Annotated in this window: 50 protein-coding genes, 2 tRNA genes and 1 pseudogene (1 of these 53 cut by a window edge); 22 read left to right on the top strand and 31 right to left on the bottom strand. The window is 72.6% G+C overall.

Annotated features, from left to right (window positions below):
* Positions 1-1,971 carry the 3' portion of a HelD family protein gene (locus ACFPM7_RS27760; RefSeq protein ID WP_378250760.1) on the top strand. 111 nt of this gene lie to the left of the window's left edge, so 1,971 of the gene's 2,082 nt are visible here — the last part of the coding sequence; its start codon lies beyond the left edge, outside the window; the stop codon is at positions 1,969-1,971.
* Here the strand turns inward: ACFPM7_RS27760 and ACFPM7_RS27755 are convergent.
* Positions 1,968-2,723, bottom strand: coding sequence for an ArsR/SmtB family transcription factor (locus tag ACFPM7_RS27755; RefSeq protein WP_378250759.1), 756 nt, complete (start codon positions 2,721-2,723; stop codon positions 1,968-1,970). The genes ACFPM7_RS27760 and ACFPM7_RS27755 overlap by 4 nt on opposite strands.
* Before the next feature lie 59 nt (positions 2,724-2,782).
* Between ACFPM7_RS27755 and dinB the strand changes: the two genes are divergently transcribed.
* Positions 2,783-3,979 (top strand): DNA polymerase IV, encoded by a 1,197-nt coding sequence (dinB, locus tag ACFPM7_RS27750; RefSeq protein WP_378250758.1) that lies wholly within the window; start codon positions 2,783-2,785, stop codon positions 3,977-3,979.
* Between the two features lie 73 nt (positions 3,980-4,052).
* Positions 4,053-5,717 (top strand): glycoside hydrolase family 99 protein, encoded by a 1,665-nt coding sequence (locus ACFPM7_RS27745; protein WP_378250757.1) that lies wholly within the window; start codon positions 4,053-4,055, stop codon positions 5,715-5,717.
* Positions 5,718-5,768: 51 nt separating this feature from the next.
* Here the strand turns inward: ACFPM7_RS27745 and ACFPM7_RS27740 are convergent, their stop codons facing one another.
* The 3 genes from ACFPM7_RS27740 to ACFPM7_RS27730 all read right to left on the bottom strand — a co-directional run bounded on the left by ACFPM7_RS27740 (position 5,769) and on the right by ACFPM7_RS27730 (position 11,564).
* On the bottom strand, positions 5,769-9,146 hold the full coding sequence (locus ACFPM7_RS27740; protein ID WP_378250756.1) for a pyruvate carboxylase: 3,378 nt from the start codon (positions 9,144-9,146) through the stop codon (positions 5,769-5,771).
* A 143-nt stretch (positions 9,147-9,289) separates the two neighbouring features.
* Complete coding sequence (locus ACFPM7_RS27735; protein WP_378250755.1) at positions 9,290-10,333, bottom strand: discoidin domain-containing protein; 1,044 nt, start codon at positions 10,331-10,333, stop codon at positions 9,290-9,292.
* A gap of 97 nt (positions 10,334-10,430) precedes the next feature.
* Positions 10,431-11,564: a S8 family peptidase gene (locus ACFPM7_RS27730; protein ID WP_378250753.1), complete on the bottom strand. Its 1,134-nt coding sequence runs from the start codon at positions 11,562-11,564 to the stop codon at positions 10,431-10,433.
* A 196-nt stretch (positions 11,565-11,760) separates the two neighbouring features.
* On the opposite strand from ACFPM7_RS27730, the gene ACFPM7_RS27725 reads away from it, so the two are divergent.
* Together ACFPM7_RS27725 and ACFPM7_RS27720 are read left to right on the top strand one after the other, a co-directional pair.
* Positions 11,761-13,338, top strand: coding sequence for a coiled-coil domain-containing protein (locus tag ACFPM7_RS27725; RefSeq protein ID WP_378250752.1), 1,578 nt, complete (start codon positions 11,761-11,763; stop codon positions 13,336-13,338).
* Between the two features lie 100 nt (positions 13,339-13,438).
* A complete protein-coding gene (locus ACFPM7_RS27720; protein ID WP_378250751.1) occupies positions 13,439-14,224 on the top strand; it encodes a GNAT family N-acetyltransferase in 786 nt (261 codons plus the stop codon).
* Between the two features lie 133 nt (positions 14,225-14,357).
* Here the strand turns inward: ACFPM7_RS27720 and ACFPM7_RS27715 are convergent, their stop codons facing one another.
* The 4 genes from ACFPM7_RS27715 to ACFPM7_RS27700 all read right to left on the bottom strand — a co-directional run bounded on the left by ACFPM7_RS27715 (position 14,358) and on the right by ACFPM7_RS27700 (position 18,273).
* A complete protein-coding gene (locus ACFPM7_RS27715; RefSeq protein WP_378250750.1) occupies positions 14,358-15,113 on the bottom strand; it encodes a serine protease in 756 nt (251 codons plus the stop codon).
* A gap of 100 nt (positions 15,114-15,213) precedes the next feature.
* Positions 15,214-17,421, bottom strand: coding sequence for an ATP-dependent DNA helicase RecG (gene recG / locus ACFPM7_RS27710; RefSeq protein ID WP_378250749.1), 2,208 nt, complete (start codon positions 17,419-17,421; stop codon positions 15,214-15,216).
* A gap of 53 nt (positions 17,422-17,474) precedes the next feature.
* Positions 17,475-18,020 (bottom strand): DUF3515 domain-containing protein, encoded by a 546-nt coding sequence (locus tag ACFPM7_RS27705; protein ID WP_378250748.1) that lies wholly within the window; start codon positions 18,018-18,020, stop codon positions 17,475-17,477.
* A 19-nt stretch (positions 18,021-18,039) separates the two neighbouring features.
* A complete protein-coding gene (locus tag ACFPM7_RS27700; protein ID WP_378250747.1) occupies positions 18,040-18,273 on the bottom strand; it encodes an Lrp/AsnC ligand binding domain-containing protein in 234 nt (77 codons plus the stop codon).
* A 129-nt stretch (positions 18,274-18,402) separates the two neighbouring features.
* Between ACFPM7_RS27700 and ACFPM7_RS27695 the strand changes: the two genes are divergently transcribed.
* The 4 genes from ACFPM7_RS27695 to ACFPM7_RS27680 all read left to right on the top strand — a co-directional run bounded on the left by ACFPM7_RS27695 (position 18,403) and on the right by ACFPM7_RS27680 (position 21,827).
* On the top strand, positions 18,403-19,359 hold the full coding sequence (locus ACFPM7_RS27695) for a thiamine-phosphate kinase (RefSeq protein ID WP_378250745.1): 957 nt from the start codon (positions 18,403-18,405) through the stop codon (positions 19,357-19,359).
* A 14-nt stretch (positions 19,360-19,373) separates the two neighbouring features.
* Entirely contained in the window at positions 19,374-19,871 is a 498-nt protein-coding gene (locus ACFPM7_RS27690; protein ID WP_378250744.1) for a GNAT family N-acetyltransferase, read from the top strand.
* Positions 19,872-19,886: 15 nt separating this feature from the next.
* Complete coding sequence (locus ACFPM7_RS27685; RefSeq protein WP_378250743.1) at positions 19,887-20,558, top strand: uracil-DNA glycosylase; 672 nt, start codon at positions 19,887-19,889, stop codon at positions 20,556-20,558.
* Between the two features lie 84 nt (positions 20,559-20,642).
* The gene (locus ACFPM7_RS27680) at positions 20,643-21,827 is read left to right on the top strand and encodes an MFS transporter (protein WP_378250742.1); all 1,185 of its coding nucleotides are present in this window, start codon (positions 20,643-20,645) and stop codon (positions 21,825-21,827) included.
* Between the two features lie 29 nt (positions 21,828-21,856).
* On the opposite strand, the gene rpmB is transcribed toward ACFPM7_RS27680, so the two are convergent.
* A complete protein-coding gene (gene rpmB, locus ACFPM7_RS27675; RefSeq protein WP_189213385.1) occupies positions 21,857-22,048 on the bottom strand; it encodes a 50S ribosomal protein L28 in 192 nt (63 codons plus the stop codon).
* Positions 22,049-22,177: 129 nt separating this feature from the next.
* Between rpmB and ACFPM7_RS27670 the strand changes: the two genes are divergently transcribed.
* On the top strand, positions 22,178-23,830 hold the full coding sequence (locus ACFPM7_RS27670; RefSeq protein WP_378250845.1) for a DAK2 domain-containing protein: 1,653 nt from the start codon (positions 22,178-22,180) through the stop codon (positions 23,828-23,830).
* 9 nt (positions 23,831-23,839) lie between these two features.
* Here the strand turns inward: ACFPM7_RS27670 and ACFPM7_RS27665 are convergent, their stop codons facing one another.
* From ACFPM7_RS27665 to pdxR, 3 genes are read right to left on the bottom strand one after another with little or no spacing between them, the layout of a single operon-like run.
* Positions 23,840-24,739: a bile acid:sodium symporter gene (locus tag ACFPM7_RS27665; RefSeq protein ID WP_378250741.1), complete on the bottom strand. Its 900-nt coding sequence runs from the start codon at positions 24,737-24,739 to the stop codon at positions 23,840-23,842.
* A 47-nt stretch (positions 24,740-24,786) separates the two neighbouring features.
* A complete protein-coding gene (locus tag ACFPM7_RS27660; RefSeq protein WP_378250740.1) occupies positions 24,787-25,863 on the bottom strand; it encodes a D-alanine--D-alanine ligase family protein in 1,077 nt (358 codons plus the stop codon).
* A 23-nt stretch (positions 25,864-25,886) separates the two neighbouring features.
* Positions 25,887-27,296 (bottom strand): MocR-like pyridoxine biosynthesis transcription factor PdxR, encoded by a 1,410-nt coding sequence (pdxR, locus tag ACFPM7_RS27655; RefSeq protein ID WP_378250739.1) that lies wholly within the window; start codon positions 27,294-27,296, stop codon positions 25,887-25,889.
* Positions 27,297-27,343: 47 nt separating this feature from the next.
* Between pdxR and ACFPM7_RS27650 the strand changes: the two genes are divergently transcribed.
* Complete coding sequence (locus ACFPM7_RS27650; RefSeq protein WP_378250738.1) at positions 27,344-28,021, top strand: pyridoxamine 5'-phosphate oxidase family protein; 678 nt, start codon at positions 27,344-27,346, stop codon at positions 28,019-28,021.
* On the opposite strand, the gene ACFPM7_RS27645 is transcribed toward ACFPM7_RS27650, so the two are convergent.
* A complete protein-coding gene (locus ACFPM7_RS27645; RefSeq protein ID WP_378250737.1) occupies positions 28,008-28,451 on the bottom strand; it encodes a cysteine dioxygenase in 444 nt (147 codons plus the stop codon). The genes ACFPM7_RS27650 and ACFPM7_RS27645 overlap by 14 nt on opposite strands.
* Positions 28,452-28,736: 285 nt before the next feature.
* Between ACFPM7_RS27645 and ACFPM7_RS27640 the strand changes: the two genes are divergently transcribed.
* Positions 28,737-29,330 carry a sigma-70 family RNA polymerase sigma factor gene (locus ACFPM7_RS27640; RefSeq protein ID WP_378250736.1) on the top strand — a complete coding sequence of 198 codons (594 nt, stop codon included), beginning with the start codon at positions 28,737-28,739 and terminating at the stop codon, positions 29,328-29,330.
* Positions 29,327-30,064, top strand: coding sequence for an anti-sigma factor (locus tag ACFPM7_RS27635; RefSeq protein WP_378250735.1), 738 nt, complete (start codon positions 29,327-29,329; stop codon positions 30,062-30,064). The genes ACFPM7_RS27640 and ACFPM7_RS27635 overlap by 4 nt, the downstream gene beginning before the upstream one ends.
* Positions 30,065-30,073: 9 nt before the next feature.
* Here the strand turns inward: ACFPM7_RS27635 and ACFPM7_RS27630 are convergent, their stop codons facing one another.
* Genes ACFPM7_RS27630 through ACFPM7_RS27620 form a run of 3 tightly spaced genes read right to left on the bottom strand, consistent with a single transcriptional unit; the run spans position 30,074 to position 32,861 of the window.
* On the bottom strand, positions 30,074-31,150 hold the full coding sequence (locus ACFPM7_RS27630; RefSeq protein WP_378250734.1) for a cystathionine gamma-lyase: 1,077 nt from the start codon (positions 31,148-31,150) through the stop codon (positions 30,074-30,076).
* Positions 31,147-32,145 carry an NAD(P)H-dependent glycerol-3-phosphate dehydrogenase gene (locus ACFPM7_RS27625; protein WP_378250733.1) on the bottom strand — a complete coding sequence of 333 codons (999 nt, stop codon included), beginning with the start codon at positions 32,143-32,145 and terminating at the stop codon, positions 31,147-31,149. The genes ACFPM7_RS27630 and ACFPM7_RS27625 overlap by 4 nt, the downstream gene beginning before the upstream one ends.
* Positions 32,142-32,861, bottom strand: coding sequence for a lysophospholipid acyltransferase family protein (locus ACFPM7_RS27620; RefSeq protein ID WP_378250732.1), 720 nt, complete (start codon positions 32,859-32,861; stop codon positions 32,142-32,144). The genes ACFPM7_RS27625 and ACFPM7_RS27620 overlap by 4 nt, the downstream gene beginning before the upstream one ends.
* 103 nt (positions 32,862-32,964) lie before the next feature.
* On the opposite strand from ACFPM7_RS27620, the gene cofC reads away from it, so the two are divergent.
* Genes cofC through ACFPM7_RS27605 form a run of 3 tightly spaced genes read left to right on the top strand, consistent with a single transcriptional unit; the run spans position 32,965 to position 36,685 of the window.
* Positions 32,965-33,612: a 2-phospho-L-lactate guanylyltransferase gene (gene cofC, locus ACFPM7_RS27615; protein ID WP_378250731.1), complete on the top strand. Its 648-nt coding sequence runs from the start codon at positions 32,965-32,967 to the stop codon at positions 33,610-33,612.
* A gap of 37 nt (positions 33,613-33,649) precedes the next feature.
* Positions 33,650-35,821, top strand: a complete 2,172-nt coding sequence (locus ACFPM7_RS27610; RefSeq protein WP_378250730.1) for an RNA degradosome polyphosphate kinase — start codon at positions 33,650-33,652, stop codon at positions 35,819-35,821.
* 54 nt (positions 35,822-35,875) lie between these two features.
* Positions 35,876-36,685 (top strand): NUDIX hydrolase, encoded by an 810-nt coding sequence (locus tag ACFPM7_RS27605; protein WP_378250729.1) that lies wholly within the window; start codon positions 35,876-35,878, stop codon positions 36,683-36,685.
* Positions 36,686-36,832: 147 nt separating this feature from the next.
* On the opposite strand, the gene ACFPM7_RS27600 is transcribed toward ACFPM7_RS27605, so the two are convergent.
* The 3 genes from ACFPM7_RS27600 to leuC all read right to left on the bottom strand — a co-directional run bounded on the left by ACFPM7_RS27600 (position 36,833) and on the right by leuC (position 39,807).
* Positions 36,833-37,522, bottom strand: coding sequence for an HU family DNA-binding protein (locus ACFPM7_RS27600; RefSeq protein WP_378250728.1), 690 nt, complete (start codon positions 37,520-37,522; stop codon positions 36,833-36,835).
* 269 nt (positions 37,523-37,791) lie between these two features.
* Positions 37,792-38,391, bottom strand: coding sequence for a 3-isopropylmalate dehydratase small subunit (leuD, locus tag ACFPM7_RS27595; protein ID WP_378250726.1), 600 nt, complete (start codon positions 38,389-38,391; stop codon positions 37,792-37,794).
* Between the two features lie 9 nt (positions 38,392-38,400).
* Positions 38,401-39,807, bottom strand: a complete 1,407-nt coding sequence (leuC, locus tag ACFPM7_RS27590; RefSeq protein WP_378250725.1) for a 3-isopropylmalate dehydratase large subunit — start codon at positions 39,805-39,807, stop codon at positions 38,401-38,403.
* A 62-nt stretch (positions 39,808-39,869) separates the two neighbouring features.
* On the opposite strand from leuC, the gene ACFPM7_RS27585 reads away from it, so the two are divergent.
* Positions 39,870-40,571 carry an IclR family transcriptional regulator gene (locus ACFPM7_RS27585; RefSeq protein ID WP_378250724.1) on the top strand — a complete coding sequence of 234 codons (702 nt, stop codon included), beginning with the start codon at positions 39,870-39,872 and terminating at the stop codon, positions 40,569-40,571.
* Positions 40,572-40,614: 43 nt separating this feature from the next.
* On the opposite strand, the gene ACFPM7_RS27580 is transcribed toward ACFPM7_RS27585, so the two are convergent.
* The 5 genes from ACFPM7_RS27580 to gltX form a co-directional block, all read right to left on the bottom strand.
* The gene (locus ACFPM7_RS27580) at positions 40,615-41,646 is read right to left on the bottom strand and encodes an LVIVD repeat-containing protein (RefSeq protein ID WP_378250723.1); all 1,032 of its coding nucleotides are present in this window, start codon (positions 41,644-41,646) and stop codon (positions 40,615-40,617) included.
* 806 nt (positions 41,647-42,452) lie between these two features.
* A tRNA-Glu gene (locus ACFPM7_RS27575) sits at positions 42,453-42,525 on the bottom strand.
* 72 nt (positions 42,526-42,597) lie between these two features.
* Positions 42,598-42,669 (bottom strand) — tRNA-Gln (locus ACFPM7_RS27570).
* Positions 42,670-42,769: 100 nt separating this feature from the next.
* Entirely contained in the window at positions 42,770-43,570 is an 801-nt protein-coding gene (locus ACFPM7_RS27565) for an HAD family hydrolase (RefSeq protein ID WP_378250722.1), read from the bottom strand.
* Between the two features lie 133 nt (positions 43,571-43,703).
* Complete coding sequence (gene gltX / locus ACFPM7_RS27560; protein WP_378250721.1) at positions 43,704-45,188, bottom strand: glutamate--tRNA ligase; 1,485 nt, start codon at positions 45,186-45,188, stop codon at positions 43,704-43,706.
* Positions 45,189-45,284: 96 nt separating this feature from the next.
* On the opposite strand from gltX, the gene ACFPM7_RS27555 reads away from it, so the two are divergent.
* From ACFPM7_RS27555 to ACFPM7_RS27545, 3 genes are read left to right on the top strand one after another with little or no spacing between them, the layout of a single operon-like run.
* Positions 45,285-46,511, top strand: a complete 1,227-nt coding sequence (locus ACFPM7_RS27555) for an FAD-dependent oxidoreductase (RefSeq protein WP_378250720.1) — start codon at positions 45,285-45,287, stop codon at positions 46,509-46,511.
* Positions 46,512-46,567: 56 nt separating this feature from the next.
* Positions 46,568-47,278 (top strand): PIG-L deacetylase family protein, encoded by a 711-nt coding sequence (locus tag ACFPM7_RS27550; RefSeq protein ID WP_378250719.1) that lies wholly within the window; start codon positions 46,568-46,570, stop codon positions 47,276-47,278.
* Positions 47,279-47,284: 6 nt separating this feature from the next.
* Positions 47,285-48,358, top strand: a complete 1,074-nt coding sequence (locus ACFPM7_RS27545; RefSeq protein ID WP_378250718.1) for an aminotransferase class V-fold PLP-dependent enzyme — start codon at positions 47,285-47,287, stop codon at positions 48,356-48,358.
* Here the strand turns inward: ACFPM7_RS27545 and ACFPM7_RS27540 are convergent.
* Entirely contained in the window at positions 48,330-49,544 is a 1,215-nt protein-coding gene (locus tag ACFPM7_RS27540) for a helix-turn-helix domain-containing protein (RefSeq protein ID WP_378250717.1), read from the bottom strand. The two genes, ACFPM7_RS27545 and ACFPM7_RS27540, sit on opposite strands and share 29 nt — an antisense overlap.
* 56 nt (positions 49,545-49,600) lie before the next feature.
* Between ACFPM7_RS27540 and ACFPM7_RS27535 the strand changes: the two genes are divergently transcribed.
* Entirely contained in the window at positions 49,601-50,173 is a 573-nt protein-coding gene (locus ACFPM7_RS27535; protein WP_378250716.1) for an NUDIX domain-containing protein, read from the top strand.
* Between the two features lie 116 nt (positions 50,174-50,289).
* On the opposite strand, the gene ACFPM7_RS27530 is transcribed toward ACFPM7_RS27535, so the two are convergent.
* From ACFPM7_RS27530 to ACFPM7_RS27520, 3 genes are all read right to left on the bottom strand, one after another.
* Positions 50,290-51,066 carry a fumarylacetoacetate hydrolase family protein gene (locus ACFPM7_RS27530; protein WP_378250715.1) on the bottom strand — a complete coding sequence of 259 codons (777 nt, stop codon included), beginning with the start codon at positions 51,064-51,066 and terminating at the stop codon, positions 50,290-50,292.
* A 2-nt stretch (positions 51,067-51,068) separates the two neighbouring features.
* Entirely contained in the window at positions 51,069-52,694 is a 1,626-nt protein-coding gene (cimA, locus tag ACFPM7_RS27525) for a citramalate synthase (RefSeq protein ID WP_378250714.1), read from the bottom strand.
* 224 nt (positions 52,695-52,918) lie between these two features.
* Positions 52,919-53,656 (bottom strand): class I SAM-dependent methyltransferase, encoded by a 738-nt coding sequence (locus ACFPM7_RS27520; RefSeq protein ID WP_378250713.1) that lies wholly within the window; start codon positions 53,654-53,656, stop codon positions 52,919-52,921.
* 59 nt (positions 53,657-53,715) lie between these two features.
* Between ACFPM7_RS27520 and ACFPM7_RS27515 the strand changes: the two genes are divergently transcribed.
* Positions 53,716-54,336, top strand: coding sequence for a CGNR zinc finger domain-containing protein (locus ACFPM7_RS27515; protein ID WP_378250712.1), 621 nt, complete (start codon positions 53,716-53,718; stop codon positions 54,334-54,336).
* Between the two features lie 3 nt (positions 54,337-54,339).
* Here the strand turns inward: ACFPM7_RS27515 and ACFPM7_RS27510 are convergent, their stop codons facing one another.
* From ACFPM7_RS27510 to ACFPM7_RS27500, 3 genes and pseudogenes are all read right to left on the bottom strand, one after another.
* Entirely contained in the window at positions 54,340-55,380 is a 1,041-nt protein-coding gene (locus tag ACFPM7_RS27510) for a 3-isopropylmalate dehydrogenase (RefSeq protein ID WP_378250711.1), read from the bottom strand.
* Positions 55,381-55,556: 176 nt separating this feature from the next.
* Positions 55,557-57,152 carry a phosphoglycerate dehydrogenase gene (gene serA, locus ACFPM7_RS27505; protein WP_378250710.1) on the bottom strand — a complete coding sequence of 532 codons (1,596 nt, stop codon included), beginning with the start codon at positions 57,150-57,152 and terminating at the stop codon, positions 55,557-55,559.
* Between the two features lie 132 nt (positions 57,153-57,284).
* A pseudogene (locus ACFPM7_RS27500) lies at positions 57,285-57,526 on the bottom strand (hypothetical protein); the annotation flags it as partial.

The following is a 57,526-nucleotide window of genomic DNA, read 5'->3' as shown; positions in this document are numbered from 1 at the left end:
AAGGGCGACCAGCTCGCGCACGGGGCGCGCAACGAGGCGGTGTTCGAGCAGGCGGCGATGCTGTTCGAGCGGGACGTGATGGTGCGCCACGCCACGCAGATCCTGCGCACGCTCGACGCCGAGCACGAGGGGCTGGTGTTCGGGCGGCTGGACTCCACCAGCGGGGAGACGCAGTACGTCGGCAGGCTCGGTGTGCGCGACGGCAACTTCGACAACCTGGTCACCGACTGGCGCGCGCCCGCCGCGGCGCCGTTCTACCAGGCCACCGCCGAGTACCCGATGGACGTCATCCGACGTCGGGTCATCCGCTCCACGGGCAAGAACGTCGTCGACATCGATGACGACCTGCTCATGCCCGACGCCCGCGACGAGACGATGGCCGTGGTCGGCGAGGGCGCGCTGATGGCGAGCCTGACCAGGGCGCGCGGCGAGAACATGCGCGACATCATCGCCACCATCCAGAAGGAGCAGGACGTGGCGATCCGCGCGCCGTGGCGCGGGGTCACCGAGATCACCGGCGGGCCGGGCACCGGCAAGACGGCGGTCGCCCTGCACCGCGTGGCCTACCTGCTCTACCGCGACCGGCGGCGCATGGGCGGTTCCGGCGTGCTGGTGGTGGGCCCGTCGGCGGCGTTCACCTCCTACATCTCGCGCGTGCTGCCGTCGATGGGCGAGGACAGCGTCGAGCTGCGCTCGCTCGGCGAGGTCATGGACGGGACGAAGGCGGTGCGCAACGACTCGGCCGAGGTGGCCGCCGTCAAGGGATCGCTGATCATCCGCAGGGTGCTGAAGCGGGCGATCCGCGAGGCCCCCGCCGACGCGCCGGACGAGCTGCGCATCGTCTACCGGGGCCAGGTGCTCAAGCTGGAGGCGCGCGACCTCGCCGCCGTCCGCAAGGCCGTCCACAACGGACGGCGACCGCCCAACCAGTCGCGGGTCGACGCCGCCGAGGCGCTGCTGGAAGCGCTGTGGCGCAAGGCCGACGCCTTCGGCGACTTCCCGGCCAGTCGCGCCGAGCTGCTGACCGACCTGGGCGAACGGCTGGACTTCCACCGGTTCGTGGTCGTCTGGTGGCAGCTGCTCGACCCCATCGACGTGCTGGCCGGGCTCGGCGACCGGCGCAGGCTGGCCGTCGCCGCGGGCAAGGTGCTCACCCGCCGCCAGGTCGACCAGCTCGCCGACTCGTGGGCCGACCTGCGCGAGCGCGGCCCGTCGGTGGCCGACGTCGCCCTGCTCGACGAGCTGCGGATGCTGCTGGGCAGGCCGCCGCGCCGCCGCAGGCGCTCCGCCGACCACGCCGCGCCGCGCTCGGACAACTACGACGAGTTCGCCCACATCGTGGTGGACGAGGCCCAGGACCTCTCCCCCATGCAGTGGCGCATGGTCGGCCGCCGCGGCAAGTACGCGAGCTGGACGGTCGTCGGCGACCCGGTGCAGAGTTCCTGGCCGGACCCCGACGAGGCCCGCCGCGCCCGCACGACGGCCCTGGGCGGCCCGTCGACCGAGCACCGGCGCTTCGGACTGCGCACGAACTACCGCAACTCGGCCGAGATCTTCGCCTTGGCGCACCGGGTGGTCGCCGACATCGCCGAGGAGCGGGAGCTGCCGCTCGCGGTGCGCAGCACCGGCCAGGAGCCGCTGATCACCGTGGTGGAGCCGGAATCGGTCGACACCGCGGTCCAGGGCGCGGTCCGCGAGCTGCTGGCCGAGGTGCAGGGCACCGTCGGCGTGATCACCTCGGCCTCCCGGGTGGACTCCGCGCGCGCCGCCGTCGCCGGGATCGACGCGGAGCGGGTGAAGGTCGTCGACGGCCTGGAGTCCAAGGGCCTGGAGTACGACGCCGTGGTGCTGGTGGAGCCGACAGAGCTGGTCACCGAGTCGCTGACAGGTCCGCGCACGCTCTACGTCGCGCTCACCCGGGCCACCCAGCGCCTCACCGTGGTCACCACCGATCCCGCCTGGCCCGCCTAGCCGTACATCTTGGAGCCGGGGGTGGTGAGCTGCTCCCCGGTCTCCAGCCAGGTCTTGAGCCCGGAGAGGATCATCGGCCAGCCGCCGTAGAGCTGGTCGTTGGCGCCCTCGCGCAGCTGGTCGTGGGTGACGGTCAGCCTGCACGAGTCGTCCACCTGCTCGATGTCCCAGGTGACCCGCGAGACGCCCTCCGCCTTGACGTCCTCACCCCACAGCGCGTGCAGCGTGTGCACGAGCCTGCGGGGCGGCTCCGCCGAGAGCACCTCGCCCTCGCCGAGCAGGCCGCCGGGGACGTTGGGGTGGCTCATCTCCAGCCGCGCGCCCGGCGACCAGTCGGAGCCGACGCGCACGCCGAAGTTGTACTTGGCGCGGATCTCGCCGTCGGTGATGGCCTCCCACAGGCGCTCGGGGCTGGTGCGGATGTAGATCTCGAAGACTCGCTCCACAGTGCGCTCCAAGGACTCTTTGAGGTCCGCCAGTCCGGCGGCCCAGGTTTCGGCGTACTTGCTCACCCACCGGTCGTGGATCAACCGGATGGGCACGGGGTTGAGGTAGTGGACCTTCTCCCGGCCGCGCCGCCGCGTGACGACGAGACCGGCTTCCTCCAGCAGCTTCAGGTGCTTCATCACCCCGAAGCGGGTCATCGGGACCCGGGCCTCCAGGGCGCTGAGCGTCTGCCCGTCCTCGCCGAACAGCTCGTCCAGCAGACCCCGGCGGGTCGGGTCGGCCAGTGCTTTGAAGACCTCGTCCACAGGACAGAGCTTATGTGACTAGATGGTCACGTGTCAATCCAGTCACCAGATGCGAACATATGTTCGTGTCCGATGCCGAAGGCCCGATCCTGCACGCCGACCTGGACTCCTTCTACGCCTCGGTCGAACAGCGCGACGACCCGCGCCTGCGCGGCAGGCCGGTGATCGTCGGCGGCGGGGTGGTGCTGGCCGCGTCCTACGAGGCGAAGGCCCACGGCGTGCGCACGGCGATGGGCGGCAGGCAGGCGCGCCACCTCTGCCCGCACGCGATCGTCGTGCCGCCGAGGATGGCGGCGTACTCGGCGGCGTCGAAGGCCGTCTTCGAGGTCTTCGCCGACACCACGCCGATCGTGGAGGGGCTCTCCATCGATGAGGCGTTCCTGGACGTCGGCGGGCTGCGCCGCATAGCCGGGACGGCCGGGGAGATCGCCGCCCGGCTGCGCGCCGAGGTCGCCGCCAGGGTCGGCCTGCCGATCACCGTCGGCGTGGCGCGGACGAAGTTCCTCGCCAAGGTCGCCTCCGCGGTCGCCAAGCCCGACGGCCTGCTGATCGTCCCGCACGACGGCGAGCTGGCGTTCCTGCACCCGCTGCCGGTCGAGCGGCTGTGGGGTGTGGGCAAGGTGACCTCGGCGAAGCTGCGCGACCACGGGATCGGCACCGTCGGCCAGGTCGCGGACCTGTGCGAGGCCGAGCTGGTGGGAATGCTCGGGCGCGCGGCGGGCAGGCACCTGTTCGCCCTGGCGCACAACCGCGACCCGCGCCCGGTCGAGGTCGGCAGGCGCCGCCGCTCGATCGGCGCCCAGCGCGCCCTGGGCTCGCGCCGCCGTGACGCCGAGGAGCTGGACCAGTCGCTGGCGTCGCTGGCCGACCGGCTGGGCCGCCGCCTGCGCAAGGCCGACCGCGCCTGCCGGACGGTGACGCTGCGCCTGCGCTTCCACGACTACACCAGGGCGACCCGCTCCCACACGATCCCCGAGGCGACCACCGACACCGCCGTCATCCTCGGCACCGCGCGCGGCCTCTTCACCGCCGCGTGGCCCACGATCGCCGACCGCGGCCTGACCCTGATCGGCATGTCCCTGTCGAACCTGGAGCCCGCCGACGCCGTGCAGCTGAGCCTCCCGTTCGACCGGGGCGGCCCGCCGCTGGACGCCGCCCTGGACGTCGTCCGCGACCGCTTCGGCTCGGCCGCGGTGACCCGCGCCGCCCTGCTGCGCCACGACCCGGGAATCGCGGTCCCCCTGGTGCCAGACTGAAAGAAAGCAATTTCTTGCTTAACTTTGTTAAGTTCTTGCATTCTGGTGCCGTCCCTCCAACGAAGGAGTCGCGGTGCCGCTGTCACGCAGGACGTTCTTGGGGTCGGCGCTCGCGGTTCCGGCCGTCGGCGCGGTCGGAGTCGGGAGCGCGCGGGCGGCCAGCCCGCCGGGGGATGTGGTCGGCAAGATCACCGTCGGGTACCAGGGCTGGTTCGCCGCCCGGGGCGACGGGTCGCCGCTGGACGGGTGGTGGCACTGGAGCGACAACTGGAGCCAGCCGCCGTCGCCGTCCAACCACGCCCTCATGTCCTGGCCCGACATGACCGACTACCCGGCCAAGTACCCGACCGCCTTCGGCAGCCTGGGCGACGGCAGGCCCGCCACGGTGTTCTCCAACCACGACTACAGCACCGTCGACATCCACTTCGGCTGGATGAAGCAGTACGGCTGCGACACCGCGGCCCTGCAGCGCTTCAACCCCACCGGCGGCGAGGGCCCGATCCGCGACGCGGTGACCGCCCACGTCCGCCGCGCGGCGGAGTCCCACGGCGTGAAGTTCTACATCATGTACGACGTCACCAACTGGACGAATTTCCAGTCCGAGATCAAGGCCGACTGGCTGAACAAGATGCGGGCGTACACCGCTTCCCCCATGTACGCCCGGCAGAACGGCAAGCCGGTGGTCTGCGTCTGGGGCTTCGGCTTCAACGACCCCGGCCGCCCGTTCACCCCGGCCCAGTGCCAGGAGGTCGTCGACTGGTTCAAGGCCCAGGGCGTCTACCTGATCGGCGGCGTCCCCACCCACTGGCGCCGCGAGGTCGAGGACTCCCGCCCCGGCTTCGGCGGCGTGTACCGCAGCTTCGACATGCTCAGCCCCTGGATGGTCGGCCGCATCGGCAGCGTGGCCGACGCCGACCACTTCTACACCCACATCAACACCCCTGATCAGCAGGAATGCACTCGCCTGGGCATCGACTACCAGCCGTGCGTCCTGCCCGGGGACCTCTCCCGCCGCCACCGCGCCCACGGCGACTTCATGTGGCGGCAGTTCTACAACATGACCCGCCTGGGCGTACAGGGCATCTACATCAGCATGTTCGACGAGTACAACGAGGCCAACCAGATCGCCAAGACCCCCGAGACCCAGGCCGGCATCCCCGTCGGCTCCGGTTTCCTCGCCTTGGACGAGGACGGCACGCGCTGCTCGTCGGACTACTACCTGCGCCTCACCGGCGACGGCGGCCGGATGCTCAAGGGCCTGCTCCCCCTCACCGCCGTCCGCCCCACCACACCCATGCTCACCGACACCCCGCCCCCGGTCCGCGACCTCGCCGCGGGCCGCCCCACCACCCAGAGCAGCCAGACCCAGCACTACGGCAGCCACCACGCCGTGGACGCGGACCCGCACAGCTACTGGGAAAGCGCCAACCACGCCTTCCCCCAGTGGCTCCAGGTCGACCTGGGCGCGGTGGCGACCCTGGCCCGCGTCGAGCTGTCCCTGCCGCCGAACCCGGCCTGGGCCAGGCGGACGCAGACGATCGCGGTGGAGACCAGTGAGAACGGCAGCGTCTACACCACAGCGCTGCCCGCGGCGGCGCGCGTCTTCGACCCGGCCACCGCCAACACCGCTGTGCTCGCGCTGCCGCAGGGCACCAGGGGCCGCCACGTCCGTCTGCGCTTCACCGCCAACACCGGCTGGCCCGCCGGGCAGCTGGCGGGTCTGCGGGTCTACGGCTGAACAGCGGCAGGCCCGGTGCCCCCGAGGGGACACCGGGCCTGCCGGACACACTCAGCCGCCCAGGACGACCAGCAGGTCCCCGCCCTCGACCTGCTGCACCTTCCCGATCGCCAGCCGCGACACCTTGCCGCCCTTCGGCGAGGTGATCGCGGCCTCCATCTTCATCGCCTCGATCGTGGCCACCGTGCTGCCCGCCTCGACCTCGTCGCCCTCGGCCACCGCGAGCGTGACCACCCCGGCGAACGGCGCGGCGACGTGGTCGGTGTTGCCCCGGTCGGCCTTCTCGGCGGCGGGCGCGTTGGAGGCGACGGACCGGTCGCGGACCTGCACCGGCCGCAGCTGCCCGTTCAGCTTCGCCATCACCGTCCGCATGCCCCGCTCGTCGGGGTCGGACACCGCCTCGATCTCGATCAGCAGCGTCACCCCGCGGTCGAGGGAGACCGCGTACTCCTTGCCGTGCTCCAGCCCGTAGAAGAAGTCCTTGCTGGCCAGCACGCTGGTGTCGCCGAACTGCTCGCGGTGGGTCAGGAACTCCCGGGTCGGCCCGGCGAACAGCAGCCGGTTCAGCGTCGCCCGCCGCGCGGACTGCAGCCCCGCGCGGTCCTCGTCGTCCAGCGGCACCATGCCCTTGGGCGCGGGCCGCCCGGCCAGGGCCTTGGTGCGGAACGGCTCGGGCCAGCCGCCCGCCGGGTCGCCGAGTTCGCCGTGCAGGAAGCCGATGACGGAGTCGGGGATGTCGAAGCGGCCCGGCTCGGCCTCGAAGTCGGCCGGGTCGACGCCCGCGCCCACCAGGTGCAGGGCGAGGTCGCCGACCACCTTGGACGACGGGGTCACCTTCACCAGCCGCCCGAGCATGCGGTCGGCGGCGGCGTACATGGTCTCGATCTCCTCGAACCGGTCGCCGAGGCCCAGCGCCACGGCCTGGGTGCGCAGGTTCGACAGCTGCCCGCCGGGGATCTCGTGCAGGTACACGCGGCCGGTCGGCGACGGCAGGCCCGCCTCGAACGGCTTGTACACCTTGCGCACGATCTCCCAGTACGGCTCCATGTCGCCGACGGCCTGAAGCGACAGGCCGGTCTCGCGGTCGCTGTGGTCGGTGGCCGCCACGATGGCCGACAGCGACGGCTGCGAGGTCGTGCCCGACATCGAGGCCACGGCGCCGTCGACGGCGTCCACACCGGACTGGATCGCCGCCAGGTAGGTGGCCAGCTGCCCGCCCGCGGTGTCGTGGGTGTGCAGGTGCACCGGCAGGCCGAACTCCTTGCGCAGCGCGGTGATCAGCCGGGCCGCGGCGGGCGGGCGCAGCAGGCCCGCCATGTCCTTGACGGCGAGGATGTGCGCGCCCGCGCCGACGATCTGCTCGGCCAGCTTGAGGTAGTAGTCCAGCGTGTAGAGCTGCTCGGCCGGGTCGGAGAGGTCGGCGGTGTAGCACAGCGCCACCTCGGCGACGGCCGTGCCGGTCTCGCGGACCGCCTCGATGGCCGGGCGCATCTGCTCGACGTCGTTGAGGGCGTCGAAGACCCGGAAGATGTCGATGCCGGTCTTGGTGGCCTCCTCGACGAACGCGGAGGTCACCTCGGTCGGGTACGGCGTGTAGCCGACGGTGTTGCGCCCGCGCAGCAGCATCTGCAGGCAGATGTTGGGCACGGCCTCGCGCAGGGCGGCCAGCCGCTCCCACGGGTCCTCGGCGAGGAAGCGCAGCGCCACGTCGTAGGTCGCCCCGCCCCAGCACTCCAGCGACAGCAGCTCCGGCATCGAGCGCGCCACGTGCGGGGCCACGGCCAGCAGGTCGCGCGAGCGGACCCGGGTGGCCAGCAGCGACTGGTGCGCGTCGCGGAAGGTGGTGTCGGTGACGCCGACGGCGCGGGACTCGCGCAGCCAGGCCGCGAAGCCCTCCGGGCCCAGCTCGACCAGGCGCTGCTTGGAGCCCGGCGCCGGGTCGGCGGCCAGGTCGACGGCGGGCAGCTTCTCCTTCGGGTCGAGCACCTTCGGGCGCTCGCCGTGCGGCTTGTTGACCGTCACGTCGGCCAGGTAGGTCAGCAGGCGGGTGCCGCGGTCGGCTGAGGAGCGCGCGGTCAGCAGGTGCGGGCGCTGCTCGATGAACGAGGTGGTGGCCCGGCCGCCGACGAAGTCCTCGTCGTCCAGCACGGCCTGCAGGAACGGGATGTTGGTGGCGACGCCGCGGATGCGGAACTCGGCGATGGCGCGCTTGGCCCGGCGCACCGCGGCGTCGAAGTCGCGGCCACGGCAGGTCAGCTTCACCAGCATCGAGTCGAAGTGGGCGCTGACCTCGGCGCCGACCGCGGTGCCGCCGTCGAGGCGGATGCCGCCGCCGCCCGGGGAGCGGTAGGCCGAGATCTTGCCGGTGTCGGGGCGGAACCCGTTGGCCGGGTCCTCGGTGGTGATGCGGCACTGCAGGGCCGCGCCGCGCAGGTAGACCACGTCCTGCGACAGGCCCAGGTCGCCCAGCGTCTCGCCGGAGGCGATGCGCAGCTGCGACTGGACGAGGTCGATGTCGGTGACCTCCTCGGTCACCGTGTGCTCGACCTGGATGCGCGGGTTCATCTCGATGAACACGTGCTCGCCGCGGGTGTCGAGCAGGAACTCGACGGTGCCCGCGTTCTTGTAGCCGATGTGCCGGGCGAAGTTGACCGCGTCCTGGCAGATCCGGTCCCGCAGCTCCGGGTCCAGGTTGGGCGCCGGGGCGATCTCGATGACCTTCTGGTGGCGCCGCTGCAGGGAGCAGTCGCGCTCGTAGAGGTGGATGACCCCGCCCGCGCCGTCGGCCAGGATCTGCACCTCGATGTGGCGCGGGTCGACGACGGCCTGCTCCAGGAAGACGGTGGCGTCGCCGAAGGCCGACTCGGCCTCGCGCATCGCCGCCTCCAGCGACTCGCGCAGCGCCTTGGGCTCCTCGACCCGGCGCATGCCGCGCCCGCCGCCGCCCGCGACCGCCTTGACGAACACCGGGAAGCCGATCTCCTCGGCGGCGGCCACCAGCCCGTCGAGGTCGGTCGACGGGGCCGAGGACCGCAGCACGGGCAGCCCGGCCTCGCGGGCCGCGGCGATCGCGCGCGCCTTGTTGCCGGTCAGCTCCAGCACATCGGCGTCGGGGCCGACGAACGTGATGCCTTCCCGCGCGCACGCGCGCGCGAGGTCCGGGTTCTCCGAGAGGAAGCCGTACCCGGGGTAGACCGCGTCGGCGCCCGCCTTCTTGGCGGCGTCGACGATCGCCTCCACGGAGAGGTAGGCGCGCACGGGGTGGCCCGGCTCGCCGATCAGGTAGGCCTCGTCGGCCTTCATGCGGTGCGGCGAGTTGCGGTCCTCGTGCGGGAAGACCGCGACCGTGCCTGCACCCAGTTCGTACCCGGCGCGGAACGCCCGAATGGCGATCTCGCCGCGGTTGGCGACGAGCACCTTGCGGAACATGCCCGGCTACCTCCTGGTCCCTCGGGGGTCGGTCGTCGGAGGCTACCGTGTCTGTCCCGCCCATCGGGAGAATCGTCCCACGTGACGGGCGTGACGCAGACCGATCTCACTCACCGGTTGACAGTCCGGCGCGGGCGGCGCGCTCAGCGTGCCCGACGGGCCGTGACCTCGTGCACCACCACCGGGGGCACTCCGCCGCCGCGCACGATCCGCAGCCGCGTCGTCCGCGCTGACGGTAGCGGCAGCTCGGTGTACGCGCCCGCCGTGCGCCCGAGCACCGACCAGTGTCCGTCCTCGGTCCTGACCTGCACTTCCACCCCGCTCGGGGTGTCGGCCGCGGCCCGGATGACCACCGAGGACGCCTGCCCCAGCGGCAGCTCGACGGCGCGGCCTGTGATGGTGAACACGCTCGCCGGATCGCCGTCGGCGGCGCGCTCGGTCGGGCCCAGATCGGCCGACAGCTCCCGGACGACCAGCCAGTTCGGCTGGTCGGCGGTCGAGCGCAGCCGCACGTACCGGGTCTCCGCGCTGACCCGGATGGTGTGCTCGGCCCCGGAGAGCCCGCCGACGGAGTGCCAGCGCGCGCCGTCGGGGGAGAACTCGACCGCGCCGCGGCGCACGACGTCGTCGGGGCGGTCGGGCTTGCCGAGCCGCACGCGCACGCCGAGGACCCGGCGCGGCGCGCCGAGGTCGACGGTCACCGCGGCGCCCGCGCCCGCGGGGCGGGCGCTCCAGTAGTAGGTGGCGGGGTCGCCGTCGGTCATCCGGTCGAGGCCGTGGCCCGCGTGCACGCCGAGCGTGGTGATCGCGGTGGTCGCGGGCGCGGCGTAGGCGGTGTCGTAGTCGCGGACGGCGGCGTCGACGAAGGGGCGCTGCGCGGCGGGCAGCTCGGCGTCGAGCAGGGCCAGCCGGGCGCTCCAGGCGCGGGCCGGGTCCTCGGAGAGCAGCCGCAGCGCGGCGCGCACCGGTTCGGCGTGCTCGCCGAGGCCGGTGCGCACGACCTGGTCGGCGCGGGCGGCGAGCCGGGCGACCTCGGCCGACCCGCTGCGGTGCGCGGCCCACAGGTCGACCAGCTCGGCCGAGACGGCCGAGGACGTGGGCGCGGCGGCGGGCGAGGCCGTCGGCGCCGTGGGCGCGCCGGTGAGGGCGGCAGCGGCGAGGCAGCAGGAGAGTCGGCCTGCGGGCACTGCGGTTCCTCCGGGGGTGCGGCGTGCGTGCGACACCGGCTCCGACCCGCGCGCACGCCGCATGGTTCCAAGGACCGTCCCGGCAGGACCAGCGGCATCACCCGATCGGACTCACCGACAGGAAGGGTCCGGTGTAGAGGATGCGGTTGGGCGAGCCGCCGGGCAGGTTGCACACGCCGGGGCTGGCGTTGCGGACCAGCGTGGCCTGCACCTGCGCGGGCGTCGCGGCCGGGTTCGCGCTCAGGCGCAGCGCGGCGGCGCCGGTGGTGTGCGCGGTGGCCAGCGACGAGCCGGAGAGCGTGGCCGTCGCGGTGTCGGAGGTGTGCCACGGGCCGGGGATCTGCAGGCCGGGGGCGTAGAGGTCGATCGCGGGGCCGTAGTTGCCCTGCGGGGCGGCGCAGTCGTCGCGGCCGATCGCGGCGGTGGTGATGGCCTCGCCGACCCTGGCCGGGGAGAAGTTGCCCGCGGGCTGCGCCGAGGATCCCGAGGTCACCGAGTAGGTGATGCCCGCGGCGATCGAGCGGCGGACCGCGTCATCCAGGGCCTGGTTGGCCGGGCCGCCCAGGCTGACGTTGACCACGGCGGGCTTGGCCGCGGTGCGGGTGATCCAGTCGATGCCGGCGATCACCGTGGAGATGGAGCCGGAGCCGGAGTTGTTGAGCACCCGGACCGGGACGATCTTGACGCCCTTGGCCACGCCGAAGGTCCGGGCGCCGACCAGGCCGGCCATGAAGGTGCCGTGCCCGTTGCCGTCGTCGGGGTTGGCGTCGTTGTCCACGAAGTCGTAGCCGCCGGAGACGCGGCCGCCGAACTCGGTGTGGGAGGCGCGCACGCCGGTGTCGAGGATGTAGGCGGAGACCCCGCGGCCGTCGTGGTCCCAGCGGTAGCGCCCGTTGAGCGGCAGCGTCCGCTGGTCGATGCGGTCCAGGCCCCACGGCGCGTTGAGCTGCTCGCCATAGGCGCGCACGGGGGTGTCGGGGACGACGTAGGCGATCGCCGGGTCCTCGGCGTAGGCGCGGGCCTGCTCGGCGGTGAGCTCGGTGGCGAATCCGTTGATCAGCGGTAACCGGTGCCCGATGTCGCCACCGTGGCTGGCGGTCGCGGCGACGCCGTCCTTGACGACCACGATGTAGTCCGCGGTGGGCGAGGCGTGGCCGGGCGCGGCCAGTGTGGCGGTCAGGACGACGGCTCCCGCCGCGACGGCGGACAGGCGGTGCAGGGAAATGGCCATGATCCCTGTCTAGGAGCATGCCGGTTTTGGGGCAATCATTTCCAGTTGCCGGCCGGGTGCGTGAAACCTGGTCAGCGAGTGGATCTCCGTCATCGGTACCGGTTCAGATGAGCATTTGTCGCGACTATCCCGGTAACGCGGAGAATTAATGGACGCGTCGCATTAGCTACGCCAGGTGACCCACTATAGTGTAACGATGCCCTCTGGTGACGCCGAATCCGCTGATCGTCTCCCGCACTTCGACACCGTCCTCCGCGGGTACAACCCCCGTCAGGTGAATGAACGGGTCACCCGGCTGACCTACGACCTGCGCCACGCGACGACCGAACGCGACGGCGCGGCGGCGAAGGTGGCGGAGCTGACGAAGTCGCTGGGCTCGCTTCAGCAGCAGCTGCTGGAGACCACGACGCGGCTCAACCGCATCACGGCGAACCCCAACAGCACCGAGGGCATGACCGAGCGCGTCCGGCTGATGATGCAGCTGGCCGAGGAGGAGATCGCCGAATTCAAGCGCCAGGCCGACGAGTACGGGGTGAACACCCGCGCCGAGGCCGAGGCGTGGGGCGTCGCGCACCGGCAGGAGGCCGAGGCCGCGGGCAACCGCACCCGCGCCGCCGCCGAGGAGCAGGCGACGCAGACCACCCGCAGCGCCGAGGCTTACGCCGCGAACGCGCTGAAGAAGGCCGACGACCAAGCGGCCGCCAGGCTCGCCGCCGCGGACAACGACGCCGCCGAGCTGCGTGCGCGGGGCGAGCGCGCGCTGGCCGAGCTGGAGCAGCGCCGCGCGCAGCTGGAGGCGGACTACACCCGCAACCGCGAGCAGCTCGACGCCGAGTACGAGCAGATGCGCACCACCCTGGCCGCCGAGCACACGAAGCTGATGGCCGACAGCCGCGCCGAGATCGAGGCCACCACCAAGGCCACCGAGACCCGCCTGGCCCAGCTCGACACCGACGCCGCCACCGAGCGCGCCCGCCTCGACGCCGAGGCCACCCACCTGCGCGAGCGCCTCAACGCCGAAGCCGAGGAACTGCGCACCCGCCTGGAGACCGAGTCCGAGCAGCGCCGCACCCAGGCCGAAGCCGCGTCGGCCGCCCAGATCACCGCGGCCCGCACCGCCGCGGAGGAAGCCCTCGCGGCCCGCAACGCCGAGGTCGACGCCGACATCTCCGCCCGCCAGTCCGAGGCCGACACCCGCATCGCCGCCCAGCTCGCCGACGCCGACCAGAAGGCCGCCACCCTCATCGGCGACGCCCGCAAGCAGAAGGCCGACACCGAGGAACTCCTCGCCGAACTCCAGCGCACGGCCGACGAGCAGATCACCGCCCAGCTGGCCGACGCCGACCAGCGCGCCGCCGCCCAACTGGCCGACGCCGAGCAGCGCGCCGCCGCCCAGCTCGCCGACGCCGACCAGAAGGCCGCCGCCCTCGTCACCGACGCCCAGAAGCTCAAGTCGGACACCGAACTGCGCCTCGCCACGGCCCGCCAGGAACTCGACACCGAAACCACCGCCCAACGCGCCGAGGCCGACGCCTACGCCAGCCGCGTCACCGCCGAAGCCGACAAGAAGCTGGCCGAAGCCACCACCCAGCACTCCGCCGCGACCGACTTCCACACCCGCGTCGCGAGCCAGGTCGAGAGCGCCTTCGCCCTCCTGGAGGAGGCCAAGCGCCACTTCACCCCCGCTGCTTCGGACACCCCTGCCGAGCGCCCCAAGCAGCAGCCGAAGAAGGACACCCGCAACGGCACCCCCGCCAACACAGGCGCCCGCTGACGATCACGCGAAAGGCGGGCCCCGGCTGTGCCGGGGCCCGCCTTTCGCCGTTCCGGCCGTTTCGCTGGCAGGCACCGCCCCCACACCCCATCATGCGGCCATGGCGGACAACACGCTCCTCACCCGAGCCCAGCAACTCTGGCTCCACACCGCGACCACACCGGGCCCTTTCCCCCTCGGGGGCGAAACCCACATCGTCGTCGCACCCGACTCCCGCCTGGGTCCGTCCGGCTGGATCGGCATCGTCCACCTGGCGGGCGCCACCCTCATCACCGCCCCATCGCCACAGCTGGCACAAGCCCTTCCCCCGAACCTCCCAGCCACAGCCTGGACCGACCTAGCCCACCTACGCCGACTCCTCCCCGTCGACAGCGCCATGGGCCCAGCAACCCTCGCCTACCGCGACACTCCCCCACCACCACCCGACCCCACCACCACACCCACCGCCACCGAAGTCGAACACCTCGACCCCACCCACCCAGCCCTAATCGCCCTCCTGGCCTCGGTCCTCCCCGAGGAAGCCGAGGAATCAGGCCTGGCCAACATCACCTCCCCAGCCTTCGTCCTCCGCCACGAAGACCGGATCATCGCCGCCGCCGGCTACCGCCACTGGCCGGAGCAGACAGCCCACCTCTCCGTCCTCACCGCCCCCACCCACCGCAACCTCGGCCTGGCCCGCCAAGTCGCCCACGCCGCGACAAGCCACAGCACAACCCACGCCCTACTGACCCAATGGCGAGCCCGCGACACCCACCATCACTCCCTGAGAACAGCCCGCTCCCTGGGTTTCACCCCCCTGGGAACCCAACTCAACATCCATCTCGCTCTCCAACCCCACCCACTGTCCGATGATCCCTATGCCCAGAACAGCAAGCCTTGCTCTTGAACAGCGCCGCACCGGCTGCCGAGGAATGCACAGAGCGCGGGTCCACCCGCCGCCATCACCGCTGGCAGAGCCATCCACCCCATCGGGCACCACAACGAAACCCACGGAACCGCCAGAACCAGAACAGACGGACCTACACCCCCGCGTTCTCCGCGATCCACCCCCTCAACCCCACCTGAGCCACATTCGCATACACCCCATAAGCCATCGGCCGAGCACACCCATGCCCCCACGACACGATCCCCACCAGCACCCCGCCCACGGTCAACGGCCCACCCGAGTCCCCCTGACAGGAATCCTTGCGCCCCTCGTCATACCCCGCGCACAGCATCCGGGTGCTGACCCCGTCCCCGTACACAGCCCGACAAGCCGCCCGACTCACCACCGGAACCTTCACCGCCCGCAAGTGCGACGGAGCGGGCCCGGACTCGGTCATGTTCCCCCATCCCGACACCCGGGCGAGCGTCCCCGCCGCGGGCGCCTCGTCCGCCACCCGCGCCGCCCGGACCTTGTCGCTCAACGGCACGCTGTCGGCCAGGCGCAGCACCGACACGTCGAAGTCGGTCGTCTCCGCGCTGTAGCGCGGGTGCTGGATCACCCGCTCCACCGCCCGCTGGTGCCCGTTGGCCGCGTGCACCGAACTCCCGGCGCGCACCGACATGCCGCCGCGCGGGACGCCGTCGGTGCAGTGGGCCGCCGTCAGGGCCACCCGGGGCGCGACGAGGACCGCTCCGCAGTAGTGGGCCCCGTTGTACTGCAAGCTCAGCGTCCACGGGACCTGCTCGATGTCGATCTCGGTCCCGCCCACGATCCGATCGTCCGCCGCCGCCGCGGGCGCCAACGACGCCAGCATCGCCACGGCCGCCAACGCCACCCAGTACCGCCGCATGTCCGACTCCCTCCGGTCCTGTCTCCACAGTCCGACCGGGGAGTGCCAAAGGGCTAGGGGGTTCACCCGCTGACGCGGCCGTTGTCGCCCGTCCGAGGGATCAAGACTTCTCCAGGTACTCCGCGCGATCGTCGGCGACGAGCTGGGCCGCCATGCCCGCGAGGCCGGGGAAGGCCGTCAGGGCCGGGTCGTCGGTGACGAGGGCCTGGGCGACGTCGCGGGCGGCTTCGATGATGTCGGCGTCGCGCAGCAGGGAGAGCATCTTCAGCGCGGACTTGGCGCCGGACTGGCTGGCGCCGAGGATGTCGCCCTCGCGGCGCAGTTCCAGGTCCAGCTGGGCCAGCTCGAATCCGTCCAATGTGGATGCAACAGCCGCCAGGCGCTCGCGGGTGGCCGTGCCGCCGGGCATCTCGGTGACCAGCAGGCACAGGCCGGGCGCGCTGCCCCGGCCGACGCGGCCACGCAGCTGGTGCAGCTGGGACACGCCGAAGCGGTCGGCGTCCATGATCGCCATGACGGTCGCGTTCGGCACGTTCACGCCGACCTCGACCACCGTGGTGGCCACCAGCACGTCGACCTCGCCCGCGGCGAAGGCGCGCATCACCGTGTCCTTCTCGTCGGCGGGCAGGCGGCCGTGCAGGATGCCGACGCGCAGCCCGGCCAGCGCGCCGCCCGCGAGCATCGGGGCGACGTCCATCACCGCGAGCGGGGGGCGCTTGGCCGAGCCGCCCTCGTCGTCCGGGGGTGCGGCGTCCTCGGCCGCCTCGTCCTCGCCGATGCGCGGGCACACCACGTACGCCTGGTGCCCCTTGCCGACCTCCTCGCGGACGCGCTCCCACACCCGATCCAGCCAGGCCGGCTTCTCCGCGACCGGCACCACGTTCGTGGAGATCGGCGAGCGGCCCGCGGGCAGCTCGCGCAGCGCGGAGACCTCCAGGTCGCCGTAGACGGTCATGGCGACCGTGCGCGGGATCGGCGTCGCCGTCATCACCAGCACGTGCGGGCTGGTCTCCCCCGCCCGGCCGCGCAGGGCGTCGCGCTGCTCGACGCCGAAGCGGTGCTGCTCGTCCACCACCAGCAGGCCGAGGTCGGCGAAGGTGACCTTGTCCTGGATGATCGCGTGCGTGCCGACGACGATCCCGGCCTCGCCGGAGACCACGTCGAGCAGCGCCTGCTTGCGCGCCGCCGCCCCCATCGACCCGGTGAGCAGCACCACGCGCGTGGCGGTGTCGGCCGCGCCGAGCTGACCGCCCTGGGCCAGGTCGCCGAGCAGGTCGGCCAGCGAGCGGGCGTGCTGGGCGGCGAGCACCTCGGTGGGCGCGAGCAGCGCGGTCTGGCGGCCGGAGTCGACCACCTGGAGCATCGCGCGCAGGGCGACGACCGTCTTGCCGGAGCCGACTTCCCCCTGCAGCAGCCGGTTCATCGGGTGCCGCCGCGTCAGGTCCTCGGCGACCGCGGCGCCCACCCCGGCCTGCCCGGCCGTCAGCTGGAACGGCAGCCGCGCGTCGAAGGCGTCGAGGATGCCGCCGGACTTCACCGGGCACTCCGGCGCGGGCCGCGCGCCCGCGGCGCTGCGCCTGCGGGCCAGCGCGATCTGCACGGCCAGCGCCTCGTCCCACTTGAGCCGCTGCCTGGCCACCTCCAGCGCCGACTGGTCGGCGGGCCGGTGGATGGCGCGGACGGCGTCCTCCAGCGGCGAGAGGCCCAGCTTCTCCCGCAGCTCCGGCGGCATCGGGTCGTCGACCTCGGTGAGCATGTCCAGGGTCTGCGCGACGCACTTGGCGATCTGCCAGGACTGGATGCGCGCCGTGGCCGGGTAGACGGGGATCAGGCCGCCCGCGAACTCCTCGACCACCTGCGCGGCCGGGAGGTCGCCGCCGTCCTCGCCGTCGGCCAGTTGGGCGTCGAGGAGCTGGTAGTCGGGGTTGGCCAGCTGGAGCTTGGCGCGGAAGGCCGTCACCTTGCCTGCGAACAGCGCCATCATCCCGGGCTTGAGCTTGTCCATGTGCCAGGGCTGGTTGAAGAACGCGCACTCCAGGGACCGCTTGCCGTCGGTGATGACGACCTCGATGATCGACCCGCGCTTGGTGCGCATCTGGCGCTTGTTCACCGAGGTGACCTGCGCCATCACGGTGACGTGCTCGCCGACCTCCAGGCCGGCGATGTCGGTGAGCTGGCCGCGCTCGGCGTAGCGGCGCGGGTAGTGGCGCAGCAGATCGCCCGCGGTCTCCAGCTCGAACGCGGCGGACAGCGCGTCGGCCGACTTCTTGCCCACCACCTTGTCGAGGCGCTCGTCCAGCGCGACCATCACGTCCCTCCCGTCAGCGGCCGATTATGCCCAGCCCGGACGACAGTCGGGCGCTACGGGTCGACCGGCTGCGCGGGCAGCTCGGCCGCGACGACCTCGGACACCGTCTGGAGTGGACCGCTGCCCGCCGCATCCGGCATGGTCAGCGCCGCGTAGACGGGCCGGTCGACGAGGAACCAGGTGGTGGAGCCGGTGCCGCGCACGGGCAGCCACTGCACGCCGGAGACGACCTGGAGCGCGGCCGTCGGGGTCAGCTCGGGCGGCTTGCGCAGCCCGCAGCGCAGCACGACGGGATCGATGCGGTCGCCCCACGCCGTCGCCCCCGCCGGGGCGGGGTCGGCCAGCGGCAGCGCCGCCAGCGCGGCCCCGCCGCTGGGCAGCTCGCCGGGCAGCGCGCCCAGCAGCGCGGCGCACTCGGGCGCGGTGGCCTGCGGCGCTTCGATCGGGACCAGTCCCAGCGGACCGCCCGCCACCGGCGGCGCGCTCTCGGTGTCGGGAGCGAACCGGCTCGCCACGATGACGCCGACCGCCAGCAGCCCGACCAGGACTGCGGCGACGACGACCGCGGCGCGCGGCGGTGCGGTGCGGGACTCGGTCACCGCACTACTAGACCACGGTCTACAGATGCACGACCGGGCAGGTGAGGGTTCTCGTGATGCCGTCCACAGCCTGAATCCGGGCGACGACGAGCTGGCCCAGCTGGTCGACGTTGTCGGCCTCGGCGCGCACGATCACGTCGTAGGGACCGGTGACGTCCTCGGCGGTCGTCACCCCCGGGATGCCCGCGATCTCCGCGGCGACCGCGGCCGCCTTGCCGACCTCGGTCTGGATCAGGATGTATGCATGGACCACGGCGCGCCCCTTCGCGGGTCGGAGTCATCAACGGGTAGGAACTGTGGTTGCGAACCTCGTTGCTGACAGTGTCGTGCAACGTACCCCACTCGGCCGCATTAGTGGGGAATCCGACAATTGGAGGACCACGTGGGCGATGTCGATGAGACGGTGGCCGACGTCGGCGAGTTCGCGCTGATCCGGCGGATCACCGCCACCCCCGGCCGAGGTCAGGACACCCTGCTCGGCCCGGGGGACGACGCCGCCGTGGTGGCCGCTCCCGACGGCCGCGTGGTCGCCTGCACCGACGTCCTGGTCGAGGGCGTGCACTTCCGCTTCGACTGGTCACCGCCCGAGCAGGTGGGCCGCAAGGCGGCTGCGGTGAACCTCGCCGACATCGCCGCGATGGGGGCGGTGCCGACCGGGCTGCTGGTGGGGATCGCCTGCCCGGCTTCGACCCCGGCGCCGGTCATCGAGCAGATCTCGGCCGGTCTGGCCGCAGAGGCGGCGCGGGTCAGGGTCGGGGTGGTCGGCGGCGACCTCACCCGGTCGGACACCCTTGTGATATCGGTCACCGCGCTCGGCTCGCTGGACGGGCGCGCCCCGGTGACCCGGGCGGGCGCGCTGCCCGGCGACATCCTGGCCGTGGCGGGCAAGCTGGGCTGGAGCGCGGCGGGCTTCGCCGTGCTGGGGCGCGGCTTCCGCTCGCCGGTCACCGTCGTCGGCGCGCACCGCGTGCCCGCTCCCCCGTACGCCGCCGGTCCCGCCGCCGCGCTGGCGGGGGCGACCGCGATGATCGACGTCTCCGACGGGCTGCTCGCCGACCTCGGGCACATCGCCGCCGCCTCCACTGTGGCCATCGACCTCGTCGGCGACCTGATCCCCGTCGACCAGCGGCTGGTCGAGGTCGCCACGGCGCTCGGCGCCGACGCCCGGCACTGGGCGCTGACCGGCGGCGAGGACCACGCGCTGGCGGCCACCTTCCCCAGCGCCTCGGTCGTGCCGCCGGACTTCCGGATCATCGGCTCGGTCGGGCGCGGCTCCGGCGTCACCGTCGACGGCAGGCCGTACACCAGCGGCGATCCCGGCTGGCAGCACTGGCGGTAGGGCAGACTGGCCGGGTGCGCATCGAGATCCGCCGTTACGAGCACCCCGATTCGGCCGCGCTGATCGCGGAGGTCCAGCAGGAGTACGTCGTCCGCTACGGCAGCCCGGACGACTCCCCGGTCGACCCGGCCGAGTTCGCGCCGCCGCTGGGCCTGTTCCTCGTCGGCTACGCCGACCTCGGCGGCGGCGAGACACCGGTGGCGACCGGCGGATGGCGCAGCCACGGCGAGAAGGCCGAGATCAAGCGCATGTTCGTGGTCACCAGGGCCCGCGGGCGCGGCTACGCGCGCCAGATGCTGGCCGAGATCGAGACGACGGCGGCGGCGGCCGGGCACCGCTGCCTGATCCTGGAGACGGGCCGCAACCAGCCCGAGGCGATCGCCCTCTACCGCGACTCCGGCTACACCGACATCCCCGCCTACGGGTACTACGCCGAGTCGCCGCTGTCGGTGCACCTCGGCAAGGCCCTGGAAGTCGCGGCCGACCTGGCGAACCCCCGGCTGCCGGGCTGAGTACTGTTTCCCGGCGTGACGAAGCCGTTGAGCGAGATCGTCGAAGCGGGCTGGGCGCGCGCCCTGGAACCGGTCGCCGAGCAGATCAGTGCCATGGGGCGGTTCCTGCGCGAGGAGGTCGCCGCGGGCCGCACCTACCTGCCCGCCGGGGAGCACGTGCTCCGGGCCTTCCAGCAGCCCTTCGACGACGTCCGGGTGCTGATCGTCGGACAGGACCCGTACCCGACGCCGGGGCACGCCGTGGGGCTGTCGTTCTCGGTGGCGCCGGGGGTCGCGCCGCCGAAGAGCCTCATCAACATCTACAAGGAGTACTGCGAGGACCTGGGCCACCCCAGGCCCGCGAGCGGCGACCTGACGCCGTGGGCCGAGAACGGGGTCCTGCTGCTCAACAGGGCGCTGACGGTCGAGCCCGGCAAGGCGAACTCCCACCAGGGCAAGGGCTGGGAGGCGGTGACCGAGCAGGCCATCCGCGCGCTGGCCGAGCGGGGCGGGGCGCTGGTGGCGATCCTGTGGGGCCGCAACGCCCGCAACCTGCGCCCGATGCTGGGCGAGGTGCCCGCGATCGAGTCGGCGCACCCGAGCCCGCTGTCGGCGAGGTCGGGGTTCTTCGGCTCCAAGCCCTTCAGCCGGGCCAACGCGCTGCTGGTGGAGCAGGGCGCCGAGCCCGTCGACTGGAAGCTGCCGTAGCGCTCGGGGTGCGGGCACCGCGCGGGTGAGGCTGGGCGAGTGAATCTTGCCCCGGCGCGGTGATCCGGCGTTACGTTTTCTTGGGTGCGGGGGAACAGGGATCTTGCGCTCGTGGTGTGCGGCGCCGCGGTGTCCCTCTTCGGGACCGCGGTCACCATCATCGTGCTCCTGTTGCACGTCAAGGGATTCGGGGCATTCGCGGTCGTCGGGGTCCTGATCGCCGAGTTCGTGCCGGTGTCGGTGTTCGCGCCGCTGGCCGGGCTGCTGGTCGACCGCGTGCCCAACCGCAGGCTGATCGTCATCGGGCAGCTCGTGCAGGGGTGCGCAGCGCTGGCGCTGACGGCGGTGCTGCACAGCCTTGCGCTCATCCTGATCACCCTGGTGGTGCTCGGCTGCGGGACCGCGGTGGTGAACCCGGCGGCCTCGGCGATGGTGCCGGTGATCTGCGGGGAGGACGGCTCGGCCCGCGGGTACTCGTGGCTGGGGGTCGGGCGCAGCGCGGGGATGCTCGCCGGGTCGGCGGCCGGGGGGCTGCTGGTGGCGGGGCTGGGGACGCGGGAGGCGCTGTTCGTCGACGCGGGCACCTACTTCGCGCAGGCGGCGCTGCTCTCGCTCGTGCGCGCCGAGCGGGACCCGCGCGGCGCGCCGAGGGAGAAGGACGGGGCGGCGAGCGCGGGGCTGCGGCTGCTGGCGGCCGACCCGGTGCTGCGGGTCGCCACGGTGTGCCTGGCGGTGTCCTGCACCGGGGTGATGTTCGCCGACGTGGCCACCGTCTTCTACGTGACCGACGTGCTCGGCGGCGGTGCGGGCACGCTGGGGCTGCTGCACGCGTGCTGGCTGCTCGGCGTGCTGGCGGGCGCGCGGGCGGCGGCGCGGCTGGTGCGCCAGCGGGCGCTGCTGCTGGGGCTGGGCTCGGCGTGCGCGGCGATGGGGATGGCGATGCTGCTGCCCGCCGCGCTGCCCTTCACCGGGGCGGTGGCGCTGGGCTACGTCGTCGGCGGGGCGGCGACGGGGATGCAGAACGTGACCAACCTGGGCATCGTGCGGGCGCGCAGCCCGGCGCACCTGCGCGGCCGGGCGTTCGCGGCGGCGGGGGCGGTGCTGGTGGGCTCCAACGTGCTGGGGACGGTGCTCGGCGGGGCCGTGGTGGCCGGTCTCGGGCCGCGCGGGGCGTTCGCGCTGGCGGCGCTGGCCACGGTGCTGGCCGGGGCGTCCGCGCTGCTGGCGCTGCGCGCGGTGGAAACGACAAAAGCGGCGCCGGTGGCCTGAGCCACCGGCGCCGCGTCAGAAAGTCTGGGTCAGCCCCGGACGACCTTGCCCGCCTTGATGCACGAGGTGCACACGTTCATGCGCTTCCGCTGGGAGATGCCCAGCTTGGCGTGGACGGTCTGGATGTTCGGGTTCCACCTGCGGTTCGTGCGCCGGTGGGAGTGCGAGACCGACTTGCCGAAGCCTGGCCCCTTGCCACAGACGTCGCACACGGCAGCCACGTCAGACACTCCTTCAGGTTGCAGTACAGAAGGCTCAGGCACGGCCCGAGCGTCGTACCAGGGTAACGGGTGTGGCTCGGGGGCTCCAAACCGGGGCTAGTCTCTCCCGGACGAGAGGAGCCCGGGGTGCTGGAGGCGCTGGACGCTGGGGAGCTGCGCCGCTGGGCGGCGGCCTGCGTGGAGTCCGTCGACGCGCACCGGGCGGCGATCAACCGGATCAACGTGTTCCCGGTGGCCGACGGCGACACCGGGACCAACCTGCTGCACACCCTGCGCGCCGCGCTGGAGGCGCTGCTGCGGGCGCCGTCCGGGCAGCGGGCGGACGCGGGCGCGGCGCTGGGCGTGCTGGCCAAGGGCGCGGTGACCGGGGCCCGCGGGAACTCCGGGGTGATCACCTCGCAGTTGCTGCGCGGCATGGCCGAGGCGGCCTCCGGCGCGGCGGCGGTGGACGCGGGCCTGCTGGCGGAGGCGCTGCGCCAGGGCGCGCGGCGGGCGGCGGCGGCGGTCTCCGAGCCCGCGCCGGGCACCATGCTGACCGTCCTGGCCGCCGCCGCCGACGAGGCCGCGTCGTGCCTGCCCGGCGCGACGCTGCACGAGGTCGCCCTGGCCGCCGCGACGGCCGCGGCCACCGCGCTGGACAAGACCCCCGACCAGCTGGCGGTGCTGGCCGAGGCCGGGGTGGTGGACGCGGGCGGGCGCGGCGTCGTGGTCCTGCTGGACGCGCTGGTCGCCGTCGTCGCGGGCACGCCGGTGACCACGGCCGCGCGGGTCGACGCCACACCGGGCACCGCACCGGGCACCGCACCGAGCGCCACCCCGATGGTCGCTTCCCGCGAGGGCGGCTCCGAGCTGTACGCCTACGAGGTCATGTACCTGCTGGAGGACGCCTCCCCCGCCGCGGCCGAGCGGCTGCGCGACGAACTGGACGAACTCGGCGACTCGGTCTCGGTCGCCGGCGACGGGGACGCGCTGTGGGCCGTCCACGTGCACTGCAACGACATCGGCGCGGCGATCGAGGCCGGGATCGAGGCGGGCAGGCCGCGGCGGGTCCGGGTGGCCCGCTTCGCCGACGCCCTGCCCGACGGCCCGGCCCGGTTCGTCCGGGAGCGCGCCGTCGTCGCGCCGGTGCGCGGCGACGGCCTGGCCGACTTGCTCCTGGCCGAGGGGGTGGCCGTGCTGCGGGTGGACGACAGCCTGCCGCCGACGCCCTACGAGCTGCTCCAGATCATCACCGGCACGGGCGCGGCCCACGTGACCGTGCTGCCGGTGCACCGCGACCTGATGGCCGTCGCCGACGAGGCGGCGATCCGCGCGGTGGCCGCGGGCCAGGATGTCGTCGTGGTGCCGTGCGCGTCCCCGGTGCAGGCGCTGGCCGCCCTGGCCGTGCACGACCCGCGCAGGCGCGCGGGCGACGACGTGGTCGCCATGGCCGAGGCCGCGGCGGCGACCCGCAGGGGCGAGGTCGTCGTGGCGCGCGAGGACGCGATCACCTGGGTGGGACCGTGCGCGGCGGGCGACGTCGTGGGCTTCGCCGACGGCGAGGTGGTGCTCATCGAGGCGGGCCCGGCGTCGGTGTCGACGCTGACGAGGGCGGCGACCGGGGTGGTGGAACGGATGCTGGCGGCGGGCGGGGAACTCGTCACCGCGCTGCTGGGCAGGGACGCCCCCGACGCCATCGCGGCGGCGCTGGAAGAGCACCTGCGGGTTTCCCGCCCGGAGGCCGAGCTGGCCGTGCACCGGGGCGGGCAGGCCGATGTCGTCGTGGTGCTCGGTCTGGAGTGAGCCCGTGCTTCAGACGCGCGGCACGAGGCGCGGGATCAGGCGGACGTAGACCACCATGCCGATGACCTCGACCAGGGTCTGGGCGACGACCACCACGGCGGCCACCGCGAACGCGTCCGGCAGGGCGAGGGCCAAGGGGAGCACGACGAGGGAGTTGCGGGTGGCGCCGGTGAACACGACCGCCCTGGTGTCCTCGGCCCCGAGCGCGAACAGGCGCGCCACCGCGATCCCGGCGAACGGCATGACGATCAGGAAGCCCGCGTAGAACGGCGCCACGGCGAGGACGTCACCGAGGTCCCCGCCGAGCGCGGGCACCTGCGAGGCCGTCACCGCGAACAGCGTCGCCGCCATCAGGGGCACCATCGTCGTGCCCGCCGCCGCCGCGGCCCGGCTTCCCGTGTCCGAGCGGGCCGCCCAGGTCTGGGCGAGCCAGGCCAGCGCCAGCGGGAGGGCGATGAGCAGGATGAACGCCTCGACGAACGGGCCGGGCTCGACCACGTCGGCGAGGTCGGGGCCGAGGAAGAGCAGCAGCAACAGCGGGAGCAGGAGCATCTGCGCGACCAGCAGCAGCGGGGTCGCGGCCAGCAGCCGCCGCGCGCTGCCGCCCGCGAGACCGCAGAAGACGATCACGTAGTCGACGCACGGGGTCAGCAGCACCAGCAGCACGCCCAGCCGCACCGCCTGGTCCGCCGGCAGCAGCGCGAACACCGCGGCGAGCACCAGCGGGACCACCGCGAAGTTGACCACCAGGACCGCGCCGATGAACCGGCCCGCGCGCAGCGAGGCGCCCAGCGAGGACACCGGGACCTGGAGGAAGGTCACGAAGAGCAGCGCCGCCAGCACCGGGGTGATCGCGTGCTCCAGCGCCGTCCCGGTCCCGGGCGCGAGCAGGCCGGTCAGCCCGCCCACGGCGAGGGCGGCGAGGTAGATCGCGACCTGGTGGCGCTCCAGCGCGCTCAGCGCAGGCCCACGCCGCGGGCCAGCGCGGTCTCGATCAGCGTGGTGACCAGGCTCCGGTAGTCGACGCCGGTGACCTCCCACATCTTCGGGAACGCCGAGGAGGGGGTGAAGCCCGGCATCGTGTTGACCTCGTTGATGGTCAGCTCGCCGTCCTCGCCGACGAAGAAGTCGACGCGGGCCAGGCCCTGGCAGTCCAGCGCGTGGAAGGCGGCGACGGCGGTGGCGCGCAGGCTGTCGGCGACGGCATCGTCCAGTTTGGCCGGGATGTCCAGGTCGCCGGGGTTGAGGTACTTGGCCTCGAAGTCGTACCAGTCGACGTCGTCGGCCAGGGTGATCTCGCCCGGCTGCGAGGCTTCGACGCGGCCGTCGGGGAACTCCAGGACGCCGCACTCGATCTCCCGGCCCGCCACCGCGGCCTCGATGAGCACCTTGGGGTCGACGGTGCGGGCGTGGGCGATCGCGGCGGGGACGTCGGCCCAGTCGGTCACCTTGGTGATGCCGCTGGAGGAACCCGCCCGCGACGGCTTGACGAACACCGGCAGGCCGAGGTGCCCGCGCTCGGCGTCGGTCAGGTCGGCACGCCCCCTGGGCAGGTCGACGTAGCGGCCGATCGGCAGGGACTCGGCGGCCAGGACCTTCTTGGTGAAGCCCTTGTCCATGGCTGCGGCACTGGCCAGCACCCCGGGGCCGACGTAGGGCAGGCCGACCATCTCCAGCAGGCCCTGGACGGTGCCGTCCTCGCCGAAAGCACCGTGCAGCACCGGGAAGACTACGTCCACAGAGGACAAGACTTCGCCTTCCCTGCCCGGTTCGAGCGCGATGAGGCCACGGCCCGCGGCGGGCAGGGTCAGCGCGGTCCCCGGCGGCACGCTCGGCAGGGTGCGACCGCTGATGCGCAGCACCTCCGGGTCCGACGGGCCCAGCACCCAGCGGCCCGCCGGGGTGATGCCGACCGGCACCGCCTCGTAGCGCTCGGGATCGAGGTGGGCCAAGACGCTCGCCGCGGACACGCACGACACCGCGTGCTCGGTGCTCTGCCCGCCGAACACCACGGCCACCCTGGTCTTTGCCATGGCGCGACCCTACTCCGGTCGGCTCAGCGCCCCGAGAACAGCGCCACCAGCACCGGCAGCGCCACCTTGAGCTGTTCGCGCGAGCACGCCGCGTACCCGACCGCGACGCCGAAGCGGGCCGCTCGGCCGCTGTGGTGGCGCACCAGGCCGTCCAGGCGCAGCCCGCGCTGGGCAGCGGCGTCGAGGAAGTCCGACTCCGCGCGCGCCGACGGCAGCGGGATGACCAGGTGCGCGCCCGCGTCGTCGCCGACGAACGGGACGCCGCCCCCGGCGAGCGCGTCGACCAGCAGCGTCCTGCGCTCCGACATCTCCCGCCTGACCTTGCGCAGGTGCCGCCCGAGGTCGCCGTTGCGGGCCAGCTCCACCACGACGAGCTGGCCCGCCGGCGACGGCCCGGTTCCGGTGCGGTCGCGGTGGGCCAGCACCGCCGACACCACCGGCTGCGGGGCCACCATCCAGCCGATGCCCAGCGTCGGGGTGAGGATCTTGCTGGTGGTCCCCAGGTGCACGACGACATCCGGGGCGAGCGCGGCCAGCAGCGGCAGCGGGGCGACGTCGTAGCGCAGCTCGCCGTCGTAGTCGTCCTCGATGACCAGCCAGCCCGCCTGCCGGGCCCGCTCGACCAGCTCCACCCGCCGCGCCGCCGACATGCGCCTGCCCAGCGGGTACTGGTGGGCGGGCGAGCAGTAGACGGCCTTGACCCCGGCGGGCAGCGCGTCGACCAGCAGCCCGTCGCCGTCCACCGGGGCGGGGACGACGCGCATGCCCGCGGCCCGCATCGCCGCGACCGCGCGCTGGTAGCCCGGCTCCTCGACGGCGACGGTGTCGCCGCGGCGCAGCACCGCGGCGGCCAGCTCGACCACCGCGGCCGTGGTGCCGCCGGTGGCCAGCACGGCGTCGCCGTCGCCGACCGGCAGGCCGCGGTGGCGCAGCAGGTGCTCGGCGACGACGGCGCGGTACTCGGCCAGCCCGGCCCGGTGCGGGCGGGGCAGCGGCGCCGCGTCGGCCGCGCCGCGCCAGGCGCGCCGCCACGCCGCCCGATCGATGCCCCCCGCCCACGGCGAGCCGGGGGTGAGGTCCACCTCCGGCCCGGCGGGCGCGTCCTGGCGCTGGCGCCGGGCGCGGGTGCGCGGCGAGCCGGGCGGCGCGGTGGTGACGTAGGTGCCGGAGCCGTGCCTGCCCGCGATCCAGCCCTCGGCGTGCAGCTGTTCGTAGGCGGCGGCGGTGACCGTGCGGCTGACGTCGAGCTGGGCGGCCAGCGCCCTGGTCGACGGGAGCCGGTCGCCGGCGCGGAGCCTGCCGTCGGCCGCGGCCGCCCGCAGCGCGTCGGCCAGCTGCACCGCCAGCGGCGTGGCCGCGGCGCGGTCGACCGCCACCGGCAGCGCGGGACTCCACGCTGGACTCGCCGGGCTCGACCTCGCCGGGCTTGACATAGTGGACCCCTCGACTACGGCAGACGTGGCCCTTCAAGGATGCCACTATGCCATCGTACGGTCGAGGTGTGACCAGCCAGAACGCCGTCGGTGACCTGTCCCCCACCGAACGCAGCACGATCCGCAGGGGCAGGGCCCGTGCCGTCGCCGACCGCGCCGTCCTGCACGCGATCCTCGACGCGGGCCTGGTGTGCCACCTCGCCGTGGTGGTCGACGGCGCGCCGCGCGTGCTGCCCACCGGGTACGGCCGCGACGGCGACACCCTGTACCTGCACGGCTCGACCGGCGCGCGGAGCCTGCGCGAGGCCGGTCAGGTCTGCGTCGCCGTCACCCTGCTGGACGGCATCGTCTACGCCAGGTCGGCCTTCGACCACTCCATGAACTACCGATCGGCGGTCGTCCACGGCGATGCCGTCGCGGTCACCGAGCCGGACGCGAAGCTGCACGCCCTGCGCGTGCTCACCGAACACCTCGCGCCCGGCTCGTGGGACTACTCGCGGCGGCCGACGCCCAAGGAGCTGGCCGCCACCTCGGTCATCGCGCTCGACCTCGCCGAGGCGTCGGTGAAGCTGCGCGACGGCGGGCCGGGCGACGAGGAGGCCGACGTGGCGGCCAACGCGGTGTGGGCGGGCGTGCTGCCCATCACCACGTCCTTCGGCACGCCCGTCCCGGCCGCCGACCTGCGCGGCGAGTGGGACGTGCCAGGGCACGTCAGCCGACGGTGAACCCGCCGCGGGGCGGGCGCTCGCCGCGGTAGACGTGGATGCTGACCGCCGGGTCGGCGGAGTCGTTGCGCACGCGGTGGGCGTAGCCGGGCCCGAAGACCCGCGACTGGCCCGCCACGAGCGGGCGCTCCACCGCGGTCGCGCCGGGCACCGTGGTGCGCTCCACGAGGGTCCCGCTCACCACGGTGAAGGCACCTGAGGTCCATCCGTGGTCGTGGGTGTCGGTCGACTGGCCGGGAAGCCAGCTCATGAGCCAGATCTCCTGGTCGACCGTACGCTCGACCAGCGAGGCGAAGCGCTCGTCCGGGTCGTAGCGCAGCAGGCCCGCCCAGCGCGCGCGGTCGGCGGCGAACTGCTGGGCGATCAAAACAGGGTGGGCGTCGACTGGCGTTCCGCCGAGGGCGACGGTGTTCGGAGGCACAGCGAACATGGGAGATCCTCCCCACTGTAAAAAGACTGAGGTCTGTCGGGTGAACGGCGGTCGGGCTGGTTCAGCGACAGGGACAGAGCGCGCTGGCGATCCGCACGAGGTGGATGTGACCCCGGCGGCGGTCGGAAGAGACACGCGCCAACACGATTCGTAGGTTGTCAGACCCCCGGCCAGGGCCGCAACGTAGCCCAGCCGATGGGACGACCAATCCTCTGGCGTGCTCGATCCGAATGAGATGGTGCGAGAAAGTGTGTGATCCGCTAATGCGGGGGACAGGAGCAAATCATGGCCGAACGCGCGCGGCGGCTATCCGGCGTGCCCGACACCGGCACGGCGCCCGACCCGGCGGCGCTGCTGCAGCGCGTGGCCCGCGGTGACGAGTCGGCGTTCGAGAAGCTATACGACGTCGTGGCCGCGCCGGTGTTCGGGCTCGTGCGGCGCATCGTGCGGGACCCGGCCCAGTCCGAGGAGGTGACGCAGGAGGTGATGCTGGAGCTGTGGCGCACCGCCGCGCGCTACTCCCCCGAGCGCGGCTCCCCCATGACGTGGGTCATGACGCTGGCGCACCGCCGCGCCGTCGACCGGGTGCGCTCGGCGCAGGCGGCCACCGACCGCGAGGACCGCGCGCACCGGCAGGAGGGCGCCCGGCCCTTCGACGAGGTCGCCGAGCAGGTCGGCACCCGCCTGGAGTACGAGCAGGTGCGCCGCTGCCTCGGCTCGCTGACCGAGCTGCAGCGCCAGTCCGTGGAGCTGGCGTACTACAAGGGGCTGACCTACCGAGAGGTCGCCGACCTGCTGAGCACACCACTCGGAACCATCAAGACGAGACTGCGCGACGGCCTGATTCGGATGCGCGACTGCCTGGGGGTGGCCCGGTGAACGCCGACATTCACGCTTTGACGGGGGCCTACGCCCTCAACGCGATCCCGGAGCTGGAGCGCGCCGCGTTCGAGCGCCACCTGGCCGAGTGCGACCCGTGCGCCCAGGAGGTGGCCGAGCTGCAGGCCACCGCGGCCCGCCTCGGCGAGTCCGTGGCCGAAGCGCCGCGCCCGGAGCTCAAGGCCGCGGTGATGGCCAGCATCGGCCAGACCCGGCAGCTGCCGCCGCTCGGCGGGGACGGCGCGCAGACCCCCGCCGCGCGCCGCGTCCCGTGGTCGACGCGCATCCTCGGCATGGCCGCGGCCGTGCTGCTGGTGGCCTCCGTGGCCATGGGCGTCGCGCTGTACCGCACGCAGAACGACCTGACCGACAGCCGGGCGCAGGCGGCGGCGATGTCGGAGATCCTCTCCGCCGGTGACGCCAAGATGATCAGCGGTTCGGCGGGCGGGCTGTCGGGCACCGTCGTCTACTCCCGCGAGCGCGGTGACGTGCTGCTGCTGGCCAGCGGCGTCCCGGCCGCCCCGGAGGGCAAGGACTTCCAGGTGTGGCTGATGGGCGGCGACACGCCGTTCCACTCCGTCGGCCTGGTCAGCGCGGGAGCCGACGGCCGGGTCACGGTCCTCGACGACACCGGCGAGGTCGCCAGCGCCACCAACATCGGCATCACCGTGGAGCCCGACGGCGGGTCCGACCAGCCGACCACGCTGCCGATCATGGAGATGACCCTGGACTGAGTGCGGCGCTCAGGCCAGTGCTGCGAGGACGTCGGCGACCAGGTCGCCGGGGTCCTCGCAGCCGCAGGAGATCCGCAGCAGGCCCGGCGCCACCGCGTCGCCCCAGCGGGCGCGCCGGTCGGCGGTGGTGTGCAGGCCGCCGAAGCTGGTGGCCGAGGCGATCAGCGCGGCGCGGCCGACGAACGCCTCGGCGGCCTCCGCCGAGGCCAGCTCGGCGGTCAGCACGCCGCCGAAGCGGCGCATCTGCCGGGCGGCCACCTCGTGCGCCGGGTCCTCGGGCGAGCCGGGCCAGCGCACCCGCGCCACCGCGGGGTGCCCGCGCAGCGCGGCGTGCAGGGCGGCGGCGTTCTCGGCCTGCCGCGCCAGGCGCAGGTCCAGCGTGCCGAGCCCGCGCAGGGCCAGCCACGTCTCGAACGGCCCCGCGATCGCGCCGGAGATCGTCCGCTCGGCGCGCAGCCGCTGGGCCCACTCCGCCGACGCGGCGGTGATGTGGCCCAGCACGACGTCGCTGTGCCCGGCGAGCGCCTTGGTGTCGCTGGCGACGACGAAGTCCGCGCCGAACTCCAGCGGCCGCTGCCCCAGCGGCGTCGCCGTCGTGTTGTCCACGGCCAGCAGCGCACCGGCGGCGCGCGCGGCGGCGGCGACCGCCGTCAGGTCGCACACGTCGAGACCGGGGTTCGACGGCGTCTCGACCAGCACCAGCCGCGCCCCGGTGAAGTCCCATTCGGCCGTCGTCGTCGGCACCTCGCGCACGACGGCGTCCACGTGCTCGTGCGCGTAGCCGCGGGCGAGGTAGTAGCCGTCCGAGGGCACCACGACGGTCTCCCCCGGGCCGACCACCACGCGCAGCAGCGCCGAGATCGCCGCCATCCCGGACGGGTAGACCAGGCACTCGCCGCCGTCCAGGCTGCCGATCGCGGACTCCAGCGCGCGCCAGGTGGGGTTCCCCGCGCGGCCGTAGAAGTCGGCGGCCGGGTCTTCGGAGAGGTGGAACTGCGCGGCCAGGACCGGTTGCGCGGGCACCGGGGCGCCCGGCCCGGCGGGCGGCAGGCCCGCGTGCACGCAGCGGGTGCCGTCGCCGGTCACCGCTCGGGCCTGGTCTTGCGGCCGATCAGCTCGCCCGCCATCTCGCCGGGGTGAAACCCGTCGTGGCAGACCCGGTGCACCACCTCGGTGATCGGCATCTCCACGCCGTGGCGGGCGGCCAGGTCGCGGATCGACGAGCAGGACTTCACACCTTCGGCGACCTGCCCGTGCGCGGCGGCCTGCGCCTGCGCCAGCGACTCGCCGCGGCCCAGGCGCTCGCCGAAGGTGCGGTTGCGCGACAGCGGCGACGAGCAGGTGGCGACCAGGTCGCCCAGGCCGGCGAGCCCGGCGAGGGTCATCGGGTCGGCGCCCAGCGCCGCGCCGAGTCGGGCGGTCTCGGCCAGGCCGCGGGTGATCAGCGTGGCCAGCGTGTTCGCGCCGAAGCCGAGCCCGGCGGCCATGCCGCAGGAGAGCGCGATGACGTTCTTGCACGCGCCACCGATCTCGCAGCCCACCACGTCGGTGATGGTGTACGGCCGGAAGTAGCCGGTGGTGGAGCGGCGTTGCAGGTCGACCGCGCGGTCGTGGTCCTGGCAGGCGATGACGGTGGCCGTCGGCTGCTCCTGGGCGATCTCCTTGGCCAGGTTGGGCCCGGAGACCACCGCGACCCGGTCGGCCCCGACGCCCGCGACCTCGGCGATGACCTCGCTCATCCGGCTCAGCGTGCCCAGCTCGACGCCCTTGGCCAGGCTGACCAGCGTCGCGTCGGCGGGCAGCAGGCCGCGCCAGGCGGTGAGGTTGTGCCGCAGGCTCTGGCTCGGCACCGCCAGCACCACGGTCGCGGCCCCGGCCAGCGCCTCCCTCGGGTCCGATGTGGAGCGCAGCAGCTCCGGTAGCACGACCCCGGGCAGGTACTCGGCGTTCTGCCGCCGCGCGGTGATGGCCTCGGCGACGTCGCGGCGGCGGGCCCACAGCACCACGTCCTGGCCCGCGTCGGCGAGCACCTTGGCGTAGGTGGTCCCCCAGGAGCCCGCTCCCAGGACCGCGATGCTCACTTGCCCGCCTCCCGCCTGCTCGCCGGGGTGAAGAACTCGGTGGGCGCGGGCTCGTCGCGGATGTCGGCGAGCAGGTCGCGCACGCGGGTCATCAGCAGGTCCGTGACCTCGCGCAGCACCTGGTTGGTGACCGGGCGCTCCTTGTATTCCGACAGGTCGACCGGGTCGCCGACCACGGTCCAGACCTGCTTGCGCGGGAACGGGCGGAACTTCTTGTTGTAGCCGTTCCAGATGTCGTTGGTCCCCCACCGGGCGACGGGCAGCACCGGCACGTCGTTCTCCAGGGCGAGCCTGGCCACGCCGGTCCGCGCGCGCATCGGCCAGCCGGTCGGGTCCTTGGTGATGGTGCCCTCGGGGTAGATGAGGACGAGCTTGCCCTCGCGCAGGGCCGCGTGCGCGGCCTTGAGGCTGTCGGCGGCGGTGGTCGAGCCCCGGTAGACCGGGATGCCGCCGGAGCCCGCCAGGATGCGGCCGAAGACCGGCACCGTGAACAGGCTGTCCTTGGCCATGAAGCGCGGCACCCTGCGGTTGCGGTGCACGAACACCGCGTCGTTGGGCGGGTCGAGGTGGGAGACGTGGTTCATCACCAGCAGCACCCCGCCGGTCTCCGGGAGCTTCTCGACCCCCCGGTAGGTGCGCTTGCCCAACCAGGTCAGCGGGTAGAAGCAGGCTGCCGCGGCCAACACCCAGAAGCCGCTCTTCTCGCGCTTGCCCACCCCGGTCCTCCTCATGCGTCGGTGCTGAGGTGAGAGTCTGACCTGCGCCCTGGGCACGGGTCCAGCGGGGTGGCCGGGCGGGGATCAGCGAGGATGGCTCACCGTGACGCCCACGGTGAGCGATGTGGTGATCCCGGTCAAGCACCTCGACCGGGCCAAGTCGCGGCTGCGCGGGGCCCATCCCGAGCACCGGGCGCTGGTGCTGGCCGTGGTGCGCGACACCGTCGCCGCGGCCGTCGCCGCGCCCGGGGTGCGCTCGGTGCTGGTCGTGTGCGAGGACGAGCGCGTGGTGGCAGGCCTCGCCGGAACGGGCGCGGAATGCCTTGACGAGCGCGGCCTGCCCGGCCTCAACGCCGCGCTGCGCTTCGGCGCGCGGGTGCTGCGCTCGCGCGACCCCGGCTCGGCCGTGGCCGCCCTGCAGGCCGACCTGCCCGCGCTGGTCCCGGCGGACCTGGGCGCCGCGCTGGCCGAAGCCGCGGGCAGGCGCGCCTACGTGCCCGACCACACCGGCACCGGCACCGTCCTGCTGGTGGGCGCCCCCGGGCAGCGGCTGGACCCGCGCTTCGGCCCCGGATCGGCGGCCAGGCACGGCGAGTCCGCCGTCGCGGTGGGCGCGGACCTGGCCTCCCTGCGCCGCGACGTCGACACCGCCGCCGACCTCGCGGCGGCGGCCGGTCTCGGCCTCGGCGCGGCCACCGCGGCGCTGTGGCGCAGCGCACCAGGGGCTCGTGCCGAGAATTCATCCGGCTGACGGGGCCAAAGCCGCGGCCGTGACGGAGAATGCGGACGTGACCACGGACAACAGCCCAGCAGAGCCCACCTCGGAGCCGCCCGCCCCGGAGCCGCGCAGCCTGCCGTCGGCGCCGCCTGCGGCCACCCGCGCGCAGGTCGTCACCGACCTGCCGGACGACCGGTACCTCAACCGGGAACTGTCCTGGTTGGACTTCAACGCCCGGGTGCTCGCCCTGGCCGAGGACTCCTCCGAGCCGCTGCTGGAGCGGGCCAAGTTCCTGGCCATCTTCGCCTCCAACCTCGACGAGTTCTACATGGTCAGGGTCGCCGGGCTCAAGCGGCGGATGGAGACCGGCCTGTCCGTGCGCAGCGCCGACGGCATGACCCCGCGCGAGCAGCTGTCCTGGATCGCCAAGCGCAACCAGGAGCTGGTCGAGCAGCATTCGCGCGCCTTCGCCGAGCACGTGCGGCCCGCGCTGGCCGACGCAGGCATCCGGATCGCCACCTGGGCGGAGCTGACCGAGGAGCAGGCGACGAAGATGTCGTCCTACTTCCGCGACCAGGTCTTCCCGGTGCTGACGCCGCTGGCCTTCGACCCGGCGCACCCCTTCCCCTACATCTCCGGCCTGTCGCTGAACCTGGCCGTCACCGTGCTCGACCCCGAGGAGGGCACGCCGCGCTTCGCCCGCGTGAAGGTGCCCGACAACGTGCCCAGGCTGGTGCGCGTCGACCGCAGCCCCGACGAGCGCACCGCGGTGTTCCTGCCGCTGGAGGAGCTGATCGCCGCGCACCTGCGGATGCTGTTCTCCGGCATGGAGATCATCGACGTGCACGCCTTCCGGGTCACCCGCAACGCCGACCTCGAGGTCGAGGAGGACCGCGACGAGGACCTGCTCAAGGCGCTGGAGCGGGAGCTGGCGCAGCGGCGCTTCGGCCCGCCGGTGCGCCTGGAGGTCGCCGACGACATGAGCGACCACATGCTTGAGCTGCTGCTGCGCGAGATGGACGTGCACGAGAACGACGTCGTCGTCGTGCGCGACCTGCTGGACCTGTCGTGCCTGTGGGGGATCTACGGGGTCGACCGCAAGGAGCTGAAGGACCCGCCGTTCGTGCCCACCACGCACCCGGCCTTCGCCGAGGGCGAGACGCCCAAGAGCGTCTTCGCCCGGCTGCGCGAGGGCGATGTGCTGGTGCACCACCCGTACCACTCGTTCTCCACCAGCGTGCAGCGCTTCATCGAGCAGGCCGCCAACGACCCGCACGTGCTGGCCATCAAGCAGACGCTCTACCGCACCTCCGGCGACTCGCCCATCGTGGACGCGCTCATCGACGCCGCCGAGGCCGGCAAGCAGGTCGTGGCCCTGGTCGAGCTGAAGGCGCGCTTCGACGAGCAGGCGAACATCAAGTGGGCGCGCACCCTGGAGAAGGCGGGCGTGCACGTCGTCTACGGGCTCGTCGGGCTCAAGACGCACTGCAAGACGTCGCTGGTGGTGCGCCAGGAGGGTTCGACCATCCGCCGCTACTGCCACATCGGCACCGGCAACTACAACCCGAAGACCGCGCGCCTGTACGAGGACGTCGGCCTGCTGACCGCCGAGCCCGCGATCGGCGCCGACCTCACCGACCTGTTCAACGTCCTCACCGGCTACGCGCGCCAGGACCACTACCGCAGCCTGCTGGTCGCCCCGCACGGCGTGCGGCGCGGCATCGTCGAGCACATCGACGGCGAGATCGAGCGCGCCGCGGCAGGCAAGCCCGCGGGGGTGAAGATGAAGGTGAACTCCCTGGTGGACGAACAGGTGATCGACGCGCTGTACCGCGCCTCGCAGCACGGTGTGCCGGTGGACGTGGTCGTGCGCGGGATCTGCGCGCTGCGGCCGGGCATCCCGGGCCTGTCGGAGAACATCCGCGTGCGCTCGATCCTCGGCCGGTTCCTGGAGCACTCGCGGATGGTGTGGTTCGTGGGCGCCGACGAGCACTGGTTCGGCAGCGCGGACATGATGCACCGCAACCTCGACCGCCGCGTCGAGGTGATGGTGCGGGTGACCGACCGGCGGCTGTGCGGGCAGCTGGCGAGCGTCTTCGACTCCGCGCTGGACCCCGCGACCCGCTGCTGGGTGCTCGCGGGCAACGGCGACTGGACGGCCTCGCCCGCCGACTCCGAGGACGTGCGCGACCACCAGGCCGAGATGCCCGCGATCCTGGCCCAGCACCGTCCGAGGGACTGACCGATGCGCGTTCGAGCGGCTGGCGCCGTGCTGTGGCGCCGTTCGGGGACCGGGGTGGAGGTCGCCGTCGCCCACCGCCCCCGCTACGACGACTGGAGCCTGCCCAAGGGCAAGCTGGACCCCGGCGAGACCGTCTACTCCGCCGCGGTCAGGGAAGTGCTGGAGGAGACCGGGTACACCGCCGTCCTCGGCCGCCACCTCGGCCAAGTCGCCTATCGCGTCGGCGATTCGGACAAGACGGTCGACTACTTCTCCGCGCGGGCGGCGTCCGGGGCTTTCGCGGCGAATGACGAGGTGGACGAACTGCGCTGGCTGCCCGTCGCCGACGCGGTCGAGCTGCTGACCTACCACCAGGACCGCGATGTGCTCGCCGCTTTCGCCATCGCCCCGGAGGCCGCGACGGTGCTGCTGGTGCGCCATGCGCACGCGGGCAACAGGTCGGAATGGGAAGGTGACGACGCCGAGCGTCCGCTGTCCGAACGCGGTCTTCGGCAAGTCGAGCGGCTCACCGGGTTTCTGCGGCTGTTCTCCCCCGAATACCTGCACGCGGTGCCGAACCGGCGGTGTTCGGAAACCATCCGCCCGCTCATTGCCCTTCCAGATCGCCCGCTGAGGCCCGAAGCCCCACTTGGGGAAGTGGGATACCGGGACAACCCCGATGGTGCGCTGACGAGGCTTCTGGAGATCGCTTCGCAGAACGGGCCCGCTGTGGTGTGCAGCCAGGGCGGGACTATCCCGGGTCTGTTGGCCGCGCTCGGGGTGGAGTCCGGTGTGGAAGGCGTTCCGGCGAAGAAGGGCAGCGCGTGGCTGCTCGCATTCGATGGGGACAAGCTCGTGGGAGCGCATTACGAACCAGCGCCGTGAGCGGGTGAAGCGGTACCGGACAGGCGCGGCGCAATGGCCCGCGAACAGCGCACATACCCCTGGAAAGCCCGAGAGCCCCGCACGTGGCCTGCGTGCGGGGCTCTCGCGATCAGCGTCCGGTCAGTGCCGGACCGACCACTTCCGGACTTACTTCTTGGCGGCGGACGCCCGCTTGGCGGGGGCCTTGGCCTTGGTGGCGGCCGAGGTCGCCTTCTTGGCCGGGGTGGCCTTCGCCGCGGGGGCGGCCTTGGCGGTGGTCGCCTTGGCGGCGGTGGCCCGCGTGCGGGTCGTCTTCGCCGGGGTGGCGGCCTTGGCCGTGGTGGCCTTCGCGCGCGTGGTGGCGGGCTTGGCGGCCGCCGTCTTCGCCGGGGCCTTGGCGGCCGCGGTCTTGGTCGCGCGGGTCGTCGTCGCCTTGGTGGCGGCGGCGGGCTTCGCCGCTGCGGCGCGGGTCCGCGTGGTGGTGCTGCGGGTGGTGGCGGCCTTGGTGGCCGTGCCCGCCGCGGCACGCGCGGTGGTGGTGCGGGCGGCGCCCGCCTTGGCGGCCGCGACCTTGGGCAGCTTCTTGGCCCCGCTCACGACCTCCTTGAACATCGTGCCCGCGCGGAAGGCGGGGACATTGGTCTTCTTCACCTTCACGGTCTCGCCCGTGCGCGGGTTGCGGGCGGTGCGAGCGGCGCGGGCGCGCTTCTCGAAGACGCCGAACCCGGTGATGTTGACCTTCTCGCCCTTGTTGACCGTACGAACGATCACGTCGACGAGACCGTCGACCGCAGCGCCTGCGGCCTTCTTGTCGCCCAGCCGCTCCGTAAGCGCCTCGATGAGTTGGGCCTTGTTCACGCTTCAGTCCTCCACAGTTGAGACCACTGCCGTTGAAGTCACGCTGCCGTCACGGCCCATGAGGCCGACTTCAGGTCACCGTATTCCTTTGGACGCGCAATTTCCACGCGACGCGCCCTAATTTTTCCTTGGACCATCCGAGGTTCGCAAACCGGGGGGGTCCTAGGCGGGGTCTTAGGGGGTCGCGTGGGCGGTGTCGGGAGGTATTCGAGAGGGGGTCGGGGGCCGGAATCCCGGGGCCTTCGCAGGACTTCCGGCCCCCTTCGGAACTACCCGGAAACGGGAGTCGTCACCGGCTTCCACTTGGGCCTGGCCTGCTCAAACGCGCCGATGGCGGTCTCATGGCGCAGGGTCAGGGCGATGTCGTCGAGCCCTTCCAAGAGCCGCCAACGGGTGTAGTCGTCGATCTGGAAGGGGGCGGTGAACTCCTTGGCCGTGACGGTCTTCTCCGACAGGTCCACGGTCACCTCGGTGCCGGGCTCGGACTCCAGCAGCTTCCACAGCCGCTCGACGTCGGACTGCTCCAGCTCGCCCGCGACGAGGCCCGCCTTGCCGGCGTTGCCGCGGAAGATGTCGGCGAAGCGGGCGGACAGGACCACCCGGAAGCCGTAGTCCTTGAGCGCCCAGACGGCGTGCTCGCGCGAGGAGCCGGTGCCGAAGTCCGGGCCCGCGACGAGCACGCTGCCCGCCCGGTAGGGCTCGGAGTTGAGCACGAAGTGCTCGTCGGCCCGCCAGGCGGCGAACAGGCCGTCCTCGAAGCCGGTCCGGGTGACCCGCTTGAGGTAGACCGCCGGGATGATCTGGTCCGTGTCCACGTTGGACCTGCGCAGGGGCACGCCGACCCCGGTGTGGCTGGTGAAGGGCTCCATGGGGGTTCCTTAGGAGGAGAGGTCGGCCGGGGAGGACAGGGTGCCGCGGACCGCCGTCGCGGCGGCTACCAGCGGGGACACCAGGTGGGTGCGCCCGCCCTTGCCCTGCCTGCCCTCGAAGTTGCGGTTCGATGTGGACGCGCTGCGCTCGCCGGGGGCCAGCTGGTCGGGGTTCATGCCCAGGCACATGGAGCAGCCCGCCTGCCGCCATTCGGCTCCGGCCTCGGTGAAGACCTCGTCCAGGCCCTCGGCTTCGGCCTGCGCGCGCACCCGCATGGAGCCGGGCACCACGAGCATCCGCACCCCGGCGGCGACCCGGTGCCCGCGCAGCACGTCGGCGGCGGCACGCAGGTCCTCAATGCGTCCGTTGGTGCAGGAGCCCAGGAACACCGTGTCGACGTTCACCTCGCGCAGCGGGGTGCCGGGCGTCAGCCCCATGTACGCCAGCGCCTTCTCGGCGGCGAAGCGCTCGTTCTCGTCGGGGATCGCCTCGGGGTCGGGCACGGCGGCCGACAGCGGCAGGCCCTGGCCGGGGTTGGTGCCCCAGGTCACGAACGGCGCGAGCGCGGCGGCGTCGATGACGACCTCGGCGTCGAACTCCGCGTCGTCGTCGGTGCGCAGCCGGCGCCACGCGGCGACGGCGTCGTCCCAGTCGGCGCCGGACGGGGCGTGCGGGCGGCCCTTGAGGTACTCGAAGGTGGTGTCGTCCGGCGCGATCATCCCGGCGCGGGCGCCCGCCTCGATGGACATGTTGCAGACCGTCATCCGGGCTTCCATGGACAGCGCCTCGATCGCGGCGCCCCGGTACTCCAGGACGTAGCCCTGTCCGCCGCCGGTGCCGATGCGGGCGATGACGGCGAGGATGAGGTCCTTGGCGGTGACCCCGGGCGGCAGGTCGCCGTCGACGGTGATCGCCATGGTCTTGAAAGGACGCAGCGGCAGCGTCTGGGTGGCGAGCACGTGCTCGACTTCGGAGGTGCCGATGCCGAAGGCCAGCGCGCCGAACGCGCCGTGGGTGGAGGTGTGGCTGTCGCCGCAGACGACCGTCATGCCGGGCTGCGTCAGGCCCAGCTGCGGTCCGACGACGTGCACGATGCCCTGCTCGACATCGCCCATCGGGTGCAGCCGGACGCCGAACTCCGCGCAGTTGCGGCGCAGCGTCTCGACCTGGGTGCGCGACACGGGGTCGGCGATCGGGAGGTCGATCCCGACTGTCGGGACGTTGTGGTCCTCGGTGGCGATGGTGAGATCCGTCCTGCGCACCCCGCGACCGGCCAGCCGCAGGCCGTCGAAGGCTTGCGGGCTGGTCACCTCGTGAATGAGGTGCAGGTCGATGTAGAGCAGGTCCGGTTCGGCGCCTTCGCCCCGGCGCACGACGTGGTGGTCCCAGACTTTCTCAGCGAGCGTCTTACCCATCGCTCATCACTCAGCTTCCCACAGACTGGACATCCCATATAACGGGAACGTAGTATCGAGACGTGGGACAGCATAGCGGCATCGGGGTTCTGGACAAGGCGATGGCGGTTCTGCAGGCCGTGGCGAAGGAGCCCTGCGGCTTGGCGGAGCTGTGCACGCGCACGGGTCTTCCCCGCGCGACCGCGCACCGCCTCGCGGTGGGCCTTGAGGTGCACCGCCTCCTGCGCCGCGGCTCCGACGGCCGCTGGCGCCCGGGCACCGCGCTCGCCGAACTCGCGGGCGGCGCCACCGATCCGCTGCTGGACGCCGCTGCGGCCGTGCTGCCCCGCCTGCGCGACCGCACGGGCGAAAGCGTCCAGCTCTACCGCCGCGACGGGCTTTACCGCATCTGCATCAGCTCGGCCGAACCCCCCAGCGGCCTGCGCGACACCGTCCCGGTGGGCGCCCGCCTCCCGATGACAGCGGGCTCCGGCGCCAAAGTCCTGGCCGCCTGGGCCGACCCGGCGACGCAGCGAAGCCTGCTCCAGGAAGCCGTCTTCGGCGAGCGGGCCCTCCTGGAAGTCCGCCGTCGCGGCTGGGCCCAGAGCGTCGCCGAACGGGAACCGGGCGTGGCCAGCGTTTCCGCCCCCGTGCGCGACACCACAGGCTCAGTGGTGGCCGCGGTCTCCGTCAGCGGCCCCATCGACCGCATGGGCCGCCGCCCGGGCGCCCGCTGGGCCGCCGACCTCCTGGCCGCGGCGGACGCCCTCCAGAACCGACTGTGACCAAAGCAACGGCCCCCGGAGTTCCGGGGGCCGTCGGCGTTTCCTAGGGGCTCGGCGGTGTGACGCCGTACACGACGCGCTTGTCCGGGTACTCGGTGACGGTGAAGATCTCCTCCGACCCCGGCCAGTAGGACAGGTCCTCGACCCCGATCGCGGCGTTGCGGTCACCGGTCTCGACCAGGTCCCCGGTGCTCCCCGACGCCGTGGCCGTGGTCAGGTAGCCCGCCCCCTGCTCCCCGCGCCCGGTGCGGCTGAGGAACCAGCGCGCCTCGTGGGCCACAGCGCCCTGGGTGTTGGCTTTGGGCATCCGGTGCGCCGCCGTCGCCTGCCAGACGCCGCCGGTCATGGCGGGCAGCCCGCTGCCACCGTCCATCGGGTACCGGGCCACGCGCCCGTTGCGCTCGGCGCTGACAGTGGCGCAGTATTCGGAGGTGATGAGCGTGTCCGGCGTGGTGCTTCGGTCCAGCGCCACCGACGAGAACTTCTGCGGCCCGCCCGCGTTGCAGACGTGGTCGGCCGGGTGCGTGGCCAGTCCACCGGGGTGCGAGTAGCCGAAGACCTGCGGCATCACGTAGCGGTATCCGTAGCTGTAGTACTTGTTGTCGTGCCTGCCCACCCGTGACGAGTCCTCGACATCGCCGCTGCCCGCGGACTTGATGTCGAAGATCCTGCGCATGTCGAAGACCCGCAGCCCGCGCCGGGTGTCGGCGACGTAGAGATAGTTGCCGTACCAGACAATCCCGCCCGCGTGGACGCTGCCGCCGTCACCGGCCTGCGGGGTGGTGACGGCCTCGTAGCTGGGATTGCCGTTGCTGTTGGTGTACGGGTACACCAACAGCACGTGCTGGTAGTCCCCCGTAGCCGGGTCGAGGAAGGAGACGCGCACCCCCTTCCCGCCCTTGCTGTACCAACTGACGAGAATCGCCTGCTTGCTCCCCCACTGCTGGTCCGCCTGAGCGTCGGCCACCGTGCTGACGCCCTGCGGGAACCACTCGGCGGTGGCGTCGTCACCGTCGTTGAAGCAGTAGAAGCGCGAGGTGAGGAGCTGGAACGGATGGTCGGCCGACTTCGGCACCTGGCAAGGGTCCGCCGAGCGATTGGCCTGGTCAAGGATGTTCTGCACACCAAGCTTCGGCAGCCGCAGATCCAGCGCCTCCACCCGACCAGCGAGATCCCCATTGGTCCGAACCAACCGAAAGTCCGACAACGACGGCGCGGCAACCACTTCCGCACCCACTCCTGCGCCCTCCGGCACCCGAGCCGCAGCCGAGGTCGCCGAAGCAACCAGCACCAAAGCAACCCCCGCTGCCACAACGCGACTTCTGCTCGCTCCTGCCCCACCCACGTTGACTCCCCTCAGATTGCCCGAGTTCTCAGGCACTCCTTCACCGTAGGGGCTCGACCGATGCCCGCGTCAAGCTTTCGCACTCCCACACCAAGATGCACGGATTGGCCGGTGCACGAGGCCCGCGAGGCATGTCCGACGGCGTGAACGCGCTTGCGCGTGCCCCACTTCCCTGCCCCTCACGCAGACTCAAGCGATCCCCCCACCGCGAGCAACACCACCGACGCCCCAGCCCCTGCCCCTCACACCAGCTCAGAAGATCCCCACCGCTACACCCCTGCCCCTCACGCCGGGTCGGAAAGATCCCGCACCATGGGCGACACCACCGATACCTACGCCTGTAGGCCCTCACGCTGGTACGCCTGTAGGCCCTCACGCCGATACGCCTGTAGGCCCTCACGCTGGTTCGCCTGTAGGCCCTCACGCTGGTTCGAGAGATCCCGCACCGTGGGGGTGTGGGGGCTCGGCCCCCACGTTCCACAACGCGAAGATCCCTGTCACCGCTTTCCGGTGACAGGGATCTCCCAATCTTCGCGTAGCCCCGACGGGATTTGAACCCGCGCTACCGCCTTGAGAGGGCGGCGTCCTAGGCCGCTAGACGACGGGGCCAGGAACTTTGATTCAGTTGGTCTTGCTGTCTTGCTGGGGGAAGCTTACCAGAGGGCTTCTGGAGGCTTTCCGCTGGGGTACCAGGACTCGAACCTAGACTAACTGAACCAGAATCAGTCGTGCTGCCAATTACACCATACCCCAATGCCAGCGGGCTGACGTCTGGTCCTTGCGGGCCGTTCTGCCGTGCTCGTTGACATCAGAGATGTTAGACCACAGGCCCGCGGAGTCGGAAATCGGGGGTCTACGCGCGCTGGGCCGGGAGGGCGCCGCCGGTGGTGAGGTCGGGGGTGCGGAACTCCGTGACGAGGAGTGCGGGCAGGTCGGCCAGGGTGTCGATGATGTGGATGCCCCGGGGGGCGGGGTGGGGGTGGCCGGTGCGGTCGAGCCAGATGCCGTGCAGGCCCGCTTGGTGGGCGGCGTGGGCGTCGAGGTCGAGGCGGTCGCCGATGTGGGCGGTGGCCGACGGGGGGACGCCGAGTTCGGTGCAGGCGGTGTAGAAGATCTCGGGGTCCGGCTTGGCGACGCCGAGGGCTCCGGCGCTGATCACGACGTCGAAGAAGCGGGCGAGGCCGACGCGGGCCAGGCGGGTGTGCTGGTCGGGGTGGGTGGCATTGGTCACAGCGGCGATCTTGAGGCCGGCGGCCCTGAGCCAGTCGAGGGTGGGGGCGGCGTCGGGGAACGGGCGCCAGAGGTGGGCCATGCGGTCGCGGCGGCGGTCTTCCAGGACGGCGACGGTGGCGTCGTCGAAGTCGGCGCCCTGGGCGTTGAGGAAGGCCTTGGTGCGGGTGCGGCGCATGGTGTCGTGGTCGAACTCCCCGGCCATGGCGCGGGCGTGGTGGTCGTCGGTGATGGCCTGCCACTGCGGCCACAGGTCGTCGCGCCCGGTCAATTCCGAGAGGGCCATTCTGGCCGAGCCGGTGAAATCGATCACCGTGTCGTCGATATCCAGGCAGACCGCGTGAATCGTTGGCGGCAGCGGCGCGGGGACGGGCAGCCGTCCGGGATGTTCGACGGCATGCAAAGAAGCCCGCGCTGAAGTCATTAAGGCAGGTTAGAACGCGGCGCGGGTGTCGCGATTCGTCTAGGCAGGTGATGTTTCGAGATCTTTTTCGGTCCAGCGCACAGAGCCCGCGACATCGGCGGAAAGGCCTATATCGCGGGCTCCCGGCGTGGCGTTACGCCACGGCGTTGCGCAGTCGAGCCAGGGTTCGCTCGCGGCCGAGCAGCTCCAGGGACTCATACAGCGGCGGCGACACCGTGCGCCCGGTCGCGGCGACCCGCACGGGCGCGAACGCCTTGCGGGGCTTGAGGCCGAGGCCGTCGATCAGCGCGACCTTGAGCGCTTCCTCGATGGCGGGCGTGGTCCACTCCGACAGCGCCGCAAGCGCTTCGATGCTGGCGTCCACAACGGGCTTGGCGTCCGGGCCGAGCGCCTTGGCCGCGGAATCGGGCTCGGGGGCGAAGTCGGCGTCGTCGGTGAACAGGAAGCGCACCATGCCCGCGACGTCGGACAGGACGATGACGCGCTCCTGCACCAGAGGTGCGACAGCGGTCAGCGTGGCCAGCTGCTCGGCGGTCGGCTCCGCGGGCAGCAGACCGGCCTCGACCAGGTACGGAATCGCGCGCGTGAGGAATTCGTCGCCGGGCAGCGCCCGCAGGTGCTCGGCATTGATGGCTTCGGCCTTCTTGAGGTCGAAACGCGCCGGATTCGGGCTGACCCGCCCGATGTCGAATGCGGCGACCATCTCGTCCATGGTGAAGATGTCCCGGTCGTCCGCGATGGACCAGCCGAGCAGGGCGAGGTAGTTCAGCATTCCCTCGGGGATGAATCCTCGGGTCCGGTAGGCGAAGAGGTCGGATTCCGGGTCGCGCTTGGACAGCTTCTTGTTGCCCTCGCCGCGCACCAGCGGCATATGTCCGAAGTGCGGCGTGAACTCGGCGACGCCGACCCGCTGCAACGCCTCGTACAGGGCGATCTGGCGGGGGGTGGAGGGCAGCAGGTCCTCGCCGCGCAGCACGTGGGTGATCCGCATGAGCGCGTCGTCGACCGGGTTGACCAGCGTGTAGAGCGGCTGGCCGTTGGCGCGCACCAGCACCGGGTCGGGCACCGAGCCCGCCGGGAAGGTGATGTCGCCGCGGACGAGGTCGGTGAAGGTGATGGCGCGGTCGGGCATGCGCAGGCGCAGCACCGGTTCGCGGCCCGCGGCGCGGAACTCCGCACGCTGGGCGTCGGTGGTGTCGCGGTCGGCGTTGTCGTAGCCGAGCTTGGGGTCCTGGCCCGCGGCCTTGCGCCGGGCCTCCACCTCCTCCGGCGTGGAGTACGACTCGTACAGCTCGCCGCCCTCGACCAGCTTCGCGATGACCTCCGCGTAGCGGTCCTTGCGCTGGCTCTGCCGGTACGGGCCGTAGTCGCCGCCGACCTCGGGGCCCTCGTCCCACTCGATGCCCAGCCACCGCAGCGCGTCGAGGAGCGCGGCGTAGCTGTCCTCGGAGTCGCGGGCGGCGTCGGTGTCCTCGATGCGGAAGACGAGCTTCCCGCCCGCGTTGCGGGCGAAGGCCCAGTTGAACAGGGCGGTGCGGATGAGCCCGACGTGCGGCGTGCCCGTGGGGGACGGGCAGAAGCGGGCTCGGACTGGGGTGTCTGCGTTAGGCGTGCTCATGGCAGTGGTGAGCGTAACGCCGCCCGCCCGCTTGACCGCGCCGGACTCCGGGTGCATCCTGAAATTATTCAACCAACGTTGAAAAAGGAGGGGACCATGGACCGCACGACGGTGTGCGTGGTCGGGGGCGGGCCCGCCGGGATGGTGCTGGGACTGCTGCTGTCCAGGGCGGGCGTCGAGGTGACCGTGCTGGAGAAGCACGCGGACTTCCTGCGCGACTTCCGCGGCGACACCGTGCACCCGCCGACCCTGGACCTGCTCGACGACCTGGGCCTCGGCGAGGAGTTCGCCAAGATCCCGCAGCGGCGCATCGACGCGGTGAGCCTGCCGTTCCAGGGCCGGGTCGTGCAGATCGGCGACCTGTCGCGGCTCAAGGGCAGGCACCCGTACATCGCGATGGTTCCGCAGTGGGACTTCCTGGACCTGCTCAAGCGCGCGGGCGATGCGGAACCGGCGTTCTCGCTGCGCATGGAGACCGAGGCGACGGGCCTGCTGCGCGAGGGGGGCAAGGTCGTCGGCGTCGCCTACCGCACGCGCGACGGGCGGACCGGCGAGATCCGCGCCGATCTGACCGTCGCCGCCGACGGCCGCTCGTCGGTGCTGCGCGCCGCCGCGGGCCTGACCCCGAAGTCCTGGGCGACGCCGATGGACGTGTGGTGGTTCCGGCTGCCGCGCCACGAGTCCGACCCCGGCGGCGTCATCGGCAACATCACCGAGCGCCGGGCCGCGGTGATGATCGACCGCGGCGAGTACTGGCAGTGCGCCGTGCTCATCGGCAAGGGCACCGATGCCGCCGCCCGCACCGGCGACGTCGGCGACATCGTGCGCCAGCTGGGGGTTGGCGCACCGTGGCTGCTCGACCGGGTCGACGCGCTCGCCGACTGGGACGAGGTCAAGGTGCTCGACGTGAAGCTGGACCGGCTGCCGCGCTGGCACGTCGACGGGCTGCTGTGCATCGGCGACGCCGCGCACGCGATGTCCCCGGTCGGCGGCGTCGGCATCAACCTGGCGGTGCAGGACGCGATCGCCACCGCGGGCCTGCTCGCCGCGCCGCTCAGGGCGGGCGGGGCCACCGGCGCCGACCTCGCGCGGGTGCGCAGGCGCAGACTGCCGGCGACGGCGGTGATCCAGGGCGTGCAGCGGTTGGCGCACTGGGGCGCGATCGGACCGGCGGTGCGCGGCGAGGTCAGGGTCGCCGACTCCGACAAGTTGCCGCTGCCAGTGCGACTGCTCAACCGCTTCCCGCGTTTGCGCGGCTATCCCGCGTTCGTCTTGGGCCGCGGGGTGCGTAGCGAACCGACACCGGCGTTCGCGCGGAGATAGGTCGTGTTTCGCGTGCCCCGCACCCGAAACACGACCTCGGTGGTAGGACGGTGGGCATGGACCTTCAGCCCATGCCCACCGACTGGCAGCGCGCCTTGGCCGTCGTCGCCCACCCCGACGACCTGGAATACGGCGCCTCCGCGGCGATCGCGAGCTGGGTGGACGCCGGGAAGTCGGTCGTCTACGTGCTGGCCAGCCGCGGCGAGGCGGGCATCGACGGCATCTCCCCCGAGGAGTGCGGCCCGCTGCGCGAGCGCGAGCAGGTGGAGGCCGCCCGGCTGGTCGGGGTCACCGAGGTGGAGTTCCTCGACCACGCCGACGGCGTGATCGAGCAGGGCGTCCCGCTGCGCCGCGACCTCACCGCCGCGATCCGCAGGCACCGCCCGGAACTGGTGGTCACGCTGAACTACGGCGACTGGCCCGGCGGCCACCGCAACTCCCCCGACCACCGCAACCTCGGCCTGTCCCTGCTGGACGCCGTCGGCGACGCGGGCAACCGCTGGATCTTCCGCGAGCTGGACCTTGAGCCGTGGGGCGGTGTGCGCTGGGTGGCGGTGAACGGCTCGCCCGACCCGACCCACGCCGTCGACGTCACCGACTCGCTGGAGCGCGGCATCGCCTCCCTCAACGCCCACCAGGCCTACCTGGCGGGCCTGGGCCCCGGCCCGATGTCCGACGCGGACACCTTCCTGCGCGAGTCGGCGAGGGAGACCGGGGAGCGCTTCGGCGGCACGCCCGCGGTGGCCTTCGAGCTGATCGGATTCTGAGACCGCGTGCACGAGACCTACCTCGCCGAGTTCGCCGAGCCCACCGGCTACCTCGACTTCGCCCGCTTCGGCCCGCCAAGCCGCGCGGTCGCCGCGGTGACCGCCCGGCTGACCGACGCCGCCGTCCGCTCAGGACCGGGCACCGTCACCGCGCTGATGGACCACGAGGCCAGGGCCCGCGCCGCCGCCGCACGCCTCAGCGGGGCCGATGTCGAGCGGGTCGTGCTGATGCCCAACACCAGCACCGGGATCGCCCAGGCGGCCTCCGGCATCGCCGGACGCGTCCTGGTCCCCGCCGCGGACTTCCCCGCCAACACCTACCCGTGGTCCCGCGCGGACCGCGGCCCGGTGGACTGGCTCACTGCCCGCCCCACCCCGGACGCCGTCGCCGCCGCGCTGCGCCCGGACACCACGGCGGTCGCGGTCAGCGCCGTCGACTTTCGCACCGGCTGGCCCGCCGACCTCGCCGCCCTGCGGGAGGTCGTCGGCGACCGGCTGCTGGTGGTGGACGGCATCCAGGGCTTCGGCGCGGTGGAGTCCGCCTGGGACGCCGCGGACGTGCTCGTCGTCGGCGGGCAGAAGTGGCTGCGCGCGGGCTGGTCCACCGGCTTCGCGGTGCTGTCCCCCACCGCGCTGGAGCGCATCGCACCGAGGTTCGCGAGCTGGCGCGGCGCGCACGAGCACATGGTGTTCGACAACACCGTCCACCCACCCGCCGCCGACGCGGAGAGCTGGCTGCTCACCAACCCGAACCCGATCGCCGCGGCGGCCCTGGCCGAGGCGCTGGAACTGGTCGAGTCGGCGGGCGTCGGCGCGATCGCGTCCCGGATCGCCGAACGGGTGGGCGAACTCGCCGACGCGGTGCAGAGCGCCGGACTGCCGATCGTGGACCGCGGCCCGACCATCCTCACCTTCACCGCACCGGACATCCCGGCCACCGCGAAGGCACTGTCGGACGCCGGAATCGCCGCGTCCCCGCGCACCGACCACATCCGCCTGTCCCCGCACGCCTCCACCACTCCCGCTTCCGTAGAAGCACTGCGCGCCTCGCTCAGTCCTGCACGTGCAGCAAAGCGTTGAGCCGCGGACGCAGGTCCCTCACCGCGGGGGCGTTGCGGTGCCTGGTGAACGTGTCGGCCAACGAGTGCAGGTCGAACCTGACCGTGGCGCTGTCCGTACGTCGCAGGTCGTCGAGCAGGTCGGTGAGGAGGGCGCACGCGCCGTCGATGTCGTCGCGCAGGAACGTCGCCCTGGCGAGCCGCACCCCGAAGCGGACCCGCGAGCGCACCGAGGTGGCGGGGATGCCGGCGATGGCCTTGGTCAGCAGCCCGGCGGACTCGTCGGGGTCGAAATGCAGCATGGACCAGCCCCGGCTGGTGGCGATCGGGTCCGCGAGGCTCGTCGTGCCGAAGTGCTGACCGGCCTCCCGAACCGCTTCGTCGTGCCAGCGCTGGGCGTTCTCCAGCGCCGCCATGCAGGCGGTCTGGTCGCCGAGGATCGCGTGCCCCTCGGCTTCGCGCTGCGCGGCCAGCGACCGCACGGCGGCGGGCGCACCGGGGTCGGCGTCGGCGCGCTGGGCGTAGGTGATGATCTTGTAGGGACTTCCGCCGTAGAAGGACATCTCCGCGTCCCGCACGAGCGCGTACCCGCGCAGGGCGACATCGCCCACCTTGGTCGCGAGTGTGACCGCCATGGCCGTCCACGTCCGCGCCATGTCGAGCTTGCCCGCCTCCTGGCACATCCAGCCGGTGTACTCGGCTATGCGGTAGGCGATCCTGGTCAGCTCGGGGGCGGCTGTCTCGCGGTGCAGGAACTTGACCTGGTTGAAAGCCAGCAGCAGATGGGGAATCACGAACGCGGGGCTCGCCCTGTGTCCTGTCGCCCTGAGCGTCTCGAAATGGATGTCGAACTGGTCTACGACCTCGTCCACCATCCAGCTGTTGGGCAGTATGTTCGCCGCGGCGAACGGACCGGAGCCCATCTGCACCGACCCGGTGCCGTCGAAGGTGAGGCTCCACGGCTCGTCGTCGTCAGGCGCAGGGGGCTCCTCTCGCACCGGTTCCGGCGGGTTCACAGCGCGGAAGAGCCGCCCGTCGGTTTCCAGAATGCGGTCGAGGTGCCGCGCCATGTCGGCGTTCAGCGGGCGCAGGCCGTTCTCGATCTTGCTGATCTGTCCCTTGTTGTAGTTGGCTTTCACCGCCAACTTGTTGATCGACAGACCCTTCTCCTCGCGCAGCGTGCGCAGCAGATCGCCCGGTTCGCTCAAAGTTGTCGCCTCCCGGCACCTATCGGCGGCGGTCCGGCGGCTGGTTCGATTGCGTCATGGCAATCACCCGCGAGAACGCGGCAGACCGCAGACCGTGGCGGCTCCTGGGCAGCCGGGAGCTGGCGCGCTCCCGCTACTTCGCCGTGCGCCGCGATGACGTCATCCGGCCGGATGGGGTCGAGGACACCTACGACCACGTCGTCGCGCCCGCCTCGGCGACCGTGCTCGCCATCGACTCCGCCGACCGGGTGGTGCTGACCCGGCAGTACATCTACACCTTCGGGACTCGGCAGTGGCGGCTGCCCGGCGGCGGCGTGGAGGCCGAGGACGGCGGGCCGCTCTCGGCCGCGCGGCGCGAACTGGCCGAGGAGACGGGGCTCTCGGCGGAGATCTGGGAGAAGCTGGGCGAAGTCCACGGCGCGGACAGCCTGAGCAACCACGTCGACCACGTCTTCCTGGCCACCGGCCTGACCGAGGGCACGGCGTCGCTGGAACCGGGCGAGGCCGACCTCGACGTCGTCCTGCTGCCCTTCGACGACGCCGTCGCGCTCGTGGAGAAGGGCCAGATGCCGCACGCGGCGAGCGCGTACGCCCTGCTCCGCGCCGCCCTGCGGCGCTCGCGTCCCTGATCGCATCCTGCCCCCTGGCGCGACGCTGGAAACGCCACGGTATCCGACAGGAGCGGACGGACAAGGACAAAAGGCGGACAGTTCCGCGACCGCGGAACTGCCCGCCCCGGACGGCGCTAGCGGTTGGCGACCGAGTTGGTCAGGGTGCCGATGCCCTCGATCGTGACCGACACCGTCTGACCGGCGCGGATCGGGCCGACGCCCGCGGGGGTGCCGGTGAGGATGACGTCGCCGGGCAGCAGGGTCATCACGCGGGAGATGAACTCCACCAGCGTGCCGACGTCATGGATCATCTGGGCGGTGCGGCCGTCCTGCTTGCGCTCGCCGTCGAGGTCCGTGCGCACGGCGAGGTCGGCCGGGTCCAGCTCGGTCTCGATCCAGGGGCCGAGCGGGCAGAAGGTGTCGTGGCCTTTGGCCCTGGTGTACTGGCCGTCGGCCTTCTGCTGGTCGCGGGCGGTGACGTCGTTGGCGATGGTGTAGCCGAGGAGGTAGTCCTTCGCCCGCGCGGCCGGGACGTCGCGCATCGGGCGCGGGCCCCAGACGAGCGCCAGCTCGCCCTCGAAGTCCACCCGCGCGGAGTCGGCGGGCAGCCGGATGGCCGCCGACGGGCCGATCACGGCGGTGGACGGCTTCATGAAGATCACCGGGCTGGCCGGGGCCTCGCCGCCCATCTCGGCGGCGTGGTCGGCGTAGTTGCGGCCGACGCAGACGATCTTCGGGGGCAGCATCGGGGCCAGCAGCCGCACGTCGGCGAGCGGCCAGCGCCTGCCGGTGAACGTGTGCGGGCCGAACGGGTGCTGGTCGGCGATCTCGGCGGCGGTGAGGTCGTCACCGGCGCCTTCGACGGCGACGAACGCGACTCCGTCAGGGTGGGCAATTCGAGCGATACGCACGATCAGACCCTAGACCCGGCCTCGACCCGCATCGCCTTGTGGGCCAGCGCGTCGCACAGGGCCAGCCAGCTGGCCTCCACGATGTTGCCGTGCACGCCCACGGTGGTCCACTCGCGCTCGTGGTCGGAGGACTCGACCAGCACCCGGGTGACCGCGTCGGTGCCGTGCGCAGAGCCGCGGTTGATGATGCGCACCTTGTAGTCGGTCAGCTCGATGCCGTCGAGCCACGGCAGGCGCGGGCTCAGCGCCGTGCGCAGCGCGGCGTCGAGGGCGTGGACGGGACCGTTGCCCTCGGCGGTGGCGATGACCCGCTCCCCCGCCACGTGCACCTTGACGGTGGCCTCGGAGACCACCGTGCCGTCGGCCTGGTGGTCCAGGATGACGCGGTAGGACTCCAGGGCGAACGGGACGTGGCCGCGCTCGTCCAGCTCGGCGCGCAGCAGCAGTTCCAGGGAGGCGTCGGCGGCCTCGAAGGACCAGCCGCGCGCCTCCAGCTCCTTGACCCGGCGCAGGGCGCTGCCCAGCGCCTCGGGCTCGGCGGCCAGGTCGAGGCCGAACTCGTGTCCCTTGAGTTCGAGGCTCGCCCGGCCCGCCATCTCGGTGACCAGTACCCGCATGTCATTGCCGACCACGTCCGGATCGATGTGGTTGTACAGGACCGGATCCACCTTGATCGCGCTCGCGTGCAGGCCCGCCTTGTGGGCGAAGGCCGACGACCCGACATAGGCCTGGTGGGTGTCGGGTGCGATGTTGGCGATCTCGGCAAGGGCATGGGAGACCCGGGTCAGCTCGCCGAGCGCTCCGGTCGGGAGCACGTCGCGGCCGAGCTTGGTCACGAGATTGCCGATCACGGCGAAGAGGTCGGCGTTGCCGGCCCGCTCCCCGTAACCGTTCGCGGTGCACTGGACGTGGGTCGCCCCAGCCTGCACGGCCGCGAGGCTGTTGGCCACCGCGCAGGACGTGTCGTCCTGGCAGTGGATGCCCACCCGGAAACCGGTGCGGGCGACGACGTCGGCAACGGTCTCGGCGAGGCCGAGCGGCAGCTGCCCGCCGTTCGTGTCGCACAGGACCGCCACGTCGGCCCCCGCGGTCATGGCCGCGTCGAGCACGCGCAGCGCGGTGTCGGGGTCGAAGGCGTAGCCGTCGAAGAAGTGCTCGGCGTCGAGGAACACCCGCCGCCCCTCACCGGTGAGGAAGGCGACGGTGTCGCGCACCATCTCCGCGGCTTCCTCGACGCTGGTGCGCAGCGCGAGGTCGATGTGGCGCCGGTCGGACTTGGCGACCAGCGTGATGACCGGCGCCTGACTGTCCAGCAGCGCCTTGACCTGCGCGTCCTCGTGCGCCTTGCTGTTGGCCCTGCGGGTGGACCCGAACGCGACCAGCGCCGCGTGCTTGAGCTCCAGCTCCCCCGCCGCCGCCCTGGCGAAGAACTCGGTGTCCTTCGGCAGCGCCCCCGGCCACCCGCCCTCGATGAACCCGACCCCCAGCCCGTCCAGCAGCCGGGCGACGTTGAGCTTGTCGGCCACCGAGTAGGAGATGCCCTCCCGCTGCGCCCCGTCGCGCAGCGTGGTGTCGTACACGTGGAAGGCATCACCGAGGGGAGTGCCTGCGGGCGTCGTGCGGGTCACGGGGTGCTCCTAGGTGGGTGAGGCCGGACAAACAAAAAGACCCCCCGCTGAGGATGCGAGAGGTCTGCGCGCCGGCTGCCGTTGTTCCTTCGGCTATCCGGCGCGCTCGTCGATAATGATCACGACAGTGGCGGCCACGGGTGGATAGTGCCATACCCACCCGCGACCGGTCCACTCCACGGGCACCGTCTCCCACCCATTGGGCGACTGTCTACACAGCACAGTCAGCGGACTCCCACCAGGACGTGGTCGTCGCCGAACTGCCAGACCGGGGCGGCCGCGGTGAAGCCCGCCTTGATGAGCAGCTCGACGTACTGGCCGACGGTCAGCCCGCTGGAGGAGTCGTGCGAGATCGCCAGGGCGCTGTGTTCCCTGGCGGTGTCGGAGTCGACGTCGGCGAGGACGGCTTCCCACCACGTCGACCAGTCCTCGTTCGCCTCCACCCCGGCCCGCCGGGCCCGGGACTCGCGCACCAGGCGGGCATAGGCCTGCACCGGGTCGGCGAGCACCATGTGGTCGGCGTTGACCAGGACGCCGCCGGGACGCAGGCGCTGGGCGGAGGCGGCGAAGACGGCGGCCAGGTCGGCGGGGTCCAGCCAGTGCAGGGCCGTGCTGGAGACCACGGCGTCCCACGGGCCCTCGACCGCGGCCTCCCAGCCGGGTTCGTTGAGCAGGGCGCGCTCGAAGCGCACCCCTTCGCAGCCCGCCGACCTGGCCAGGTCCAGCAGCAGCGGGTCGGCGTCGAGGCCGGTGATCTCGGCGTGCGGCAGGGCGGCGGCCAGGCGGGAGGCCAGCGAGCCGGGGCCGCAGCCCAGGTCGACGATCCTCGGCCGCTCGACGCCGTCGACCGCGGCGGTGACGACGTCGACCACGACGCGGAAGCGCTCCTCGCGGTCGGCGATGTAGCGCTCCTGCTGCGCGTCCCAGCGGTCGAGCCAGGCGCGGGCGGATATGGTGTCCACGAACCCTCCCAGTAACTGTCGTCGACAAATTCGACAGTGACAACCTACGAGCAGAGGACGTGACTGGTCAAGTGGACTTCGACAGTCACACGAACACCGTGCTGGACGCCGCCCTCGGGGTGGTCAACGCCGTCGTCCCCGGTGAGCGGCGCGGCAGGCCCCACCCCGCGCCCGCCGACCCGGTCGCCGCCGTCGGCGCGGCGCTGAAGGCGGCGAACAGCGCCTGGAGCGAGCCCCCAGACCGCAGCGCCGCCGAGTCCCTCGCCGGCTACGCCTCCCGTATGCACCGCGTCGTCGCCGCCGCCTCGGCGGGCACCGACACCGGCATGGACACCGCCTGCGACGAGGTCAACCGGCTCCTGCGCGAGACCGGCGCGACGCCGGTCCTCGCCCGCCACGACGGCGAGCCGTGGCACCTGCACTTCCACGCCCCCGAAGCGCCGTGGGACATCAGCTGGGCGGCGTCGATGGCGACCGCGCTGGCCATCGTGCTCGGCGAGCCCGCCGCCGAGCGGCTCGGCCTGTGCACCGCACCCGCCTGCGACCGCGCCTACCTCGACGTCTCGCGCAACGGGACCCGGCGCTTCTGCTCCACCGCCTGCCAGAACCGCGTCAAGACCGCCGCCTTCCGCGCACGCAACAGCGCCCGCCCCCCGAAGGGGACGGGCGCTGAGGGCTGAGCGTCAGAACGAGGACTTGGCGTTGGACGACACCAGCGCCGCGAGCCTGTCGCCGACGGCGTAGGTGCCGCCGGGCGAGGCGTGGTCGCGGGTGGCCAGGTCGAAGGCCACCGACGCCTCGATGCGCCGCGCCGCCTCGTTCTCGCCGAGGTGGTCGAGCATCAGCGCCACCGACAGCACCGCGGCCGTCGGGTCGGCGATGCCCTGGCCCGCGATGTCCGGGGCGCTGCCGTGCACCGGCTCGAACATGCTCGGGTTGCGGCGGGTGATGTCGAGGTTGCCGCTGGCCGCCAGGCCGATGCCGCCGGTCACCGCGGCCGCCAGGTCGGTGAGGATGTCGCCGAAGAGGTTGTCGGTGACGATCACGTCGAAGCGCTGCGGGTCGGTCACCATGTGGATGGTGGTGGCGTCCACATGCTGGTACGCGACGGTGACGTCCGGGTGCTGCAACGACACCTCCTCGACCACGCGCGACCACAGCGAACCGGCGTGGGTCAGCACGTTGGTCTTGTGCACCAGGGTCAGGTGCCTGCGCGGACGCGCGGCGGCGCGGGCGAACGCGTCGCGCACGACCCGCTCCACACCGAACGAGGTGTTGACACTGACCTCGGTCGCGATCTCGTAGGGAGTGTCCTTGCGCAACAGACCGCCGTTGCCCGCGTACAGGCCCTCGGTGCCCTCCCGGACGACGATCATGTCGATCTCGCCGGGGTCGGCGATCGGGCTCTTGACGCCGGGGTAGAGCCGCGCCGGGCGCAGGTTGACGTGGTGGTCGAGCTCGAACCGCAGGCGCAGCAGCAGCCCGCGCTCCAGGATGCCGCTGGGCACCGAGGGATCGCCGACCGCGCCGAGCAGGATCGCGTCGTGCTCGCGCAGCTCGGCGAGCACCGACTCGGGAAGCAGCTCCCCGGTGGCGTGCCACCGCGCGGCGCCGAGGTCGTAGCGGGTCGTCTCAGCGGACGGAACGACCTCCTCCAGCACCTTCAGCGCCTCGGCGATCACTTCCGGCCCGATCCCGTCACCTGGGATCACCGCGAGCCGCATGAACACACCTCCCGGGGTTATCGGCCCGAAGGGGCCTGGTAGACGAACGAAGGCTACCGGTCCGCCCTCCGGGTACCGCACGTCGCCACCCCTCTGGGTGGAATCTCACGGGCGCTTGTACACGAACGGTGCCCGGGGAAAGCTCCCCGGGCACCGTTTCGAGGGCCTTGCGCGGACTAGTGGAAGTCGATCTGCCGCACGACGCGCGCGCCGACCGAGGCGCCGATCGATTCCAGCACCGAGGCGTCCACGGCGCGGTCGACGCGCAGCAGCATGACCGCGTCGGTGCCGTCGGTGGTCTGGCTGATCTGCGCGGCGTCGATGTTGACGCCCGCCTCGCCGAGCAGCGTGCCGACGGTGCCCATGACGCCCGTGCGCTCCGGGTACTCCAGCAGCAGCGCGTTGCCCTCGGCGCGCAGGTCGAAGTGGCGGCCGTTGACCTCCACCAGCTTCTCCACCCCGGCCAGGCCCGACAGCGTGCCGCTGACGGTCGTGACCGAGCCGTCGGTGTAGACCGCGCGCAGGGTGACGAGGCTGCGGTGGTTGGCGCTCTCGGTCTCCGTCGACAGCTCGACGGCCACGCCGAGGTCCTCGGCCAGGCGGGGCGCGTTCACGAACGTCACCTGGTCGGAGACGATGCCGGAGAAGACTCCGCGCAGCGCGGCCAGCTGCAGGATGCTGACGTCCTCAGTGGACAGTTCACCGCGGACGATGACCTGCAGCGCCTCCGGGGCCTTGGGCTCCAGCGCGGACACCACGGCGCCGAGCTTCTGCGTCAGCACCAGGTACGGCCGGACCTCCTCGCCGACCACGCCGCCCGCCGAGACGTTCACCGCGTCGGGCACGAAATCCCCGCGCAGCGCCAGCAGCACCGAACGGGCGACGTCGGTGCCCGCGCGGTCCTGCGCCTCGACCGTCGAGGCGCCCAGGTGCGGGGTGACGACGACGCCGGGCACACCGAACAGCGGGTTGTCGGTGGTGGGCTCCTTGGTGAAGACGTCCACACCGGCGCCGCGCACCTGGCCGGAGCGCACCGCGTCGGCCAGCGCCTGCTCATCGATCAGACCGCCGCGGGCGGCGTTGACGATGATGACGCCCTTCTTGGTCTTGGCGAGGGCCTCGGCGTTGATGAGACCCGCGGTCTCCTTGGTCTTGGGCAGGTGCACCGAGATCACGTCGGCGCGGGCGAGCAGCTCGTCGAGGGTGACCAGCTCGGTGCCCAGCTGCGCGGCGCGCGCGGCCGAGGCGTACGGGTCGTAGGCGATCAGCTCGGTCTCGAACGCGGCCAGGCGCTGCGCGAACAGCTGCCCGATCTTGCCGAGCCCGACCACGCCGACGGTCTTGCCCCGCAGCTCGAACCCGGAGAACGACCCGCGCTTCCACTCCCGGTTCTGCAGCGTGGTGTTCGCGTCCGGGATCTGCCGCGCCACCGACAGCAGCAGCGCCACGGCGTGCTCGGCGGCACTGACGATGTTCGACGTCGGCGCGTTGACGACCAGCACCCCGCGCTCGGTGGCGGCGGGCACCTCGACGTTGTCCAGCCCGACCCCGGCCCGCGCGACGACCTTCAGCGCCTCACCGGCCTTCAGCACCTCAGCGTCGACCTGCGTCGCACTGCGCACGAGCAGCGCGTCGGCCTCGGCGACCGCGGACAGCAGCGCGGGCCGGTCGGTGCCGTCGACATGGCGGATCTCGACCTCGGAACCGAACACGTCGAGCACGGACGGCGCGAGCTTCTCGGCGATCAGGACGACGGGACGGTTCGTTGTCACGCTACGACTCCCGGGGGTGCGTGCGAATGGGGGTGCGGTTACGCCGCTGTAACCCGGCGATGAGTGTATGACCGCACCTGAACCGTTCAACCCGGAGGGTGAGACATGTGACATGTCAGGTTCTGGTCAACGTCATTCGCCGATAACCGGGGGCGCGGTGAACTCGTCGTTGCCGAACATCTCGTCGTCGTCGCCTTCGACCAGGTAGGACGGGCGTTTCGGCGGCGGGGGCGCGGCGGGGACGGGCGGCTCGGGGTCGGCGGCGCGTGGGGGCACTGGGGTGTGGCCGGTGGGGGTGCCGGAACCGGACGGGCCGAAGCCGGAGAGGACCGGGCGGACGGGTTGGGGGGATGGGGGGACGAAGGTTCCGGTGG

Source organism: Actinokineospora guangxiensis (genome assembly GCF_042657845.1).
Taxonomy (GTDB): domain Bacteria; phylum Actinomycetota; class Actinomycetes; order Mycobacteriales; family Pseudonocardiaceae; genus Actinokineospora; species Actinokineospora guangxiensis.
This window is presented reverse-complemented; position numbering and strand designations above follow the sequence as displayed.

Coding starts and splice junctions, on each gene's coding strand:
- leuC (WP_378250725.1), bottom strand. CDS start 39,807: ATGGGTAAGACGCTCGCTGAGAAAGTCTGGGACCACCACGTCGTGCGC.
- dinB (WP_378250758.1), top strand. CDS start 2,783: ATGTTCGTGTCCGATGCCGAAGGCCCGATCCTGCACGCCGACCTGGAC.
- ACFPM7_RS27715 (WP_378250750.1), bottom strand. CDS start 15,113: ATGCGGCGGTACTGGGTGGCGTTGGCGGCCGTGGCGATGCTGGCGTCG.
- ACFPM7_RS27555 (WP_378250720.1), top strand. CDS start 45,285: ATGGACCGCACGACGGTGTGCGTGGTCGGGGGCGGGCCCGCCGGGATG.
- ACFPM7_RS27565 (WP_378250722.1), bottom strand. CDS start 43,570: ATGACTTCAGCGCGGGCTTCTTTGCATGCCGTCGAACATCCCGGACGG.
- gltX (WP_378250721.1), bottom strand. CDS start 45,188: ATGAGCACGCCTAACGCAGACACCCCAGTCCGAGCCCGCTTCTGCCCG.
- ACFPM7_RS27640 (WP_378250736.1), top strand. CDS start 28,737: ATGGCCGAACGCGCGCGGCGGCTATCCGGCGTGCCCGACACCGGCACG.
- ACFPM7_RS27550 (WP_378250719.1), top strand. CDS start 46,568: ATGGACCTTCAGCCCATGCCCACCGACTGGCAGCGCGCCTTGGCCGTC.
- pdxR (WP_378250739.1), bottom strand. CDS start 27,296: ATGTCAAGCCCGGCGAGGTCGAGCCCGGCGAGTCCAGCGTGGAGTCCC.
- ACFPM7_RS27535 (WP_378250716.1), top strand. CDS start 49,601: ATGGCAATCACCCGCGAGAACGCGGCAGACCGCAGACCGTGGCGGCTC.
- ACFPM7_RS27510 (WP_378250711.1), bottom strand. CDS start 55,380: ATGCGGCTCGCGGTGATCCCAGGTGACGGGATCGGGCCGGAAGTGATC.
- ACFPM7_RS27645 (WP_378250737.1), bottom strand. CDS start 28,451: ATGTTCGCTGTGCCTCCGAACACCGTCGCCCTCGGCGGAACGCCAGTC.
- ACFPM7_RS27725 (WP_378250752.1), top strand. CDS start 11,761: ATGCCCTCTGGTGACGCCGAATCCGCTGATCGTCTCCCGCACTTCGAC.
- ACFPM7_RS27740 (WP_378250756.1), bottom strand. CDS start 9,146: ATGTTCCGCAAGGTGCTCGTCGCCAACCGCGGCGAGATCGCCATTCGG.
- recG (WP_378250749.1), bottom strand. CDS start 17,421: ATGGTCGCGCTGGACGAGCGCCTCGACAAGGTGGTGGGCAAGAAGTCG.
- ACFPM7_RS27650 (WP_378250738.1), top strand. CDS start 27,344: ATGCCATCGTACGGTCGAGGTGTGACCAGCCAGAACGCCGTCGGTGAC.
- ACFPM7_RS27730 (WP_378250753.1), bottom strand. CDS start 11,564: ATGGCCATTTCCCTGCACCGCCTGTCCGCCGTCGCGGCGGGAGCCGTC.
- leuD (WP_378250726.1), bottom strand. CDS start 38,391: ATGGAGCCCTTCACCAGCCACACCGGGGTCGGCGTGCCCCTGCGCAGG.
- ACFPM7_RS27660 (WP_378250740.1), bottom strand. CDS start 25,863: ATGGCAAAGACCAGGGTGGCCGTGGTGTTCGGCGGGCAGAGCACCGAG.
- ACFPM7_RS27720 (WP_378250751.1), top strand. CDS start 13,439: ATGGCGGACAACACGCTCCTCACCCGAGCCCAGCAACTCTGGCTCCAC.